The organism is Anaerolactibacter massiliensis (assembly GCF_900290205.1).
Lineage (GTDB): Bacteria > Bacillota_I > Bacilli_A > Erysipelotrichales > Erysipelotrichaceae > Bulleidia > Bulleidia intestinalis.
Window position 1 is genome coordinate 1856697 of record NZ_OLMH01000002.1, and the last position, 57671, is coordinate 1914367.

Below are 57671 nucleotides of genomic sequence, written 5' to 3' on the forward strand. Positions count from 1 at the left end.
TCGCGATATCCGGTTCCTGAATCAGCTCTTTCAGCCGTTTCAGCACTGCATCGCGGCTGGAAATGACTTCTCCCTCAAAACCGGCAAGCCGCATGCCGGTCACGGTATCCGTACTGTCACTGATGACGTAAGCCTTCATAGCTCAGAGATTGTTCAGGATCAGAATGGAAATCAGCAGTCCGTAAATTGCAATACCTTCACCAAGCGCGACGAAGATGATTGCTTTACCGAAGTTATCAGGATTCTCGGAAATAGCACCAAGAGCAGCCGGAGCAGCCTTCGCAACAGCCCATGCAGCACCAAGCGAAGAAGCAGCGACAGCTAATGCAGCAGACAGGAAGCCCATCGACTTCGACGGATCCACAGCAGCACCATCTTCAGCGAGAACCGTGAACTGATGCATCTGGAAAAACATCATGACAGCGAATACCCCAGCAAAGATCGAGATCTGAGCAAGCATCTTCGTCTTGGCATTCTTCGCGGAAATCTTTCCGCTGAAGATCAGCGCAATCGGTCCGACAATCAGTACAACGGCAATGAGAGGCAGAATCATTTCTTTCAGTGTAAGCATAAGTTTTCTCCTTTATTTTTCCGGATATTCCGGTCTATCTTCCTTAATTGTTCAGCCAGCCTGAAGGGCCTTGAAGCGGACACCGCCGCCGGTATAGTACCGGCTGAACATCTCATAATATTCAAGACGCAGTGTCTGAATGCCGACGATCAGGCCCTCAAGAATCATGACAAACGCGTTGCCGATGATCAGCACCACCGGACCTGCATTTCCTGTCATCTTCACCAGGGTCATGACAACCAGCATCATGCCGGCATGCGACAGCACGAAACCGCCGACACGCAGATAAGACATCGAGTTCGTGACAAAGGACAAGAGAATCTCGATCATCTCGAAGATCGACTGCGTCACATAGCCGCCCCAGCCCTCTTTCGGCTTCATCGCTTTATGTTCCACCGCATTCGTGAACGGTTCCTTCATGACGAAGCAGATGACCGGAAGCACGAAGCAGATGATGATATACAGCGGATTCTTCGCAATATTCACGCCATTGAGCTGGCTGTATACAATCGCAAACATGATCGAGCCATAGAACACAAGACCCGCTACGCCATTCTGCGAGAACAGCACTTCGCCGTATTTCTTCTTCTTGGCATTATTTGCAATATTGATCATCTGCGTGATCATGATCAGCACCGCACCGATCGCAATCGCCGAGATCAGCAGGAACATCGTATTCGAGTTCGCCATGACATCAAACAGCTTCTCCCGAACATGGAACAGCTTCTGATGAATCGGATTCAGCGCATCCTCATAGCCGAACAGAGAGCCGAACAGGAATCCGAAGATCGTCGAAGTAATGCCGACCCTGCCGATCACCCCGAACAGCTTTCCTTTCTTTTCAAACGCCAAGCCGATCACCATCAGCGCCAGGCCCTGACCCATATCTCCGAACATGATGCCGAACAGAAGACAGTATGTCAGCGCCATGAAGAAGGTCGGATCGAAGTCTCCGTACTGCGGCAGGGAATACATCTCCACGAACAGTTCGAATGGTCTTGCAAACCAGTTATTCCTGAGTACCGTAGGGCATTTGCACTGCGGCATTTCCGAAGGCTCCTTGAACCGGAAGTCCACCGGCATTCCGGTAAACACATTCTGGTATTTCTGCTGCTGATCCGCCTGGATGAAGCCGGAGACAATCATCTTGGAATCAAGCACCGCGACATCCGGATACATCGAGCAGACTCCATCTTCCTGCTCGCAGTATGCATACACATCATTGATCCGCTCGCGGTATTCCTCCATCAGCCGATGGACATCAACGGCTGGAATCTCAATCGGCTCGAAGTACAGATCCTGGAAGATCTTCCTGACTTTCTGCGCATAGGAATCAGAAGTCACGTATACCATCCAGATGTACTGATCCGTGGCATGGCAGCGATGATGCACGAAGTTCTCCTGCCCGTACATGGACAGCTTCGGGAAGCTGTCAGCCGGCAGTCTTCCGAATCCGAAGTTCAGATATCTGCATGCATGAATCCGCTCGAACCCGCACTTGCTCAGTTCCTTCAGTGCCGCTTCATCATCCGGAGTCAGCAGCACCTCGCTCGAATCTGAATTGATTCCGAACTTGTCTGTGATCTCTGCGATGAACGCCTCAATCTCTTCTTTTGTATATGCCTTGGACGGGGCGGCATTCTCCTTGATCTCGCAGCCGATGCTGTGGGCAAGATTGCGGATCGTCTGCCGGTAGCCGGAATAAGGATTGTCCTCATTGAGCAGCTGGCCGCCGTTGTCTTCCGTCACGATCTCTGATGCACTGACCGGATGCAGAAGACCGCAGGTTCTTGTCTTCATCAGCATCTCATCGAGATGTTCCCGATCCGTGCAGGCACTGACGAATTTCATTGGTACAATTGCCATTGTGCCGAACTCCTTTCCTAATACACCAGCATCGGTTTCATGTGATCAATGCCGATGCCATATGATACGCCTTCGATGATATTCACCACATTCTGGATCTCGATGCGCGACAGCAGCAGATAGCTCAGAAGAACCAGCTTAGGCTCCGTGCTCAGCTCCATGAAGTGATAATTCATGTGATAGCGAATCATCCCGGTATAATGCTCAATGCTCGTGAACTTTACATTCTTCACATACCGGTGATACTTCTTCTGCAGTTTCTCAATGACCTGCTCAGCCGTGCTCGAACTGATCAGATCTTCCATCTCCCGGTCATTGAACAGATTCGTCGTATGCGTGACTAACGGCCGGATCTGATCAGGCGGGGCATGGAAATATTTCTTCAGACGGTAGATCAGCGCGATATTATCCAGTTCGATCCGCGCCTTCACAATCTCCATCATGTCATTTCCAGCCCGCCCGTAGCCGGAAACAACCTCCATGACAGTCTCGTAGTAGTTCAGCCTCAGCTCATGCTCAAGGCCGATGTAATTGATCTGGGCCATGTCTTTCGTCTCGTACTTCCGCACGATCCGCTCATATCTGGTTCCTTTCAGAACCTTGATCAGATCGCTGAAGTTCGTGACTTCAGGAAGCTTCTTCACATCGAAGGAGAGGTAATGGCCGATATAGATCGGCATGTCCGCAATCATCGAGCTGCGGGCTTCGCTGTCCTTCTGCGTGAACCAGCGGATACTGCTGAGAATCAGATCGATCTCTTCCGTCTCCACGGCGGCATAGATGAATCTGCCGTAATCACCTTCGCTGTATCTCAGAAGCTTCTGCAGTCTCCGGTACACATCCATCCGCACCAATGCTTCCAGCTGTCCGGCATGGACTGCCTTCTCATTGACCCCTGCAAGTGCTTCCGAAAATACCGATCCCCGCTTCAGCGCCCCGGCAATCTCTGCCACGCTCTTCTTCTGCATCAGCGCGAGATAATCCGGTTCCTTCATGCGCTCCCCGAACATTGCCCTGGCCTTTGCGGCCATTGCCATATCAGAGCTCATTCACCCTCCCCGGACAGGATCCGTTCTACCAGTTCTTTTCTCCATCGTTCTTTATTCCCGGCAAAGGACGAACGGAGCTTTTCCGATTCCCGGTCGAAGTAAGCCTTGCTGGCTTCTTCATCCTTCCGGATCTTCTCATCCAGTTCCTTCCTGGTCGCCTCTACCTGGGCATTGACTGCTGCCCTGGATTCCTCGGTCAGCCGCTTCTTCTCAGCCTCGATTTCCTGCTTCATGCGGAACCGCTTTTCGTGAAGGTCAGCAATGCGTTTCCTTGTCTCTTCATCATCGCTGATCAGATCCTGAATCGCTTCAATTTCCATAAGTTCTTCCCTGCTTCTTTTTCTTAAGCGTTCAAATTATATTCCTTTTTCTGCCAAACTCAATTCTTCGGATGCGTGATATCCCTGCACAATCCATGAATTTTCATGATTTCTTCTGAAGGAAGCGTTTCCAGAAGAACTGAGTACTGCTTTTTCAGCCTCCATAGCGGAATTGATATAGATGCCCGAATGCCATCCTAGATCTCAGCCTGCTTCCGATCGGCAGTCTTCTGCAACAGAAAAAGCTGCAGCGGCGAGGGGCAACTATGTCATTTGCCCTTGTCCGCAGCAGCTTTTTGTTCTTCCTGTTCAGGCAGCAGTCACGCCAGTGACCTTGTAATCCTTGTCTTCGACTGCCTTCTTCAGAACCGCGTCATCTACATCCTTGCTCAGTTCTACCACTGCTGTCTTCGCATTATGATCTGCCTTGGCAGAAACCACTCCATCAACGCTTTCCAGTGCCTTCTGAACCGTTGCCTCGCAATGCTCGCACATCATGCCTTCTACATTCAGAATCTTCTTCATCGTTCTATTCTCCTCCTTGTTTTCTTCCAGACGAATGAATTGATAGTCCTGTTCTTCTACTGCTTTCTTTACTTCTGCTTCCGAAACCGGTTCTGAAACCTGCATCACTGCCGTTCCCTTCACATGGTCAGCCTTGACGGAAATGACCCCGGGAAGGCTTCCGAGCGCCTTCTGAATCCGGTTCTCGCAATGCTCGCACATCATGCCGCTGATCACTGCAGTCTCAGTACGGACTGCTGCAGGTTCTGCTGCTTCAAGCGAAGCTTCTTCCGTTTCGGCAAGGGCACGATGTTTCAGAGGCCGATCCTTTGAAGCATCATGCATACGGAACAGATTCAGTCTCAGCGCGTTCATGCATACGGTGAAGCTCGATAAGGACATTGCTGCTGCTCCGATCATCGGATTCATCTTCCAGCTGAATAATCCAGCCGCCAGCGGAATGCAGATCGCGTTATAAAAGAATGCCCAGAACAGATTCTCATGAATATTGCGCAAGGTTGCCCGGCTCAGGCGAACCGCCGCAGCCACATCGCTCAGCCGGCTGTTCATCAGCACGATATCTGCCGAATCGATGGCGACATCCGTTCCTGCTCCGATGGCGATTCCGGTATCAGCAGCGGTGAGAGCAGGCGCGTCATTGATGCCATCGCCGACCATCGCTACCTTGCCGCGCTTCTGAAGCTTGCGGATCACCGCCTCCTTGCCATCCGGCAATACTCCGGCAATGACCCGATCCACCCCGGCCTGTTTTCCGATTGCCTGGGCAGTGCGGGCATTATCGCCCGTTAACATGACGACCTCAATGCCCATATTCTGCAATTGCCTTACTGCGTCTGCAGAGTCTTCCTTGATGGTATCTGCAACCGCAATGATGCCAGCCAGCCTGCCATCCTCTTCAAAGAAGAGCGGCGTTTTTCCTTCATTCGCCAGTTCATCAGACTTCTGAAGCAGCTCTTCAGGAACCTTCACCAGAGAACTGATGAACTTCCTGCTGCCGCCATGAATGACCTTGCCATTCCATACCGCACTGAGCCCATTGCCAGGCAGAGCCTTGAAGTCTGTGACCTCTTCTGCCTTCATGGAACGCTTCTCAGCTTCTTCAACAATTGCTTTCGCAAGCGGATGCTCAGACTTCTGTTCCAGAGAATCTGCCAGCTTCAGCAGCTCTTCCTCACTTCTTCCATATGGCAATAGATCCGTGACAACCGGCTGACCGCTCGTGATCGTGCCCGTCTTATCCAGGGCAGCAATCTGCACCTTGCCAGCCTCTTCAAGCGACTCGGAGGTCTTGAACAGAACCCCGTTCTTCGCTCCTAAGCCATTGCCTACCATGATCGCAACCGGGGTTGCAAGTCCTAATGCACAAGGGCAGGAAATCACAAGCACGGAAATTCCTCTTGCCAAGGAAAACGCAAGCGACTGACCTGCAATCAGCCATCCGATCGTCGTGATAGCCGCAATGATGATGACGGCCGGAACAAATACTCCGGATACCCGATCGGCAATCTTCGCAATCGGCGCCTTGGTGGCTGCCGCATCGCTCACCATCCGGATGATCTGAGAAAGCGTCGTATCCTCGCCGACTCTGGTCGCCCGGCAGCGGATGAAGCCGCTCTGATTGATCGTAGCAGCAGAGACCGCATCTCCTTCTGATTTATCTACGGGAATGCTTTCGCCCGTCAGAGCAGATTCATTCACTGCACTGGTTCCCTCTTCAATCACGCCATCTACCGGAATGCTTTCGCCAGGACGGACCACGAAGATATCCCCTGTCCGCACCTCATCAATTCCGACGGTTTCTTCTCTGCCATTCCTGATCACATTCGCGGTCTTCGGAGCCAGCTTCATCAGGCTCTTCAGTGCATCCGTCGTTCTGCCCTTGGACATTGCCTCAAGCATCTTGCCGACCGTGATCAGTGCCGGAATCATCGCAGCACTCTCGAAATAGAGCTCATTGTGATACATGGACATCAGATCCATGTTCGAAACTCCATTCGTCACCGCCGCCGTCATCTGATAGAGCACCACCAGAGACCAGCCGAAGCTCACGGAAGAACCAAGCGCCACCAGCGTGTCCATATTCGGTGCACCCTCAATCAGCGAACGGAAACCGCTCGTGAAGAACTTCCGGTTGATCATCATCACCACTAACGCCAGCAGCATCTGCGTAAGCGCAAGTCCGAGATGGTTATGCACGAGGAACGAAGGCAGTGGCCAGTTCCACATGTTATGCCCCATCGTGATATACATCAGCAGCACCAGGAAGATCACGGAATACTTCAGCCGCTTCTTCAGCTTCGGCGTCTCCCGGTCTTTCAGCGCATCTTCTTCTGCCGCAAGCCGGCTGCTTGCACTCTTCTTCGCAGCAGTTTCTTCCCCTTTCAGAGCAGCACCGTATCCGGCATGCTCAACTGCCTGGATAATCGCTTTTTCATCTGCAGTTCCTTCTACTCCCATCGAATTGGTCAGAAGGGATACCGAGCATGAAGTCACTCCCGGCACCTTTGAGACTGCTTTCTCTACCCGAGCCTGGCATGCTGCACAGCTCATGCCTGTCACAACAAACTGTTCCATATTGCTGAACCTTGCCTCTTTTCCAATTGCTGATCACTTCATCAGCTTCTGCACTACTTTCACGAATTCATCAATGGACTCCGTCTTGCCTTCTTTCAGGTCTTCCGCCACGCAGCCCCTGATGTGCTCTGCCATGAGCACCTTGTTGAAACTGTTCAGAGCACTCGTCACCGCTGATACCTGAATCAGGATATCCGGACAGTAGAGATCATCCTCGACCATCTTCTCAATGCCGCGGATCTGTCCTTCTGCCCGCTTCAGCCGTACCATCAGATCCTTCTTCGTTTCTTCAGATCTCATCGTATGCCTTGCACAGGCAGGACATGTTTCCTTTTCTTCTTCCATTGTTTGGTATATACAAATTAGGCTCATCCAGCCAAGCATAACTTGTATGCGTCTCCTTTCTCTACCGGGTTTAGTATCGGTCCGGTAACCGTGTAGAATTGAGATCGTGAATGCGTACCTGTACTTTTCATTGTTGTAGCTTTGACTACGTGGAGGATTATCTGGCCGCTTCGTTGTATAGGTAACTGTGATTAGTTAGATGAGCCCTTCTCTTTTCTTGAAGTGAGTTCACATTTTGAACCATACTCTCTGATACTTTTTGAGGCGGTGGCACAGGTATTCGTCACATTCAATCTTTAAAAGGAGTTATTACTATGATTTGCATTGGCATTGATGTCGGTAAGTTCAAGCACTGTGCTGCAGTGATGGATGACAAAACCGGCGAAGTTCTTATCAAGTCTTTCTTTTTCACGAATGATCAGAAAGGGCTTGATCTGTTTTATTCCAAAACAAAGCAGTTTCTTCATCGTAAACATGCTGTAGGCATGGAAGATACCGGGCACTATATGATCAATCTGACGAAATTTCTTCTGGAGAAGAAGTTCACCGTCAAATATATCAATCCAAGATCCACTGCTCTGCGTCGCAAAGAGCTTGGTATGTCGGCCAAGAATGACCGTAAGGATGCTCTGCTTATAGCTGAAATGCTCAGCGAGAAGAAGTTCTGGCGTTCTGTCTCCGCTGTGACCATGCAAACAGATAAGCTGCGTGAGCTGACTCGTCTTTATCACCAGCTGAAGGAGCAGCAGAATCAGGATATGAACCGCCTTCAACGTGCTCTCGATATTGTCTTCCCAGAAGTAAATACTCTCTCCTGGACAAGATATTCTCAGTCCTATATGCAGTTCCTGTCCGAATATCCAAGTGCTGCTTCTATCGCTTCTGAAGATATCAGAAACCTTCGTAAAGCCCTTGAGGTAAACGGACGCGGCAGACGCTCTAAGGTGACTGCCGAAGAGATCAAAGAAGCTGCACGTAATTCAGTGGGTGATGACAACACAGCCGTTGCGCTTGAAGTTCAGTCTATGATTGCTCTGATCAATACTAGAGCTGAACAGATTGACACTCTGGATAAGAAAATAGAAGAATTCAGTCACCAGCTAAACTCTCCTATAACTTCCATTCCCGGCATCTCTTACATAACAGGAATGACTATTCTTGCGGAGATCGGCGATATCAACGACTTTCCTGAAGCAGCGAAGTTGATATCCTATGCCGGTATGGAGCCTCTTGTGCACCAGTCAGGCAAATATGACGCTGCACACATGCCTATTTCCAAACATGGATCCAGGTATCTGCGCAAGGCCCTGTATCAAGCTGTCTTCACAGTCTGTAAATACTGCCAGGTCTTCAATGATTATTATACTAAGAAACGAGATCAGGGAAAGACTTACCGTTGTGCTCAAGGACACTGCGTCCGCAAGCTCCTGAGAGTGATATACAAGCTTCTCTCCACCGATACAGTCTACGATTCTGCCTTAGTACACTAACCATTGATTCATTCTGATAAACATAATCCACATCATAGTCAAAGCTACAAATGTAGTTGTTTTAACTGTACTTTATTCACGATTTCAAAGATCACTTGTGAGATTCTGCTGGATTTCGTCTTAAATCTCACTTTCTGTCAATTTCTACTTGACTTCCTTATAGTTAAATCCTCCGCATACCCCATTGGGGTATTGCACGTTTGTTATATACCGGGGCAGGGTATCTGTCAACCCTTCTGCAGCTCTTTTTTCTCGGCAAGTTCAGGAAACGTGAATTAGAAAAGTCTAACCGAAATTTTCGCATGATTTTCGCATATTCTTATTGCAAAGAAAAAAATGCATGGTATGATATTACCAGTTAGTTAAATCTAACCTTCAGAAACAGACAACCAGATCTCAGTATTCACTCCTTCACCTGATTGTTCTCCTGTACTGAGATCTCACCCCTTCCATTTGTCTGGATTCTCTGATGACAGGCATCTCGCACAATGCCTGAAGTGTATGAAAAGAATCGCAGTTCTTCCCGTCTGCGATTCTTTTTCTTTTCTGATTGCGCGTATATAATGCTTGAGCAAGTCGGAGGGAAAGCGCATATGTATCTGCTTTATGCATTCGGAATCGGAGCACTGGTTGCCTTTCAGGTTCTGTTCAACGGAAGTCTCGGAAATGCAATCGGCGTCTATAATGAGGCAATGATCGTCCATGCGGTAGGAGTGTTCTTCGCATGGCTTTTCCTGAAAGCGTCTCATAAGAAGCTGGTGCTGGACCGTTCGCTTCCCTTCTGGGCTTATCTTGGCGGATGCATCGGCGTTCTGACGGTAATCTTCCAGGCTCTGGCCTTCGGAAGGATTTCGATGATCAGCATCTCTTCCCTTACCCTGCTGGGCGGAACTCTGGCTTCTCTGTTTCTGGATAGTTTCGGTCTCATGGGCATGGAGAAAAGGCCCTTCAACCGTTCCACACTGATCGGCTTTGCCTTCTCCATCGCAGGCATTCTGGTCATGATGGATTTCAATGAGAAATCCTCAGTCATTCCGGTAATCCTGTCCCTGACCGCCGGGGTCGTCATTGTCATTTCCAGAACGATCAATGCTGTCCTGAGCAATTCAATCGGTGCGCTGCAGGGATCTTTCATCAATCATCTGGCAGGTCTGCCGATCACGATCGTGCTAGCCTTTCTGCTTGACGGGCTGAAACTGCAGCAGGCAAGTCTTCTGTTTTCCGCTCCGGTGTGGACTTACTTCGGCGGTGCCATCGGTGTTGTCGCCATTGCCTGCAATAATGTCGTCGTTCCGAAGATCAGCGCCTTTCACTTCACATTGCTTTCTTTCCTGGGCCAGATGGCAACTTCCATTCTGATTGATCTTGCCTTCGGAACTGCAGCCAACATACGTTCCGTATACGGCGGTCTGCTGATTGCAGCCGGCATGATCCTGAATATGCTGCTGAGCAGGAAGAAAGAAGCTCAGGCCTGAATCTGATTCAGAATTTTCGGAAACAGGCGCATGCAGATGCATGTGCAGACAATTGCAGCACTCGCATCCGCAAATGACTCGGCTAGATACACGCCATTATAAGCAGGCGTGATGAAGTGCGGCAGGATATATGCCAGCGGGACCAGCAGGAATACCTTTCTCAGAAACGCAATAAACAGCGAAGTCTTCGGCTGATTCAGCGCCACCAGCAGATTCTGGCAGGCTCTCTGCAGGCCGAAGATGCAGAAGCCGCTCATGAATAACGGCATTGCCTTCTTCACCGCAGCGATCAGGGCAGGATCATTCGTGAACATGCCTGCTTCCATCTCGGGGAAGAACACCATCCACAGCACCATTGCCAGATTGAACAGGAAGGAAACTGCAAGAAGAATCCGGAACCCTTCTTTCACACGATCTGCCTTTCCATTTCCGTAGTTGTAGCTCAATACCGGAATGCACCCCTGGCCGAATCCCTGCAGAGGAATGCTGATGAACTGCATACCCGACTGCATGATCGTCAGCGCACTGACAAAGATATCTCCGCCATAGCGGGAAAGCTGTCCATTCAGCACAAACCCGATAAGTGCCTCCGTGCTGCCCATGACAAATGGAGAAATTCCAAGGGCAGTCATTTCCCTGATGACTCCCGTATCCAGCCGAAAATGCTTCAGGCTCAGCCGGATGGCGGCCTCTTTCTTCGTCAGAAACTTCAGCACGATCCATGCACTGACTGCCTGCGACGCAACCGTTGCAGCTGCCGCTCCGGCGATTCCCATTTCAAGAGAAAACATCAGAATCGGATCCAGCACGATATTGATCACTGCCCCGATAATGACAGAAAGCATCGCAACCCGCGGATATCCCTGACTGCTGATGAACGGATTCAGACCGACAGAAACCATCACAAAGAATGTGCCAAGCAGATAGATGCTGAGGTACTGGTGCGCATAAGGAAGCGTTCCTTCGCTTGCCCCGCAGGCTTTCAGAAACGGGTCCATGGTCCCGTAGAACAGAACCATCAGCACCGCCGAAAACACAATCAATAGAAACATGCCATGATTCAGAATCGCTTCTGCTTCCTCTTTCCTGCCTTTTCCGAGGGCAATCGAGCAGAGCGGAGCACCTCCTCCGCCAGGAATATTGGCAAACGAAGAAATCAGAATGATGATCGTATTGCAGAGACCGACTCCGGCAAGGGCTGCCGTGCCGACCTCAGGCAGATGGCCGATATAGATCCGATCCACAATGCTGTACAGCAGATTCACGAGCTGCGCTGCCACCATCGGCATCGCCATCCGGAACAGCAGCCTGGCCATCTTCTCAGATCCGAATTCTTCATACCGCTCCGGCCTGTTCATGAAACAAGTCCTCCATATCCGGCGATGATTCCGATCACAGCACCGATCAGAATCACCGGAATCGGACTCACTTTCTTCTTCCGGATCAGATAAACGCTTAATCCGAAGATCCCCGCAGACAGCAGAAACGAATCCAGCTTCAGCGAAGAATCCGGAAAGAACACCGTCTTTCCGACTGAGATCAGCGCAGCTCCGATCAGCCCGACCACCGCCGGCCTCAGCCCTGCCATCACGCCCTGCACTGCAGTGCTTTTCCGGAATGCTTCATAGGACTTCGCAACGATCAGAATAATCAGAAACGAAGGCGTGACCACCCCAAGCGTCGCACAGACAGCACCGGCAATACCACCCGTCACCGTTCCGATATACGTGGAGACATTGACTGCAAAAGAACCAGGCGTCGATTCACTGACCGCGATGAAATTGACCAGTTCATCCAAGCTCATCCACTGATGTGCCATGACCTCCTGCTCCACCATCGGCAGCATTGCATAGCCGCCTCCGAAGGTGAATGCACCGATCCGGAAAAACGTCAGAAACAGATCCAGATAAAGATTCATGCCTGCTCCTTTCTCCGGACAAGACGCGTATAAGCAAGCCCGATACATGCCGCACATACAATCACAATCAGCACATTCCCGTCAAATACCGCAACCGCCAGAAACGCAGCCGCCATCACGAGGTATTCCATCTTTCCTTTCGGACATGCACGATACATTGAAAGAAGCGCCTGCAGAATCAGCGCAAGCACTGCCGCACGGATTCCGAAGAACGCATACCTGACTGCCAGAAGCTGCTCAAACTGCTTCAGCACAAATGAAATCACATAGATAATGATAAAAGAAGGAAGCACCACCCCGGCCGTAGCCGCCAGACTTCCTCTGATTCCCGCAACCTTATATCCGATAAACGTCGCACTGTTAATCGCAATCGGTCCTGGTGTAGATTCTGCAATCGCCACAACATCCAGAATATCTTCCTCGCTGATCCAATGACGCTCGAAGACGGTCTCCTGCTTGATCAGTTCGATCATGGCATAACCGCCCCCGAACGTGAACGCACCGATCTTGAAGAAGGTTCTGAATAGATCCAGTGTCTGATCTCTATTTCCCTGTTTCTGCATACCTGACCATTGTATCACCCGGTCTGCCAGACAAAACGGATGATTCCATTCCTCTGGTCTTCGTCTGATCTGCAATTCCTTCTGCGAAAGTACAAGAATCTGCAGCAATGCTCCAGAGGTAAAAAAAGACCTGCATAGAATCTCTCTGCAGATCGAAGTTCAATGCTCAGCATTCTGCTTGCCGATCTCCTGAACCATAAGGCATTTCAGATCCTTCATCGCGGATGAGTTCATGAAGTCTGAAGCTGCCCTCTTTTCCTGCACCTTCAATGATGAAGAAATGCCGATTCATCAGCATTGATCAGGATTGGGATGCCTGAGACCACCTCTCTGCCAGTTCCTCTGCAGCAGTGTTCAGGTCTTCCTTCCCATACCGGTATTTTGCACATATATCTCGGAAAGACTTGATGACAGCTTCATTCTCCAGCACAGGATTCATGAACTGAAGGCTGTTCAGATTCTCAATGATCTCATTGCCTGCCTGAGCAGAATAGCCATCGTGAAGCTCGGACTCAGAAAGTGCAGCCCGGGCATCCGCAGAAACCGGAACCCCTCTTTCCATGCCCGTCAGCCGGGCCATATCCGGATCATTCAGCAGAAAATCGAGCAGTTCTGCTGCCTCTTCGGGATGAGCCGTATCTGCCTTGATTGCAAACATCGTCGCAGGCTTCACATACCAGCCGGAATGATCTGCATCATCCAATCTGAGCGGACTGCCCATCGTTACGCGATAGCCATTCTTCTCCAGCCCGCCGCAATAGCGATCTGCATCGCTTGCCCAGAATGCCGCACCAGCAGTCTTTCCATTCTGGAAGTCATCGGAATCATTCTCTTCCATCGGTTTGATCACATGCCGATCAACCAGTTCTTCATAAAAGGAAAGAAAGGCCTCTCCGCAATTCGTCCCTCCGATATAGGTTCCGTCCTCCGCAAATGCATGTGCTCCGCTTCTCTGTTCGTAATAAGCATTGATCGTCAGAAAGAGATGCTTCTCGTTGATATACAGAGGATAGATCCCATCCGGATACATCACTTCAGCAGCCTTCTCCAGATCCTCCCAGGTCTTCGGCACCTCAAGCCCGTAATGATCCAGAATATCCTGGTTATAATAGAAAACCACCGCATTGTACGCAGTCGGCAAGGCATTCAGATGCCCATTCACCATGCCGCTCTTCTTCTCTTCTTCCGTGAAGGCAGAAAGATCAATCCAGCTGCTGAGATCATTGAGATCATAATATCCCGTTCCATCCGGAGAATACTCCTGCAGCCAGTTGTAATTCACCAGCATCACATCCGGCTCGGTCCCCGACATCATATAGATCCGATACCGTCTTTCATAGCCAGACCACACACTGTACTGACTGGAAACAGAAATATCAGGATGCTTCTGCTCAAACAGATCGACTCCCTGCAGCGTATACACATGACGCTCATCATTGCCCCACCAGCCAAGAGAGATCTTCGTGCTGTCATCATACTGGCTGACAATCTTTCTGGAAGACTGACTCAGGTCCGAATCATAAACCTGCAGAATTGTCATTGCGGCAATCACTGAAACAATCAGAATATCGACCCATTTATTCTGCTTCTTCATCTGCCGCCTCCGATTCATCTCTGCCCCGGCCGTTCCGCTTGCCATGATAAAGCAGCGCATCCGCCCTTCTGTTCAGCTTCTGAAAAGAAGTATCCTGCTCTTCCGCAATCACAGTACCGCTCGAAAATGATACTTTCATATCTCCAGACCGGAACTTCGCTTCTGACAGCTCCTCATGCATTGCCTGAAGCTTCTCTGTGATAATCCTGCGGACTTCTTCTCTGCCTGAATTCGTCTCTGCAAAAATACCGAACTCATCGCCTCCAAGCCTCCCGGCAATATACTGTCCCTCTGGAAAGTGCTTCCGGATGATTCCTGCAAATGCAATCAGCACCTCATCACCGGCACTGTGCCCATAGGTATCATTGATCTCTTTGAACCGGTCCAGATCGATAATCGTATAAGAATACACAGATCCTTTCTTCTGATGCGCCAGTTTCCCGCCAGCATCCTGTTCGAATTCCGTCTTGTTGTAAAGACCTGTCATGAGATCGTGTTCTGCTCTCTCATGAAGCGTTTCCACAATTCCGGCAGCCGAAAGGTTCATCGCCCTTGCCTGCCGCAGCTCCAGCCACAGCAGCAATCCAATCATTGCCAGCACATAGACAAGAGAATCCCGGCTTGCCGCTTCATTTTCGCGATTGATGAAGTCATACGACATGGTGCACACAATCCGCCATCCATTTGCGCACATATTGCTGGTCACCAGCATATCTTTTGTGGAAGCCGAGCCATTTGAGACCTCTCCGAGAGTCTTGATGATTTCTTCCGGCAGCTGTTCCCCGATCCTGCTCTCGTCATTGGCATAGAGAATATGGTTCTCTTCATCCACGAGCGTGACATTCATTCCATTCAGCTCTTCCGGAATCACAAAATACTGCTTCAGTTCCAGCGAATAGAATGAAATCATGATGATCGCCTGTTCGTTGTATCGCTTCAGATAATACAGATGATCTGTATTTCCATTCAGGCCGAACACCCAGGCATAATCCCCATTTCCAGCATTCAGAATCGAATCGAAGTCTGCATACATCTGCTTGTCGGAATACATTGCCCTCGTTACCTTGGAAAGCCAGCCGATCCGGTCATCGTTGCGATAGACGACGCTGAAGTCCGTATAATTATCCAGGATGCCGAGATCATTGATCCGGTCCGTCATATCCGAGGTGATTTCCTGCTTCTCATACGGATCCATGTTCTCATCACCAGGATCGAATGTGTAATACTCCTCTTCCGAATAAAGCAGCGAAGCAGCCTTCTCAACCTTGCTCAGATAGGAATTCAGATTCATCTCCATCTGCTGATTATGCGCCGCAATCAGCTGAGAAGCCGTCTTCTTCACGAGAACATCAGACTGCCAGTTCAGAATCACCGTAAGAAAAAAGGAGAGAAACAGGAAAAATACTGTCGACATCAGCAAAGTCCTAACCTGTATTTTCCGGAATTTCTCCTCCATGATTTCCTGTTACCCCTGAATCAGATGGTTTCCTGAGACTACATCTGAAATGATCCTTACTGAATCGCCGTGATTGACGTTCCGCTCATGCAGTCAACCCACTCAAAGGAACGCCCATTCCAGAGCGAGCTGACATCCTTGCTGTAACAGCCGCTGATCGGATCATAAACTGTGGTTCTGCCATTATTGTAGCCAGTCGCAACCACCGCATGCGTGCTGCTTCCGTAATAGATATGGCAGGCAACACTCGCGCCCCCCTGAAGAGCCGACACGAAGGAATCATAGTCATAGATCCCCCATGCCCCGAGGCCCGCATAAGCAGCGATATCATACCAGCAAAGATCCGTTCCGCCATGGCCATAGTAATTATTGAAGTTTCCGGTTCCATACAGATACCAGCCAAGATCTGTCGGAGAGATATAAATCCCATAACCGGAAAGCAGAATGGAACCAGCCGTAGGCACGCAGCCATTGCCCTTCATCGTTCCGACCCCGATCTGCACATCCGGATTGCTGTACTGCCCATACCAGGTCATGCTGCGAGGCTCTGTCCCATAAGAATAGCTATCTTCCGCAGAAGGATACGTATCAGCCGGAGAGCCATTGACATAATAGCTGCAATAACCCCCATCCGGATGATTCCAGTCCACAACCCATCCGCAGTCATCACCCTCTGCTTTTACGGTGATCACTCCGGAAATTCTGCCCATGAACAGCCAGTCTGCCAGGACCGCCATCGCTGCCACCAGGAAAACGCGCAATAACCAGCCATGATATCTCTTCATCTCTACCCCCGCGAAAGCTTCCAACAACTTTCCCGAATATCATACCTCGTATGCGCTTCCAGGGGAACCAGATATCTGACCGGATTTCCAGGATTTTTACGTGGGAGAAATCAGGAACGGAGGTGACGGACATGCCATACAAACCGAAGGTTCCGTGCAGGCATCCCTGCTGTCCGAACCTCGTGCCCGCCGGACAGAAGTACTGCGAGGAACACAAAGCTTTGCATCCGGAAGAGAGCCGTTCGGCTGCGACGAAAGGATACGGTGCGAGATGGAGACTGGAGAGTAAGAAGTTCCTGGCACTTCATCCACTCTGCGAGGAGTGCCTGAAGGAAGGAAAAGCAACACCGGCGACGGTTGTGGACCATATCGTTCCACACCAAGGAGACCCGAAGCTCTTCTGGGATCGTTCGAACTGGCAGGCACTGTATAAGAGATGCCACGATAAGAAGACCAGACGGGATGACTCCCATCCGGTATACCATTATTAAGCGATCAATCGCTGAGCAGTTTATCCAGATCTCTCTTGGAATACAGAACGCGGCGTACCTCCATGGTGTCATCGATGACAACATAGAATACAGAAAAGTTTCTGACCCTGATTCTGTAATAGGGGTGTGGTCGTTTTTTTGACGAAGGATACGGAGCAAACGACAACGGCGCTTCCAGGCGCTTGTATATTGCAGATTCGATATCGTCAACCAGATGATCTGCGGCGCTGGGGTTCTGAAGATCAGTTGAGATGTAGTCCACGATCTCATTCAGATCCTCTTCAAAAAGGAGAAGAAATGACAGCTTATACTTTTTCACGGATGCGGCTCCTTACTCTGGTGAAGACTTCATCTGCGGAGTATCGTTCGTCCGATTTCGCTGCTGCTGCATCGGCTTCATCGAGCTTGCGTTCTGTGTCGTCAGTGAGTGCGGAGTACTGTTCGATACTTAAAAGAACCATGGTGCCATAGCCGTTCTTTGTGAGAAAGACAGGTTCATTTGATTCAATGACAGTTTTTTCAAGCTCCGGGAACTTGTTTCTGAGGTCGGAGACAGGGCGAATGTTGATCATAGTGGTTCCTCCTTTACTATCATATTATTATCATAATTATATCATGTTCACGAAAAGCAAGAGGGGAGGTCAAAATACTGAAAGACGTTTCTGCAGAAGACCGGCGCTCCCTCTTGCGTTGATTTCCACGAAATTGATACCCCGGGGTCGGAGGCCTTTGGGCGGCATCCCCGGAAACGTACATATCGTGTGAAAAAGCCTCGTAGAATACGGATTTATTTGAAAAACTGATAGCTTTTACAGGCAGTGCTGGAGCAAGATCCGCCACTGCTTTTTTCATGCCCGGAAGTCCTTTGTTTCTAAGGCCTCGGGAATTTCTGCGGACAGGAGAACAGTATGGAAGACATCGAAAGAAAGCAGGATCTTTCCTTGCTCCCCGAATCCTGTGCGAAGCGGTTCTGTCCGGAGTGTGGGAAGTGCCGCTCAAAGGGAATCGGCGAGGCAGCCCAGGGTGTTTCTGCAGTAACCGCTGCCGCTGGGCATTCTCGGATGCAGGCTTCTACCTTTCCGGCTGCTGCATCTGGAAAAGGAACGCTCTGGTTCTGGGACGCTCTCCCTACCAGTGGCAGCATGAACCGTGCCTGTTTGGCTGGAAGAAGGATGGAAGGCATGAGTGGTACTCGGACCGGAAGCAGACCACCATCTGGGAGTACGATCGTCCAAAAGCATCCAAGGATCATCCAATGATGAAGCCGGTGCAGCTGATGACGTATCCAATCCTGAACTCTTCAATGGCAAATGGAATCGTTCTGGATCCCTTCCTCGGATCCGGCTCTACCATGATTGCCTGTGAGCAGACCGACCGGATCTGTCGAGACATTGAGCTGGACCCGAAGTATGTTGACGTCCTCGTGAAAAGATATATCGAACGCGAAGATGAAAAAACGCAAGATGTGTATGTGGTGCGTGATGGTCAGAAGCTCACATTTGAAGAGGCTGCTGTGGATGCCGGACAGGGCGAATCCTGATGAAGACCAAAGATTGCCTGCTGGATTCGTCTGTTTTCTTCAATTCTGAGACCTGATTTTTGTTAAGATTTATGCAGAAATCTATTCAGGATTACTCTTGCGGATCCTTAATTGCGCCGACTATTTCATGAGGCTGATACAGCTCTTCGAGATACTTGATATCCTCCTTTGTCAGTTCAAGATCAATTGCCTTCACTGCCTCTGCGAAATGCTTCGGGTTCGTTGCCCCGACAATCGGAGAAGCCGCTTCTTTTGCATACAGCCAAGCAAGCGAGATCTCGGACATCGATACTCCGTATTTCTCGGAAAGATCATGAACCCGCTGAATAATCTGCAAATCATTCTCCTTTGCCTGGTCATACTTGTGATGCAGCACCTGATCAGTCTGGCTCCGTTTCGAACCTGATTCCCACCCCAGATGCGACAGATGTCCGCCCGCAAGAGGAGAATAAGGCGTGAGAGAAACACCGTACTGCCTGGCAACCGGGATCAGTTCACGCTCGTCTTCCCGATAAAGCAGATTGTAATGATTCTGCATCGAAGAGAACATCGTCCAGCCATTCTGCTGTGCAAGGTTCTGGAGATTATGAAACTGATATCCATACATTGCCGACGCGCCAAGAGCCCGGACCTTGCCAGCTCTAACAAGGCCATCTAATGCCTGCAGGGTTTCTTCCATCGGGGTTGTGTAATCAAAACGATGAATGATATAGAGATCCAGGTAATCCGTTCCAAGTCTCGATAAAGTTCCTTCAATCTCCCGATTGATCGCTTCTGCAGACAGATGCCCCGGATTGTAGTAAACCTTTGAAGCAAGCACGACTTTATCTCTTGAAATTCCGAGATTTCTGAGCGATTTGCCCAGATATTCTTCGCTGGTTCCATGGGCATACTGATTTGCCGTATCGAAGAAATTGACTCCGAGATCATATGCATATCCGATCATCTTTTCTGCTTCCGGCTGTTCCAGGGTCCAGAGATGAAAGTCTTCGGATGGCTTTCCATAAGACATGCAGCCGACACAGATCCTGGAGATCTGGATATCCGTTTTCCCAAGCTTCGTATATTTCATGTTATAGGCGCGGATACCCCGTCCATAGCTGTTAAGCTTGGGCGGGGAGGAAGCGCCATCCTCCTTCCTTTTTAATGCATGTCAAATCAGTCGCCTTGACTGATTTCCCTGTGTCTAGAATTACGCGAGCCCCTTTGCAATGGGAGCCGTTGACAACGAACCTCTGAGAGTGAAACACAATCGTATCGCCGGGCTGATAGGCATAACGATTCTCCCGAACTGATGTGCGTCCGGAAGAGCACTTATTTCCTCGATAGATGCGCTGATTCTTATCCGAGCGTCTGCTTTCCCTGCGATTTGTCCGTCCACATGAGAGCACAGCGCCGGATTTCTTGGCGCCATCCCGGATATCGATGTATTTTGCATCGTAGAACTTCGCAAGAATCCGGTTATTGCGGCGCTTCTTCTGATAGACAAGCTCTGCTGTCCGATGCCTTGGATGCAGAGAACCCACGCAGTAAGCATCGTTCGCATGCGTCTTTGCAAGATGCAGCGACTTTCTGGTTACAGATGTCTTTGCACCATACTGGATATGGATATCAATCTCTGGGTGCTTCAGCACCAGTTCCCGATATATCGCCCAGCGCACGGTACTCATATAGGTTGCCGCGGCCAGATTGGTGCTCTTCGGCTCCAGACCCCAGAGTGCACCGCCCGGCTTGTGGTTCTTTGCTGTATGGCAATGCTCACAGACCGTAAGTAAATTGCTGATCCGATTTGGCCGATACCCTTTCCAGAATCCGATGTGATGCGTATGCAGAATCACGCCATCTTTGACAGATTTACCGCACACCTGACAGGTGTAGTGATCCCTGCTGAACACTGCTTCCCGTTCGGTCTGAAACAGATATTTTAATCCCTGCTGATAGTCCTTCCCTTCTGGGAGCGGCTTACCGTCTGCAATTGCCTGCAGAAGCTGGGTGTCGAACTTTCCCATCTCGAATGTCGCTGAGGTGATCGGCATAACTTTGCAGAACGATTCGAACAGGTTGATCTGGTTCTCCTTGCGATGCCGCAGGGAAGGCGCCATCTCCTGGTTCTTTCTGGACCGGTTGTCAAACCGAGGTTTCCGGTACCGCTTGCGATTCCGTCTTGTACGACGATACTTGCGGCGGTCGTTATGCCGCTCTGTCTCATTGCTCAGCATGTCGTACTGTGCATGGACAAGTTCGTGCTTTTCAGACTTGATGGATACGCCGACATGCTGATAGCCTGTATCACAGGCATACTCAATCGGCTGTGTTTTCCCCTCCTCCCGGTCGGTTAACCGGATCGTGAAAATCGGACGATAGCATTCAATCGCAGCACGTCCGCTCTTCAAGAGCTTTCGTGCTCTGTAGTTTGAAGTCGGCATCAGCTTCTGACCGGTGCTCGATAGTACTGCAACAGACATTCTCTGATGCCTCCTTTCTGCGGCTTAGCCGCTTTCTTTGTGCCCCGTTAAGGGCAGCTTACGCTTTCTGCAGTCGTATAGACCTGCAGCATCTCGCACTTACGATCACGAAGATCGCAGTAACGGTGGTCCACTTCGCCAATGTTGTCCGCTGGTCGAATGCATCTGCTGTACGCCTCCTACTTCTCAGAGGTTTTTAGCAGCAGATCCCAAGAGGTCTGGACTTGTGGAGCATCCAGACGTAGCACAGCAGCAACGTAGTGCTCGAAGCACTTAGGCTAATCAACCAGGCTCGAAAAGCTGTAGTAGCCTTTCCAAGCCCTGTCTATAGTCCGCTAGGACTTAGGCGGGGTAGTTGACGATGGTTCGCTCCTCGTTGGTATGCTGTAATCATAGTATGATTTTCTTCTTCAGGAAAGCTTCCCTATCATGGGAACGCAGCTCCGAAAAGCTAGCAATTCATCAGAGTCTGATTCATCACCGTACGTGCCCTTCAACATGCGCCAGGTGCAGCCATGCAGTATCGGATTTCTGTCTGTACGTCGGCTCCCTCCTTGCTTGACTGCCCCCCAGAAGCACTTCTATTCATCAGGACGGAGTTCTGACCATGCGGTAAAAAAAACTATTCCGATTCAGGCGGAATAGTTTCGTTCCTCATTCTGCAGTTCTGGTTTCCCGGGTCTCCTGAGATAAGGTATTTTCATCAAGCTGACGATAAATCGTCCGGATCATCCAGACAGCAATCGCAAAGGTGACAATATCTGCTGCAGGCATCGAAAACAGAATCCCTTCCAGGCCGAACCACTTCGGCAATAGAATCGGCAGCGTAACTCCGAGCACTACTTCTCTTACCAAAGACAGAGAAGAAGACAGGAATGCTTTGCCAAGTGCCTGAAGATAGATGAACGTTCCCTTATTCAGCGTTGCCAGCGGCAGCAGACACAGATAAATCCGGAACGCTTTCAATGCAAACTCACGGTAGTATTCTGATTCATTTGCAGCTCCGAACAGATTCATGATCTGTCCCGGAAATAGCTCAGCAATCGCAAGGAAGATCAGGCCCGCAATCAGTTCCGTCTTCAGCATAAGACTGAACAGTTTTCTGACCCGTTCATTCTTTCCGGCTCCGGTATTATACGCAGCAATCGGTGCACAGCCCGCTGCTGTTCCGACTGCCACAGAAATCACCACTTGGAAATACTTCATGACAATGCCGATGACTGCCATCGGAATCTGTGTATAGCCAGGCTGTCCGAAGACCGGATCAAGCAGACTGTATTTCTGAATCGTGGAATTCACTGCTGCCATTGCTGCAACTAAGGCAATCTGCGACAGGAAACTGGTAATACCGAGTGCAAGCATCCGGTTATCCATCTTGCGATTCAGAACAAAGCATTCTTTCGTGATCTTCATTGCATTCATATTCCGCAGATACCATACAGATGCAATTACTGTGAGGACCTGACCGGCAACCGTTGCAACCGCCGCTCCCGTCATACCCATGTGGAATCCATAGATCAGCAGCGGATCCAGAATGATATTTGCGATGCAGCCAAGCAGGGTTGCAAACATTGCAAACCGCGGATTTCCATCTGCCCGGATGACAGGGTTCATTGCCTGTCCGAAAACATAGAACGGAATTCCAGCAGAAATCCAGAAGAAATACTCTTCTGCAAATGCAAATGTCTGGTCATTCACCCTTCCCCCGAACATCGTGATCAGCGCATCATCAAACCGGAAATAAACCACCATCAGAACGATACCGATGATAATGGAGAGAATCACGGCATTGCCGACATTCTGTCCTGCTTCTTTTCCTTCCTTGCGGCCGAGCGCCATGGATACCATCGTGCAGCAGCCATCTCCGACCATGACTGCCAGAGCCAGCGCAATGACTGTCAGCGGGAAGACAACCGTATTTGCTGCATTTCCATAAGAGCCAAGCTCAGGTGCATTTGCGATGAAGATCTGGTCTACAATATTGTAAAGCGCACCAACCAGAAGGGAAATCACGCAGGGGACTGCATATTTTTTCATCAGTTTTCCAAGCGGCTGCGTTTCCAGATAAATATTCTCGTTTTCCATAAAAAAAACCTCCTGGAGTGTTCTGCCAAAGGAGAGTTCTGCCAAAGCGCCCGGTTCAGCGCATGACGTATTATCGCACTGCAGATCGAAATATTTCAAGCAGAAATTCTGTAAACTTTCTGTGCTGAAATAGCCAGATTCCTGCATATTTTATCAAGCCAGTTCGGCATCATCCTATATAATAGGAACAATCAGAAAAGAGGTTCATATGTCTCGTATTGTCGTCAAAGTCGGAACCAGCACCCTGACCTATGCCAATGGCAGTCTGAATATCAGACATATCGAGAAACTCGTCAAAGTGCTGAGCGATCTGAAGAATGCCGGAAATGAAATCGTTCTGGTAAGCTCTGGTGCCATCGCCATGGGAATCGGCAAACTCGGACTTGCTCAGCGTCCGAAAGACATGGCTGGCAAGCAGGCTGCTGCCGCTGTCGGGCAGTGTGAACTCATGTATACCTACGATCGCCTGTTTGAAGCATACAATCATATCGTAGCCCAGGTCCTTCTGACTGGCGAAGATCTCAATGAAGCATCCAGACGGAAGAACTTCGAGAATACGATGAACCGCCTTTTGCAGATGTCAGCTATGCCGATTCTGAATGAAAATGATACGATGGCAACCGATGAGATTTCCAGCATCGGCGACAATGACTCGCTGGCTGCACTTGTATCCATTGCCATTCATGCAGATCTCCTGATTCTGATGTCTGATATTGACGGTCTTTATGACAGCAATCCCCGGGTCAACCCGGATGCGAAGCTGATCCCGGTCGTTTTGGAGATCACGGATGAAATCCGCAGCATCGCCGGCGGAGCCGGTACTCCCAGCGGAACCGGAGGTATGCTGACAAAACTCCATGCAGCCGAACTGTGCATGGATCATGGCATTGATATGGTCATCCTGAACGGGGCATTCCCTGATCTTCTGTATGATGCCATTGAACACAGAAATGCGGGCACTAGATTTCCAGGAAGGAAGGACCTATGACAACGGAACAAATCCTGCAGAATGCCCTGATCGAAAAGCAGAAACCAGTCCCCTCTGAAAGCCAGCTGGACCAGGCACTTTTGCGGATGGCAGATTGCCTGATTGAAGACCAGAGAGAGATTCTGAAAGCAAATGAAGAAGACATTGCTGCTTATGGAGAAAGGCTAGGTCCAATAAAGACCGATCGCCTGAGGCTGAACCCGGAACGGATTTCCGATATGGCAGAGGGACTGCGCCATGTTGCCGGGCTCCCATGCCCGTTCGGTGAAATTCTGGAAGAAAGAACTCTGGAAAATGGCCTTCATCTGAAGAAAGTGCGCGTCCCGATAGGAGTTGTCGCAGTCATCTATGAATCCCGCCCGAATGTGACAAGTGATTCTGCCGGGCTGCTGCTGAAGAGCGGAAATGTGGCAGTGCTTCGCTCCGGGAAGGAATCCTGGCATACCTCTGATATCATCATCCATTCCATGCAGAAGGCGCTGAAGGAAACCGGCATTCCGGAAAACCGGATCCAGCTGATTCAGGATTGCACACATGAAAGCGCAAGAGAGCTGATGAAGGCAGGGGGGAAGATCGATCTCTTGATACCAAGAGGCGGAAAGAATCTGATTCAGACCTGTATCAGAGAGTCCACAGTACCGGTTATTGAAACAGGAACCGGAATCTGCCATATCTTCGTTGACGAAGATGCCGATCAAAAGCAGGCACTGAACATCATCGAGAATGCAAAATGCAGCAGGCCTTCTGTCTGCAATGCAGAGGAAGTCCTGCTGGTTCACGAATCAATTGCATCAGAATTTCTGCCGAAGCTGAAAGAACGTCTGGTCGATCAGCGCATGGCACGCAAAGAAGTCCCGGTAGAACTCCGGCTGGATGAAACAGCAGCAGGAATTATTCCCGGAACCCCCGCCGGCCCGGATGATTTTGATACAGAATTCCTGGATTATATTCTTGCAGTCCATGTTGTGAAAAATATCGAAGAAGCAATTGCCCATATCTGCAGACATTCAACCCACCATAGTGAATCGATTCTGACAGAAAATCAGGAACACATTCAGAAGTTCCTGGATCAGGTTGACAGTGCCTGCGTCTATGCTAACGCAAGCACCCGATTCACTGACGGAGGCATCTTCGGACTCGGATGTGAAATCGGAATCTCAACGCAGAAACTGCATGCAAGAGGTCCGATGGGATTGAAAGAATTATGTACCTGGAAATATGAACTGATCGGAGAGGGACAGATCCGTGATTAAGGATTCTGTCTCTTTTTCTCCGCTTCTTTCATCATGAAGATCACGGTCCAGATAATACTCATGCCAAGCGCAATCGCCACGGCAAACTCTGCCATGAAATAAAACTGCTGCGAAGCAAGGGCTGAATCCCCCTGCACTGCCGCAAGCATCCCATAGTACAGATAAGAACCCGGAACCAGCGGAACTGCCGCCGGAATCACAAACAGGGTTGCCGGCACATGCCGGATCCGGGCAAGAATTTCTGCATAGGCAGCTGCAAATGCGGAAGCAGCAAGACATGGCATGAAGATTCCGTTCTTTTTGAGCAGAAGATAAATCGCCCAGGTCATAAGACCGCCGAGAGCTGCTTCAAAAAGCAGTTCCTTTCTCAGATGAAACATTGCTGCAAAGCCAAGCGACCCGAAGAAGGCCGCAGTCAGCTGAATAACAATCAGATTCATCTGCTCACCTCCCTGCCGCCAAGATTGCCAGCATGAAGCCCGCTGCAATCGCAGCAGCCCGGACAAGGCTCTCCGTCAGTCTCAGGGTGCCGCTGATCGTATCTCCGACCAGCACATCGCGGATCGAATTGGTCATCGGAATTCCCGGAATCAGCAGCATGATGTCCCCGATCATAATCAGATCGGCATTCAGTACCGGATTGATCCTCGACAGAATGCTGACGCATAATCCGGTCAGGAAGCTTGCCAGAAGATTGAATGTGACTGCATTGGGACAATGCGGTTCCAGATGGTCTGAAAGACTCTGAACAAAGAGACCCATGACTCCAGCAGTCAAGCCATCCAGCATACTGCCTCCGAAGAAAACCGCAAATCCGCCCGCCCCCAGGAAACTTCCGGCATAGCTCCAGCTGTGCTTTTTCGGTTCCGATGCGATTTTCATGATCTTATCCTGCAGTTCTCTGCTGGAACAAGGTTTTCTGCAGAAATCCCGGCTCAGCTGATTCATCTCTTCCAGTCTCTGGAAATCATTCGTCCCGCTGACCAGAACTCTTCTGGTCTCGGTGTATTCTTTTTCTTCCGGGTCTTCCATCGTCACGACGATACTGCTCGTGATGACAAACACATTCATTTTCACTGCTCCCGAAGCAATTCCCATGCGGGTAATCGTATCTTCCACTCGCTTGACTTCGGCGCCGCTCGTCAGCATCATCTCGCCAAGATCCAGAACTGCATGCAGCAGTTCCTTCCGCTCTGCTTCATTCTCTTTCATGTTCTACCCCGCGAGCGATTTCTCTGCTCTGCGATCCGTTTCTCTAAGCATCTCAAGAAGGTCTCCGCCCAGTTCATGCCCATCTGCCTTCATAGCCAGAAGGACACCCCCTCCTGCAGGGCCCATGAAGGGAGTCATCAGCCTGAGCCCCTCAGGAAGTGCTTCTCTCAGAGGCTCCAGAAGAACCTCTCCGCTGCAGAACACTCCTCCGGACCACGATACCGGAATCGGATTCCCGAAATTGCCCTTTCTGGCAACTGCTGCCGCAATCTCAGAAAGCTCCGCGGCCGCCTCGTGGTAGATGGAACGGCAGACCGGATCATCTGCTTCCGCCCCTTCGAGAACCATTCTCGACAGCGAAGCAATCCGATCCCTGCTGCCATTCCACTCTTCGATCACTCTGCTCAGCATTTCTTCAGGTTCCTTCAAGCTCAGCCTCTGCATGACGAGATCATACAGCCGCGTCTTTTCTTCTCTGCCATCTGCCTGCTTGGTGAAATGTTCCAGCAATCGGCAGGCAATCCAGTAGCCGCTGCCCTCATCTCCGCCGAACAGATGATGCCAGCCGCCTGCCCGATACTGATTCCCATCCAGATCAATCCCGATTCCGATCGATCCTGTCCCGGCAATCAGATGAATCCCAGGCTTCCCGATCAATGAACCCGCAATCGCATTCTCAGTGTCATTGCCGATCATAAGCTTCTGCACCATAATCGCTTCTCTCATGACCTGATCCACATGCATTTTCTCTTCAGGAATATCTCCATACCCGGCAAGTGCCAGAAAGCAGATGCACCTTCCTTCTCCATGCATCTCTTCTTTTCTGATCCCCGCAACCATCTGCTTCAGCATCTCCGCTGTTTCAGAAAGACCATTCACCAGGTAGTTCGCAGGCGGTCCTTTACGAACCGAAACCATTTTTCCTGCTTCATCTGTCAGCAGGAATGAAGTCTTTGTCCCGCCGCAGTCAATGCCAAGGTAGTATTTCTTTTCCATATTCTTTTAGCATTATACCCTGCAGAAGCAGATTCGCTCTGGTAGGCTTTAATTCTGGAAACAGAAAAAATCCAGAAGACAGCTTCCTGTCTCCTGGAGATTTCAGTTATTTCTGATAATCATCCGGAATATCATTCTCCAGATCCGCTCCATTTGAAGCGATCAGCTTCCGATAATACCAGAAACTCTTTTTTCTGGAACGCTTCCCTGTACCATGACCATAATCATCAGTATCCACATAGATCATGCCATACCGTTTCGTCATCTCTGAAGTACCTGAAGAAACCAGATCAATCGGTCCCCACCACGCATAGCCGAAGACCTTGACTCCATCTTCGATGGCTTCATGGAGCTGTTCTACATGAGCTTTCATATAATCAATCCGATAATCATCAATTATTCTTCCGTCTTCCTGAACTTTATCAACAGCCCCTAAGCCATTCTCAGAGATAAAGATCGGCAGGTGATAACGATCATAGATATGGTTGAGCGTAATGCGGAACCCGATCGGATCAATCGTCCATCCCCATTCTGTTTTCGGGAGGTAAGGATTCTTGATTTCTGATACCAGGGAACCAGAAGGTTCCGGTACTGTCTTTCCCTTATACCGCATGATATAGGTCATGTAATAGCTGATTGTGATGAAGTCGACGCATCCTTCTTTCAGAATTCTGTCATCTTCCGGTTCCTTCTGAATCACAACATTATTATTCTCAAAGAATCTTCTGATCCAGTAGGGATATTCTCCTTTTGCCTGCACATCCGTAAAGAACCAGTTGAAATGATCTTCAAACAGAACCTGCAGTTCATCTTCCGGCTTAGGAGTTTCTGCATAATTTTCAAGCCTGCAGAGCATATTGCCGATCTTTGCCTCAGGATCAATCTCATGGCATTTCTTCACTGCAAGTGCAGAAGCCACAAGCTGGTTATGCGCTGTCTGGAACTTCAGCTGCCATTTTCCTACATACGGATTTCCGGTTCCATCCTCGTGTTCAATCACGCCTGAACATGTAAATGGATTCGTCAGAACATTATTGATTTCATTGAACGTCAGCCAGTATTTCACTTTTCCGCGATATCTTTTGAAGCATGTCTCCGCAAAGCGGACAAAGGCATCGACAGTATGCCTAGACGCAAAGCCGTTGTACTTCTCTGCTAAAGCAAGAGGAGTATCAAAATGGCATAGCGTAACCAGCGGTGTCATCCCCTGACGGATGCATTCATCAAACACATGGTCATAGAACTGAAGTCCTTCTTCGTTCGGCTGAACATCATCGCCATTCGGGAAAATACGCGACCATGAAATGGACATCCGGAAGACATTGAAACCCATGCCGTCTTTCCCCATCATTGCGAGATCCTGCTTATAAGTATGATAGAAATCAATTCCTCTGCGTTTCGGCATTTCCCAGTTTTCAGGATGAGCCTGCATGTCTTCTATCATCTCAGCAGTTACAGCATTATGAGGCAAGCGCTTATCATAAGAACCTTCAGATGCACGTATTTCCTTGGTAATCAGGCGGGCGAAGTCCGAAGTTGCAAGTCCCCTTCCCCCTTCGTTATATGCACCTTCAATCTGATTTGCTGCAGTTGCCCCTCCCCATAGAAATCCTTCCGGAAATGATTTATTCATCTGCTATTCCTCTCTGCTTTATCATTGAGCATTCTGAAAATCGGCATCATCTTTCTTGCCATGCGCAGTTCCGTATTAATCGTCATTACGGTATCCTGGGCGTGAGTAAACAAGAGTGAATAATCGATATTTTCTCCGCTTACCTGAGCCTGAATTGCCTCAGTCTGAGCAATGTGAGCTTTCACAATTTCCTTCTCTGCTTCATCCAGCAGCTTTTCAGCCAGCTCAAAGTCTGTCTTTGCCATCGCCTCGAGAGCTTCATCCACCTTTGCACGCCCATCTCCCGCATGCAGGATTACCTGCATAGCGACAGAATTGATATCAATTTCCTTCTTTTCATTTTCCATAAGCTGAAACAATCTTTCTTATTCCCGTGCAGCAGCTGCCGCCTTTACTGCTTTCTCAGCAGAACGCTTCTCTTCTTTCTCACACTCTGCTTTATCTGCAGCTTTGAAGAATGGATACCAGATCACTGCAGCGATCGCAAAGTTCACACAGACCAGGAGAACATTTCTCCAGTCTCCCCCGCTCATGAAGAAAGCAGATACCGCATTCGGGGCAAAGTTCATATCAAAGTTCACATAGTTGATTGAAGCCCAGCCAAGACGCATCCACAGATAGGCGTTTGCAGGAAGAATCAGTGCAATCAGAACTGTCGGGATAAACATATAGGGATTACCGACTACTGCACCATACTGAAGCGGTTCATTGATGTTGAAAACTGAAGGTACAATAGTTGCTTTGCCAAGGGTGCGGAATTTCTTGGACTTCGCCTTGAGCATGTACAGCGCAAGAGGCAATGTCGCTCCTTGTCCGCCAATGTGGTGATAGCGTGAGAATCCATACGCATAGATGTTCTTCGGCTTGAGACCTTGTGCAACCAGATCCATATTCTCAGCAATAGCCGCCTGAGTGATGGAACGCGTTACCGGAGTGAAAACCCAGCCTGAAATTCCGAAGAAGTAGAAGATGTTCTGCAGGAACACGATCAGGACTACTCCCCAGATCGACTGTGCAAACCCGGTAATCGGCTTCATGAGCCACTGAACAAGTGTGAAAAGATCAACATTCAGAGCATAAGTGATGATGTATCCGACAAAGAGGCTGAGAATAATTGCAATGATATTGTCAAACCAGTTCTTGACGAAGTCCGGAATCACACTATCCTCCTTGAAGAAGGAGAACTTGATCATTGCCTTGTAGATCGCGCCAACTATTACACCAACCACCATCGCAGTGAACATGCCTCCGGCACCGAACTTGCTCATATTGACTAATGAGCCGCCGTCAACCGCCGTGAAATTCATGCACATCATATAAGTGCCCACGCCAGTGAAACCTGCAATCAGAGCACGGTCTTTCTTATTCTCTTTTACCAGGACGTTGTAAGGAATAATAAACGTCACAAACAGACCAATCAGTCCGAACGAATACGTAGAGATAGGTGACAGATCCGGCAGCGATGGAATAAACCTGCGGAGAATTGACCAAAGCGATGGTATTGTAGACACCATGGAAAATGGTACGATATAGAGAATTGCATCAGCGATAATTCCGAACCAGTACATGCTCGTGATCTTATTGATCACTGGAACCAGATGGTTCTGGATCCATTCCTGCATCTTTTTCACAATTGATTTCCCCCTATTCTATTACTTCTGGTGATTCTGATAAAGCGTTAAAGCATCTTCCAAAATGCCTTCTCCATCTAGCTCGGCATACTTATCCGGATCAATGGATGCGACAACTGTGCCTCTATCCTTCAGCAATTCCTGATACTGAGGAACTTCTGAAGCAAAATGCGGGCCAAGCATCAGAACATCGATTTTCTCGGAATAATCCGGGACTGCAGACTTGGATACTGCATGTACTGAGACATCCAGTCCTTTCTGCTTGGCAATTTTTCGCATGCTGGCAGCCATGAAGCCGGAAGAGGCTCCGATACCGCATGCAAGCAGAATATTGATCATTTTTTTCTCCCTTCGCTTTACGCATCTTCAATATAGCTGATCCTTCATTTCAGCCCTACCTGACTTTTTTCCTTCACCTAGGAAAACCGTCTGTCTTTCCGCCAATGCGGAAATTTTCCTGGTTTATCATGCTCGCAGTCAAACCTATGATTCAGATATAATAAACAAGGAATTCAGTTATGACCGACAAAAAAGAAAATCTGCTGCATCTCCTTGCAGAAGCCTCCGGGGCAGTATCAGGACCCGCATTGGCTCAGCGGCTTGGTGTGAGCGAGAGATCAATCCGCAACTATATCAGACTCATCAATAACGATGGTATCTACCAGATTAGAGCAGATCGGAATGGGTACCGTCTTGTTCAGAAACCATCCTCTGTTCAATCTTCTGATCATAACGAACTTCAGGAACGAACCTACCACGTTCTCTCTGAATTGCTCAGCAAGTCAGAAGGCGTATCAGCATTTGATGCGGCAGATGAACTGAGCGTAAGTGAAAGTACCATCATGAATCAGGTTATTCCTGAAATCCGCTCAATCGTAAAAGATTTCAATATCAGAATAGAATCAAAGAATTATGTCTACCATCTGTCAGGATCAGAGCGTGACAAGCGAAAACTCATCGGCCATCTCGTATCGAATAACAGCTATGGATTCTTCTCTTCATCCGAAACACTGCAGAAGCTCTTTCCGGAATTTGATGTCAAAGATGTGCTGCACGGTCTCTATAACATCACTCAGCAATCCGGCCTGTTTCTGAACAATTATGCTCTGAATAATCTTCTGATCCACCTGATGGTGATTTTGCTCCGCCTGAAGTCTGAAGACACCCTGCCTGCCGCGGATCCCTCTGAAACTCTGAGCGCTTTCCTGGAAGAGTTTGTTCAGAAAGATGAGATTCTTAAAGCAGCAAATCAGATTTCACTCTACTTCATTGAGAATTACGGAGTAACTATTCCTGAAGAGGACTTCCGTCAGATTGTTTTTCTGATTGCTCTCTCCATCGACCACGGTCAGAGCGACCTTAAACAAGTTATGGAAAAAGAGTTCACAGATTCTGTTTTCGATTTACTGAAGAAGCTCCGCGCTCGATATGATACTCCTGAATTTTCTAAGGAATTCGCCATGCAGTTTTCCCTGCACATGTACCAAGCAAGGCAGCGTTCCGCTTATCATATCTCCTATCCAAACCCGATCGGAACACAGATAAAAAAAGACTACGCACTGGTATATGATATGGCAGTTTATTTTTCACACCAGTTTTCTCTGATGTACGATGCAGATCTTTCAGAGGATGAGATAGCCTTTATTGCATTTCATATCGGCGCCTATCTGGAAAATAATCACAGAGATTTATCCGGAATATCATGCATCATAGTCGTCGAGAATTATCATAGCTTCTCCGCCCAGATGGTCTCCACGATCCGCTCCATCTACAATTCTGAGATTTCTTCACTGAATGTCTATCCGCTTGATCGATATCTGTTTCTGAAGCCTGAAGCCCAATTGCTTATTACAACCATTAGAATACCTGTTTCTCATCCGCATCAGCTTCTCGTCGATCCGATTCTGACAAAGCAGAATATTATAGATATCTGGTCAGAGCTTCAGAAGATCCAGGATGAAAAGAGGAAAGGAGAGTCCATTCAATTCCTCAAATCTCTCCTTCATCCATCTCTATTCTTCCGGAACATTCCATTTTGTAACAAGCAGGAATGCATTGAATTTCTCGGCAGAAAGTGTGAAGAGGAAGGCTACATCAATGCTGCATTCATTCAGGATGTGCTTCTGAGAGAATCTGTATCATCTACTGCTTTCACTGACTGTCTGGCAGTTCCTCATACCATCTCACAGAATGCTGATCGTTCTTTTATCTGCGTTGTTCATGACGACAGTCCGATTCCCTGGGGGAAAAAGAATGTGAACTTCGTACTCATGATCGGTATTACTGCAGAAGATATGAAATACTTCAAAAATAGTTTTGAAATCATCATTGACCGCTTTTACTCCACAGAATCAGCAGAAATGCTTCTGAAGACAGATACATTTGAAGAATTTGTAGGCAAATTGACGGAAGAAGGATACTAGCCATTCCCCTTCGGCAGACATTCTGCCCTATTTCAACGCAGAGAAGCGGCAGAATTTCTCCCGCTAATACCCTTATCTATCTTTTTCATCTATTCAGATTATTTCTGGGTGCCATTTAATCCATGTCACTCTATCAGGTGTTTTTCCCTCCAGATCGCGTAGAGAACAATATTGATTCATCGGAAAAATGTCCTTTCTCACCAGTTCAGATCGTTATGTACCAGCAGCTGAAGAAATCCTTCAGCTGCGTCTTTCTTATGCATGCAAGGGAAGCTTTTGCAGTAGTATAAAGTAAAGCATGTTCCGGGGCAGCAGAATACTCGCAGAAACTGCTGATTTTCCTGATGAACACAGAAACAAAGCTGGAACTGAGGGGGCAGCTTATGAATAGTCCGTATTATGTAGTCCTGTATCTTGCCTGTGAAGCACTCTGCCTGACTTTTGTGCTGGTGATGGCAGGCAAGATGAATACCGATATCGGATCAGCAGGCGAAGTGCAGCTATTCCGCCGTCTTTCCCTGTGCTCGGTGCTGGAAGCCGCATCTGAATCATTCTGGATGCTGTCAAAATCTCTGATTCCCGGCATGTCTCATGCTCTTCTATCTGCCTCGTGCCTGGGAGATCTTCTGTCTACCGGATATATCGTCAGTTCATGGTACCTGTTTCTGGATTACAAGATCACTCCGCGAGATCATCTTCTGAAGAGATCCAGATGGATGTCTTTCGGGCGCGTGCTGCCGATTCTGGTTCTGAGTGTCGTCGATTGTTCTTCGCTGATTACTCACCAGGTCTTCTACGTGACAGAAAGCGGAGCTTATGTGCGCGGGGAATGGTATCCTGTACATGCATTTCTCTGCTTTTTCTATTTTGCCCTGGTAGTAAAGCTGCTTTCAGAAGGTATGAAATACAGCACGATCAACCGTCAGGAATGGCGTCTCTATCTGCAGTTCTCCCTTCTGCTTGTTGCCGGAGGAATTCTCCAGATCCTGGCCGGATATGTTCCATTTACCTTGCTGTTCTTCACCTTCGGCATGTTCATGATCTTCTCGAGTCTACAGAGCAGGCAGATCGATACCGATGCGCTGACAAAGCTGAACAATCATACGAGAGGCTTTGCATGGATTCACGATCATATCCCTGATGCAGATCAGAAACCATTCTATCTGTTCATGGCGGATATTGACGGATTCAAGAAAATCAATGACAGCTATGGGCACATTCAGGGCGATGAAGCAATCATTCTCACTGCCGAGACACTGAAAAAGCTGTCTGAATCATATCCTTCTCTTTTTCTTTCCAGATTCGGCGGTGATGAATTTCTTTTCGGTGTCATGTGCGAAGAAGCCCAGCCTCATGTTCTGATTCAGAAGTTCTCTTCCTTGCTGTCGCAGGCACTTGATCATTCTTGCCTACCGTTTAGATTCAGCATGAGTGTCGGCTATACCAGGGCGGATCAGACTGATGCCACAGAGCGGGAACTGATTGCAGAAGCAGACAGAGCGCTTTATCTGCAGAAGAGCAGAATCTACCATGGTTCTGATCCTCTGCAGAATACCGTCTCCGCTAAGAGCATTCCTGTTCCTCCGATTCCAGAACCAAGCGCTGTGATCAGCAGTGAGGATCTGGAACAATATATTCTTTCCCATCTCGACGAAGCGCTTGAAAAGAACTGGATCATTCCCTATTTTCAGCCGCTTGTGCGCACCATCACTGAGCATTATTCCGGGGCAGAAGCACTTGCCCGCTGGATCGATCCGGTATACGGGAATATCATGCCGGGAATCTTTGTCCCGATTCTCGAAAAAGCCGGCATGATCTATAAGATTGACTGCAGCATGATCGAATCAGTACTGAAAGCTCAGAGAATGCGCCTCGATGCCGGGCTGCCGGTTTCAACAGTCTCCATCAACCTTTCCCGCCAGGACTTTGAAAAACAGGATATGATTTCCTTCCTCAGAGAGCAGACCAGCAGATATCGCATTTCGAAAGACCTGATTGCTCTGGAGCTGACCGAAAGCCTCCTGGTTCAGAGCAAAGAGAAAATGACTTCGATCGTGAAAGAGCTGCATGACGATGGCTTTCAGATCTGGATGGATGACTTCGGCAGCGGCTATTCTTCCCTGATATTTCTGAATGACTATCAGCTGGATCTGATCAAGTTCGATATGGGATTTCTCAGATCATTTTCTCGTACTTCCCGGGAAATCATGCGCAGCACGGTCAACATGGCAAAAAATCTCGGCATCCGCACGCTGGCAGAAGGTGCAGAAACAGAAGAACAGGTTTCCTTTCTGAAAGAAATCGGGTGTGATCTGATCCAGGGGTACTATTATGCCAAGCCGCTTCCTACCCAGCAGCTTCAGAACTACCTGGAACATAGCGGCAGGCCCTTTGAATCAATTGAATGGAAGCAGTTCTACGATGAAGCAGATACCTGCGTGATCAACAGCGACACTCCCCGTGCAGTCATGGAATATGACATTCCTGACGACCATATTCATTACCTGTTCATCAATCAGAAACAAAAAGAAGAACTCCAGACCCTCGGCCGTTCCCAGATCAGTGAATCAGAATTCGTCCTGAATAACAGAAACACACCGATGCATGCAAAAATGATGGAATTTTACCGCCAGGCAATCGAAACCAGCGAACAAGTCACCTCCTATGTCTCTGACAACTCCTGCTTCTTACGCCTGAATGGCAGAATCGTTGCCAGAAAAGGGGATCGCTGCATTATTCTGCTCTCCATGGTGAATGTCACAAGAGACCGTCTGAACAATACTGGCGAAGTGCTGAATAAGTCTCTTTCTGATATTTCGCTTCTGTTCGATGATGTCCACGTGCTCAATCCAGCGAGGAATACCGCAGATTATCTGATCAACAATATGAATATCGGCCGCGGCTACAACAATCATGATGACCTCAGGCAGGGCTTGAATTTCTTCGGAAAGAACCTGGTCCACCCGGAAGATCAGAAACGCTACGAGGCATTTGCTGATCCGGATACGATGGTGAAACGAATTCAGCAGGCAGAAGGAGGAATTCTTCGCGATTTCTTCCGGGTTCTGCTTCCGGACAATCACGGACAGAACAAGTACATGTGGAAAGAGTTTGATCTCCTGCTGATCCCCGGTTCTGATGATGAGAAAGTTCTCTCCTGCATCAAGAGCATTGAGCCTACTGCCGGCGGCCTGGTTCTTCAGGAAAACTACGAACCCGAGAAACAGCCAGCCTGATTCATGAATCACTGATATCCGAAAAGATCCCGGATGCCATCCAGCACCCGGGATCTTCTATATGATGATTCAATCTTACTGATTAACTTCGGAATACTTTCTGCGTTCCGGAGAAAGATTATCACAGTAATACCGTACTGTCAGATCTGCAGAATCCGAATCATTCAGATACTGATCTCCCTCCAGCATGGCATCACGCACTGCATTGACAGCAGTCTGGATATTATCCGCACAAGGTTCTGCTTCATTCAGAAGATCCCCTGCATTGATCTCAATGTACAGCCAGCCTTTTCCGTTTGCTTCCCATTTCTTTCCATTAATCAGACCCAGATACTCTTCTTCCCTCTTATAAACAGGCTTCTTAGGCTCCGGTTCTTCTTCTGCGACTGCCACTTCAGAAACCACGGGTTCAGCTTCCTTCAGTTCTTCTTCAGCAAGCTCTTCTGCTGCTTCTTCAGTTTCAACTACTGCCTCTTCTTCAAGCAGCTCTCTATGTCTGACGTTCCTTACTTCGGTACGGTAATTCTTTCTCCAGGCGTTTGTTCTCATGTCTTTCCTCACTGATTACGCGACTATTATACCTTGCCTGACTGCTGATTTCTATGCCGGGAGGACTCATGCCTCAGAAGATATATGCATGCATGATACAGAAAAAAGACCTGTGCTTTTACGCACAGATCCTAAAGAGAATTCAGTTCTGCGAAGCAGAATCCGTTTCCGGTTTCTCCGCCGGCTTCTTCATCAGCAGCGACAGAATCACACCCGTGACAAGAGCCCCGGCGATAATTGCCAGAGAATACATCCCCTTTCCAGTCACGACTGGAAGAACAATGAATCCGCCATGAGGAACCGGGCACTCGACTTTGCCAGCTAATGCGATCAATGCACCGACAATGCTGCCGCAGATCGAAGCAGGATAGACCGCCTTCGGATGAGCAATGGCAAACGGAATCGTTCCTTCGGTGATACCCATGACACCCATGATTCCAGCTGCTTTTGCGTTATCTTTCTCTTCCTGAGAGAACTTATGCTTTGCAAATACAGTTCCCAGGAATACGCCGATCGGAGGAATCGAAACAAGCACACGGAAGATGCCATTCGGCCAGTAGACACCATCATTGATCAATGCCAGAGTGAACATGGACACCGCCTTGGTAACAGGACCGCCGAAGTCAATTTCTGCAAAGACACCCATGAACATTGCCAGACCGATTGCACTCGTGGTGCTCAGGTTGTTCATATAGCTGAGCAGCGCATTAACCAGAGCAGAAATCGGATAGCCAAGTACGAAGTAATACAGTGTGCCGACTGCAAGAACGGTGAGAACCGGAATGATGATGATCGGCATGACTGCCTTGATTGCCTTCGGAACATTCCAGCCTTTCATCCATTTCACGATATAGCCAGCAATCAGTGCAAGCACCAGAGCCCCGAGGAATCCGGACTTCACATCGACCCCATTGATGCTGATGGTATTATTTGCCAGATAGCCCAGAACGAATCCAGGTGTCAGACCCGGCTTGCCTGCCATGGAATAGCAGATATATGCCGCAAAGACCGGAATCATCATAGCAAGACCATCTTTGCCTAATACATTCAGGAACTGCATGAATGCATTTGCCGGGACAAGTCCTTTTTCAGTCTGCTCTGCACCAAGCAGAGATACTGCCAGAATCACGCCGCCTGCAACCACGACAGGCATCATGTACGAAACGCCGCTTAACAGATACTTCTGAATATCTTTAAAAAACTTTTTCATAGCTCCCCCTTACTGCTACTTTCCTTCTGCCAGGCTGACTGCTCTGTCGATCAGTCCTGCTGTATTGGAAATTGCTTCATTCACATCGGTATTGATAACTTTCTTTCCTTCAAAGCGATCTTCGCCTTCAATGGTGATGCTGACTGCCAGAATGACCACATCAGCGCTTTCAACATCTTCCTCAGTCAGCTCATTCTCAATTCCGAGCCCGCCCTGAGTCTCGATCTTGTAATCAATCCCTCTCTTCTTGCATTCCTTTTCCAGGCATTCCTGCGCCATATAGGTATGCGCAATCCCGGTCGGGCATGCCGTAACACCGATAATCTTCATTATTCTTCTCCTTCGATCGACTGATCAATTTCATTCAGGAGTTCGAATGCCTGCTCCTGATCTGCTTTTCTCAATGCTTCCCGGAAATCGTCATGAATCAGATTCCGGCTGATCTGAGACAGAATTCTCAGGTGCAGATTGCCTGCTTCTTTCGATTCCGGAACTCCGATCATGAAGATCATGTCCGGCAGATCTTTCTGCCGCTCATCCCATACGATTCCATGCTTCAATCTCACAAATACGATGAACGCTTCGCTGACTGCCGCACATCTTCCATGAGGAATTGCAACACCGAACCCGACTGCAGTAGGCATCGTCTCTTCCCGTTTTCTGATCTCTTCGGCAAATGCCTCTCTGTCATTGATCAGATTCAGTTTTTCCAGCTGATCAAAGCACAGGTTCAGAACTTCGTCCTTCGATTTCAGATCGCAGTCTGTAAATATCAAGTCTTTTCTAATCATGTAAGCTTCCCTTATATATTTCCCGAACCACTTCGTCCAGAGAATCAGCCGCAGCAAGCTTCTGAACATTGCTCTTGTTCATAACAAGCTCAGAGACTGCATTGATAATCTGCCTGGAACGTTTGATATCTTTCTCGGAGAGCGCAAGGAACACAACCACATTGACTCTGTAATTCGTCCATCTGATTGCTTTCCTGCTGACCCATACCGCAAGCGCCGTCTGGTTCACATACTTGACTGCACCATGCGGAATCGCACCGCCATAAGGCGTATCCGTACCGCCATTTGCTTCGCGCGCAAGCAAGGCAGAACGAAACTCCTTCTCTGTATAGCCACGTGATTCAAGGTCCGTGCACACCCGGTCAATCACCTCTTCCCTGGTGCACTCTTCTCTGCTGAAATAGATGTTATCCACCGGGAGAAATTCTCTGAACAGATTCCCGTTCTTCTCTGACTCTCCCTCCGTATTCTTCACACTCTCATAAATCCGCTGAATTTTCCTGAGATCCTCTTCTGAAACCAGCATCGAGACTTTGACTACCGGAATGCTCAGCCGCGGGATATCAACCGTTGTGACTACAAATGAGAATTCCGACAGATCATACTGTTTTGCCTTGTCAATGGAGGAAACCTCAATAATATCAAGCTTCGGAAGCACTCCTTCTATCCGGTTGGCAATAATATTCGAAGCAACCACCCCATTCGGGCAGACAATCAGAATTCTTCTGCTGATCCGCTTTTCCTCGACTGCATTCTGGAAATACAGCATCAGGAATCCGACTTCATCATCACTGATCTTCCGGAATCTGGAATCCGCAATGTTCTCAACCGCAAGCCAGGTCAGATTAAACATATTTCTGAACTCGCTCTTGATATCCTCTATCATGGGATTCACAATCCGGATTCCATGTTCCAGCCTGAACAGCAGCGGTCCGATATGATTCAGCAGGCTTTCTCTCAGCTCCTCGTCATCCGATAAGCTGATCGAGAGAATTTTCTCCATGCTCTGAATCAGCTGATCTGCAATTTCAAAGACATCCTTATTCACAACGGTTGTAGACTTGGAGAATCTGACCTTATTTGCGCTCAGAATAATTGAAAGAGTAATCACATCATCTGTGCTGTACTGGAACGTTTTCCCGAAACGGTCTCTTTCCATGCGCAGAAGATCGCTCGCCACGAAGTAATTCGTCATTTCCATGACCTTTGATGCATTGAATTCCTTCTGCCCGATCAGCACATGATGACCTTTCTCAATTCTCCATGTCAGCGCCAGGATTGAAGCAAACAGGTTTTCTTTGTAATAGTAAGCCTCCTCTGCCAGCCGGTATTTATGAAACGAATCGATCAGGTTCCTGCATACCAGCAAAGTCTTCTCATCATAGAAGTCAGCCAGAAATTTCGATTCCGCAAGCGCTTCAAATCCGATGTTCTCTCTTCCGATCAGATACCTGTTAAACTCTGACAGAGATTTGAACCACTGTTCATTCGTCCCGGCAAATCTCGTCCCGACATCACTGCTTTCAATGGCGATCATGTCCGGCCCTCGGAACATCTCCCGGATCACTTTCACATCATTGACCACCGACGAAACAGAGACATAATACCGATCTGCAATTTCCTGATAGGTTATCTTCTTTTCGTCGATCAGCAGAATCCTGATCAGATCCAGTCTTCGTCTTTCAGCAGTAATCTGTTCTTCTTCAGAATCATTTTCCGAAAAATCATCTCTGACCAGTTTTACTCCGACACCAGACTTCTTGCTGAGAATCAGACCATTCTTCTCCAGTTCATCCAGGTCATTATGAACGGTTCTCACAGAGTAATTGACCTTTGCTGCAATCTCGCTCACGGTCAGATATCCATCTGCATTCTCAAGAATCTTTCTGATTTGTTTCCGCCGTTCATCAACCTTCATAAATGACCAGATTTCTAATCAAGCTGCTCTTCGAATTCTTTCAGGGACTTTCTCATGCTGTCCAGATTTCCGGCCTTGATGTCTTCCTTCCGGAAAATTCCGCCAGCGCTTCCTACATACTGATATCCGGACTCAAATGCTTCTCTTACGTTGTTCTTATTGATACCGCCGACTGCCATCAGCTTCAGGTTTCCCATCGGCTCGCACAGCTTCTTAGCATAGCTTAAGCTCAGCTCATTTGCAGGGAAGATCTTCACGATATCAGCGCCATTGTCAAACAATTCGCCGACTTCTGAAGGGGTGAACCCTGCCGGTACAGACACCATGTTATGCTCTTTGCAGAAATCGAGCATTTCTTTGCTCATCATCCTCGGAGATAATGCAAACACAGCACCTGCAGCCTGAACCTGCTTCAGTTCATCCAGATACTGCACCGTTCCAGCTCCTACATTCAGGCGATCGCCATACTCTGCAGCAATCTTGCGGATGGTTTCCACTGCTCCTTCTGTATTCATGGTAATTTCCATGTTGCGTACATACTTCGCATTCAGAAGAACTTCTGCAACTCCTCTGACCTGCTCATAAGTATATCCGCGGAGAATCATTGTTACTTTGCTTAATTCCACCATCTGGTTTACCTCCCATGTACAATCTACTTTGCAGCAAGAAAGGAAACCATCCTAAAAGATTGCAACAATTCCCGTTGCAACAATTGCAGGAATTCAAAAAATATGACCTGGATATCATTCGTGCAGTTCTGAACCTGTGAATCAAACAAGATCTCTATGAGGATCAAGTCCATGTATTTTAGTCACAATTTCAGATTCTTTAAGTCCGGTCAGTCATTGATGATTCCTATATCAGGAAATTTCAGAAATAGCAGCAGAGATCACTCAGAATACGTGATTTCAATATCTCATGCATGCATATACGTGATCAGTGAGTTCATTTCCATTGATTCAGTCCCTCAAAGCGATCAGCAGAAATGCATGCAGACAAAAGGGCTGGCAGATTGCCAGCCCGACGATAATTGTCTCAATGAATCAGTTCTGCATGAATTGCTATACGGAAGCACTGATTCTGTTTTCTCAGCGGAATACCACAAATGTATTAGCTACCGACATCACTGTAATCAGAATTCCGTTCAGGAATGCCGCAGTCCAGACATTGCCTGTCTTCTTATAGAGTGCTCTTGAGATCACAGCAGCAACTGCCAGTGTAGGAACCATAGCGATAATCATGATTCCGGATAATGCAGCATCCGGATAGAAAGCAGTTCCGGTCGCAAATAGCGTCCCATACTGAATAGCCACCCATAATGCAGGTCCGCCAGCATTCATCAGCACAGCGGTCACATAGCCTTTCCATCCTTGAAGATTCTCTTTATTCGTATTCACGGTAATGCTGATGGTAGACATCAGATAGTACAGCAGGAAGCTTGGAATATACCGGATCATTGCCGGCAGATACGATGCATCAAATGTCTTGAACGCAAATGTCCAGATTCGGAAGTCTGTCTTGAAGACTGCATCTACCAGAAACAGTACTGCATAGCCTGCAATCACCGCCAGCAATCCAGCACACAATCCAGCAAGAATGGTCTTCGGTTTCCATACGATACCATAGTCTTTCCAAGTATAACCCTGCTTTGCCAGCATGAACGTATATACCAGGCTCAGAACCACTGCACAGATCAGTCCGCTTGCCACAGTCCAGTAGACAATGGAATTCAGACCGACCGCTGTCCAGAACTGATTATTGCTGTACATCGTAGTTCTGCATACGACTGCAAGCAGGCAGCTGAATAGAACTGCGCATCCTGCGCCGATTCGGGTATTCTTTTCCTTATTCCGGAATAATGCAATCACTCCAGCAGCAGCCGACGCAATGGCCAGCCAGAAGAGCACCAGCACACTTCCAGTACCAGGCTGCCCGTTCACAAGTCCATAGAAGAAGATGGACGGAAGCAGTGATGCAATGATCAGAACGATGACTGACGCCGCTCTGGAACTTCCTTTCTCAGCAGGGGACACTGCAAGTTCGCCAGTAGCAGCTGCTGAGAATACCGGAATCTCCGTAAACAGTTCTCCGAAAGCGATCAGCAGAATCACAAATCCGATCAGTGCGATGCACTCACATGCTTCTTTCCACTGCCAGATCTGACTGTCAGCTGAAATATCCTTCAGCTGGCTGCTGTAGTCTGCAAATGCAGTCATGAAGAAGCTGATCGCATCTGCTGTTGTTGTCTTGGAAAAGTGGTTCCATGGATGCGTCTGTGCAGGTTCATAAACTATCCGATTCCCGCCATCTGCCGTTTCATACCAGGTTCCCGGAGTTCCTGGCTCTGAAAGCTCCAGGAATGTCTCACCATCAGAAGTTGAAACGAAGTCTTTCTTTCTGACCGTTCCTTCCTCTTCCCCTGCATTGAAGAAGAACTCATCATACTGCGCAGCAACCTTTCCCATATATCTGCCGCCGCCCAGTGCGTCTGCAGTCGCCGCATCAATATTCAGAATCGAACTGTAGCTGAAGTCAGAGCCTTCTGTAAGACCTGCAAAAACTTTTCGAACTCCTGTCTCTGCATACTGACTTTCATCCATTGCAAGCGCCATCGTCGTAGAGAAACCGCCCATGGAATGACCTTCAATTCCGATGATTCCATTTCCATCGGAATCTTTCAGCACATACGGCTGCTCATACATATACTGCACTGCATCATTCATGGAATTCAGCCAGAAAGGCAGCCATACTCCGAAGAACGAGGCATCGCTGTAATTCTCTTCTGACAGATTTGAATGACCATGATCATACTGGTCCAGCGCCAGGACAACAAAGCCTCTTCTGGACAGTTCAATTGCATTGGCATCCTGCATTTCACAGGAATTCAGATAGCCATGCGTTACAATGATCGTAGGTGCCGGATTGTCTTCAGATACATCCTTCGGCATGTACAGAAGTCCGCTCAGTTCTCCATGTCCGCCATCAAAGCGGATCCGGCTCACCTTTACGGAGCCCATTCCGGAGTTGAACAGACTTGCAAAAATACTTCCGGCCAGCGTTAAAACAATTCCGATGCAGAAAAGCTTCTTCAGGTGCTGTTTGATTTTCATGAATTTTCCCCTTCTAGCAATTATTAGAAACCTGCAAGCATGAATCTCTGACCTCATTATAGTCTAATCTTGTATACATGGAACAGGAAATGGACTAGTTTTTTTCTTCACAACATTCTCTCTTTTAAGAGACCCTCAGAAATCATCAGGCCGGAAGGTATCATCGCATGATGAAATCGATATTTAACAAGAAACCAGGAAATGAATAGAATAGACGTTATCGTCTGAAAGGGGAATCTCATGAAGAAGGCAATGACAGAAGGAAACATCTGGAAACAGCTGTTGGGATTCACGCTTCCGCTGTTATTAGGAAACCTATTCCAGCAGACTTACAACCTGGCAGATTCTGCTATTGTCGGTCAGACATTAGGGGCCAATGCTTTGGCAGCAGTAGGGTCTTCCTCTTCGGTTCAGTTCATGGTTCTCGGCTTCTGCCAGGGTTGTGCTGCCGGCTTTGCGATACCGGTCGCATCGTCCTTCGGAGCTGGCAATGAAAAGAAAATGCGCCAGTATGTATTTCTTGGCGCAATTCTGACTGCTGTCATTGCTCTGATTCTGACTCTGACGACCTGTCTTCTGAATACGGAGATTGTTCATCTGCTGCAGACACCTGCAGAGATTGCTGAAGATGCAGAAACCTATCTCTTCATCATCTTCCTCGGAATTCCCTGCACACTTCTCTACAACTATCTTTCTGCAATCCTGAGAGCGATCGGCGACAGCCGTACCCCATTCTATTTCCTGGCATTTTCTTCGATTCTGAATATCGGGCTCGACTTCTACTGCATTCTCAGCTTGCACTGGGGTGTCGCCGGAGCAGCGATCGCCACAATCTTCTCCCAGGGAGTCAGCGGAATCCTCTGCCTTCTTCTGATCAGAAAGAAGTTCAGAATCCTGGTTCCTTCGAAAGAAGAAAAAGCATTTGATCAAGAGATGACCAGAGGACTGCTGAACCAGGGACTGCCCATGGGCTTGCAGTTTTCGATTACTGCCATCGGATCCATGGTGATGCAGACAGCGAACAACGGTCTTGGAACCATTTATGTTTCCGGCTTCGCTGCTGGCGTCAAGATCAAGCAGTTCACGCTCTGCCCATTTGATGCGCTTGGCGCTGCCATCTCCACCTTCATCTCGCAGAATCGCGGAGCCTGCAAGCCAGACCGCATCCGGCAGGGTGAACATGCCGCAATCACGATCGGGGTCACTTATGGAATCCTTGCCGGTCTGATTCTGATCTTCTTCGGCAGAGATCTATGCATGCTGTTTGTATCTGCAGAGAATGCGGAAGTCCTTGATGCCGGAGGCAGATATCTGAGTTCGCTCGGAAAGTTCTACTGGGTGCTTGGTTTCCTGATCACGAAGCGCATGAGTGTTCAGGGCCTAGGCTGGAGCAGACAGGCCATGATCGGCGGAATCATAGAGATGATTGCACGCTGTGCAGTTTCTTCAATCTTTGTTCCGCTGTACGGTTATACAGCAATCTGCTTCACCGATCAGTCTGCCTGGATCTCTGCATCTATCTACCTGTTCTTCATCTGGAAGAATGCACTGCATCATGCAGAGATGGAAATGAAACAGGAACTGGCAATTCAGAAACACTGATCAATCAGTCCTAGCTTGCGGAATGCATTTGCAATTCCATCTTCATCGATATCATCAGTCACAAAATTGGCTGCTTCTTTGGCAATCACAGCACCGTTGCCCATGGCAACACTGATTCCTGCAGCTTCAAGCATCTCTTTATCATTTGCAGAATCTCCGAAGGCAATCGTATCTGCCATCGGTACATGATAATATTCTGAAATCATGCGGATGCCCGTAGCTTTGCTGATACCGGTGCTGGCAATCTCTCCGCCCATGCCGGAATTTTCGGACTCTGACAGCATGCCCATCCAGTTGAACCGGTCTTTAACGCCATTGATGAACTGTTCCCGATCGGTGTCTTCACGGAAGAATGCATCTGCTTTATAGATTGCCTGCCCATGATAATATTCCCGGAACAGCAAAGGCTCTGCCGGAAATGTCTTCGGATCTCTGCCGCGCTTCATATTTTCATTAAAGCGCACGTGGTAATCTGCAATGCCAGCTTCATCCGAGAAGTATTCCGATACGCCCCGGATCGTCACGCATGCCCTTGTTCTCTCCGCAAGATCCATGAGGTAGACGGCATCGCCCTCTTCCATCGGATGTTCAAAGATGATTTTTCCTTCTGCTTCTGCATAAGCACCATCCTGGCATATCTGACCGCTGATAAAATCCATCTCCCGGAATACTTTCGTGAGAACCGGTGAACGGCCAGAGCTCAGAAACAGCAGATGCCCATTTTCTTTTGCTTCGCGGCACGCTTCTATTGCCGAAGCAGGCACTGAGAAAGTCTTATGAGAAAACAAAGTTCCGTCAATATCAAGAAATATCAGTTTCTTCATGGTCTGCTCCTATCTGACATACCCGGAAAGCATATCATGGTTCTCTAAAAACCATCACCTTTTCGTTCAGCTGATCAGTGCAGACCATCCGAGATCATGCAGACAAGCCATCATCAGAAAGCAAAGATGATCAAAATCGTATCAAACGTAACCCGAATCAACACTGTTGTCATCATCAGAGATTCGGCACCTGAAGATCCGAAATGGCAGGTCAGGAGATATGCTCATGCTGCTTCTTCAGATACCTTGATCTGTAATAGCTCATTGCCCGGTACTCAATGATATCGTGAAACTGAGCAATAAACACAGGATCATCAATAAACGGTCTCAGAGAGTCATTCAGAGCCAGCGCATATCCTTCTTTCTCAGTGAAGTATCCGTTACCGGACTTCAGCAGAAATTTAATCGGCATCTGATGGATTCTCGTAAGATTCTGATGATCTGTCATCGCAAGAAATGCTTCTCTTCCGGAACCGGGATTCAGGTCTTTCCAGTTCGTTCCGGTTGTGAAGAATTCCTTCCACGTCTTCAGAACCTGTTCATCCGTAATCTCCATCAATGGCTTTCCATGATTCCAGAAAGTCATCAGCACCGGCATCTTATAGACCTTGGACATGGAAGTAGTTTCCAGAAGATTTAGAAATCCTTCTGCGGTTTCATTCTGATAAATCTTCTCTTCTTCCGGTGTCAGACAGTGATTCTCATGAAGATAAGCCAGGTAATTGCAAAACGGATTTTCTTTTGCATGTCCATAGCAGTACTCATACAGATCATCCTGCATGCAGGTGAACAAATCCATTCTGGTCGGGACATGACCAACTTCTTCTTTCACTCTGACAATCTCATTTCTGATTCTCTCCCGGATTGACAGGGAACGTTCTTCCATCTTCCCTGCCCCGTAATTCCTGGCAATCACGACACCAGCACCCGTAGAAAACCCGTTGAAGAAGAAGACAGCAATATTGACAATCATCGTCGTAGCACCGATCGCCGCCAGTGCTTCCGTGCTCACGAAATTTCCTACTACAATACTGTCAACGCTGTTATAGAGCATCTGAAACAGATTGCCGATCATCAGCGGAACTGCAAACAGCAGAATCTGCCTGGAAATCGGCCCTTCTGTCATCTTGCAAGCTGTAGTTTTCTCTGCCATTCCTGTCTCCCCTTTCCGATTCTTCTGAAAAATATGGTTTCTATTTTAATTCGCATTTAACATCCGGAATCACTGAGTCAAAAAAGATAGCCTCTCAGCTATCTCCCGTATTCAGGATCTCAGAGAATAATCAATTCTCTGAAGAATTGAGTGATCCCTTCTTCCTTCACCGAAGGACACACATATGACGCAGCATTCCTGACTTCGTCCGTGCTGTTTCCCATCGCCACTCCCATTCCGACGCTCTTCAGCATCGGAATATCATTGCCCCCATCACCGAAGGCAATTGCCTGATCTCTGCTCAGATGGAAGAAAGACAGGATCTTCTCCACTCCGATATTCTTTCCTGATCCCTTCGGAATGATATCCACTGCTCTGGGCCACCAGGCAGTAATCTCAGCACCCTTCACACCCTTGAGAACTGAATCATATTCCTCTCTGACGCAGCCGCACATGATCTGATAAACTTCTTCTTTTTCCAGGAATGAATCAAAGTCACCGCTCTTCTTCAGAGTCTGTTTTGAAATTGCAAAATAATCAATCAGATTCTGATCTGCCCCGTTGCACACCAGACGATCTCTTCCTGCTGCCACACAAGGATGATGAATCCTTGCAGCATTCCTAACAATCTTCTCTGCATCCGCAGAAGGAATCGCATGCGAATGAATCAGAATCCCTCTGCTGTCATAGCAATAAGAACCGTTAAAGGTCATATATGCATCAAATGACACTCCTTCAAACACCGGCACCCGGAACGGCGGCCTTCCCGTCGCAATCACCAGAAGAATTCCCTTCTCGTGCAAAGTAATTAACGTCTGCCGCATAGTCTCAGTCATCTTCTTCCAGTCCATATCGACCAGAGTTCCATCAATATCAAAGAAAGCAATCTGAATCTCTCTCATGGCTTTAGCAAGTTTGTCTCCCGGATCCATTATATCGATGAAACAGCAATCTGCAGAACACCATCTCTGCGAACCTCAGATTGTACTAAGATGAAGGAAGGAACAGGAGGGATCTGATTTGGAAATCACAGATGAACAATTGAGATCAAACTTGAAATCAGTTCAGCAACGAATCTCTGATGCCTGCCTGAGAGCAGGCAGAGACCCTTCTGAAGTAAAGCTGATTGCAGTCTCCAAGACCAAACCGGTTCATGATATTGAAGTACTGGAAGAAGCAGGACAGCTCTCCTTCGGAGAGAACTATGTCCAGGAACTGCATGCCAAGCAGGCAGAGCTGAGCAGAAAAACAGAGTGGCATATGATCGGCCATCTTCAGCGTAACAAAGTCAGGTACCTCATCGGCACTGTCGCATTGATTCATTCTGTTGACTCCATTGTGCTTGTAGAACAGATCGAGAAAGAAGCCGCAAAGAAAAACAGGATAATGGACATCCTGATGGAAATCAATATTGCGGAAGAAGAAACCAAATGGGGCTTCCGGATAGAAGAAGCAGAAGCAGCTGCAGAACAGATTGCTGCGTTTCCTCACCTCAGACTGAAGGGGCTCATGACCTCTGCGCCGAAAACAGATTGTCCTGAAACAAACCGAATTTATTTCCGGAATATGAAAAGCCTGGCAGATCAGATTGCCAGGCAGAAGATTCCCGGAGTATCCATGGATATTCTTTCCATGGGAATGACCCAGGACTTTGAAATTGCTATCGAAGAAGGATCATCCATGGTCCGGATCGGAACCGGGCTCTTCGGTGAAAGAACCTATTCACGATGATCCAGAGCTATTTCTCTGCAGAATGTGATTGTTCTGTTTCCTGGCAGTCCTTTTCGATCAGAAAACCAAGATCCTCCATGTCCTGGAGAACAACATAGTAAATCTCGCCGAAATGCTCATCCGGCACCAGCCGGCCCATATCCAGAACATGCTTGATCTTCCCGGTTTTCGTGATGATCCGATAAGAAATATAATCCTCGAATCCCGTATCTTTCTGCGGATTCCGTTCCTGGTCATTCCGGATCTGATCCAGAATGGCTTTTTCAACACGTTCGGCATCGTCCGGATGAATCATTCTGCGGAAACTGCCACCGGTATACTGCAGAAAATCTTCATAGCTGCTGCATTCGTACAGCCGGATCAGATGATTGTTTCCAAACAGAATCTTTTCGGTTTCATCTGCCCGATAAATCAGGAACGCACCCGGCATGCCGGAAGCTATCTTCTCGACGTTGAATCCAAGCCGATCTCTGCGGGCTGTCGAAATCTCAGGATGATATCCGATCGTCGTATTCTTCCCATGAAGCTTTGCCTCATAGAGCGCATTATCCATAACCCGCATCAGAGCTTCCCGGTTACTCGCCTGGGAAGGATAATGGGCATATCCCGCAGATACCGTAAACGTATGAATTTCTCCATCCGCAGTAAACTCAATTTTCTGCTTCAGTGCACTCATAATCTGCTTTGCAGAAAGACCAGGGCTCTGATTTCTCAGAATCACGCAGAACTCATCTCCGCCCGCAATGGCGTAAACCCAATTCAAGGTTCACGCCTTATTTTCTTATTGGTCGCAAGAGAGGAAGCTGCAGCTTTCGCAAGCGCAAAAAAGCCCCTGTCAGGAAAAGAATCGTAAATTTTTAATATGTATTCAGAGCCTTATCGGGATTAGAATCAGATACAGAGGAGCTGCCTCTATACTACGGCTGGAATCAATGGTTGGAAGTCATGATTCCAGCTTTTGTTATTTTCAGAGGGGGATTTCGTCTTCCATCAAGACGGTGCCTGGTATTGTTGATCTTCCCTTTGAATTTGTCCCAGCGTTTCAGATGCCGGTCCCCGCGAACCATTACTTTAAACCTGCTGCACTCTTTTATACATGAACAGGCATATTTCAGCGAAAACTTCTTCTTGAAGAATGCCCGCACAAATGACGATGAATGGCACTTTTCAATGATGTTTTTATTGTTGATGAGATGCTCTTTGTCTTTCTGGATTTTTTCAGAAGCAGCGTTATAAAGCAGACTTTTCAGATTGCTGAAAATAAATCGGGACATTATCTCGTTATAGATCACATTTGCACGGGCGCTGTTGAACTCTTCAATGTCGATCAGATTCTTTAAAATATCATATCCTGTCTCAATGTCCCATCGGTCATTGTGATACAGATTAACGATTTCATCATGAGAGAATTCCTCCTGAGGCAGATTGGTAAAGTATTCCGTATCTGCGGATTTCGGCACCCGGATCTTGTTTCCACTGCCGGTGGTATGCTCTTCTTCGTATTCATAATGATTTCTGAGCAGTCTGATACGCATCTCCGGATGTTCAGAGATAAAGGTCTGTATTGCCGGCCGTATGATCCGCTTCTGCCATATTCTGTCAATCAGAATTGTCAGCCATGTATCTTTGCATTCTGCCGGGATCTCAGCTCTCTGCTTTCTGAAGAAATTGCTTTTTGCCCGAACGAGGTATTTCCAGCCTTTCATCTCACAGTATTTGAAAAGTTCAGCACTGCCATAGTAACGATCAGCCAGGAGAATGACCTTATCATTCTTCAGAACCGATTCCAACGCTTCAAGATGCTGAAAAAGAAGCGGAATTTCTGAAGTATCACAATGCGCCACTCTGAAATCAAGGATGATATGGTTAAGAACATCATATGCGATAGAAACCTTTGCCTGCGGTATCCCATAATGAGCTTCTCCATTTTTATATCCGCACTTCCGTCTTCCGAAGGTTTCTCCCAGGGATGAATCATCAGGCAGATTTATAAACGTTCCATCTATGGCGATCAGAAGATATCCTTTGTAATTTCTCTTTTCCATTGTCAGGTAAATCCGATCCAGAAATAATTCCTGGATCTTCTGCCAGACGCCATGATTGAGAATTGACATCCGTTTCAGAACAGCCTGCTTGGACGGCCTGTCGTTAATACGCAGATCGCTGTAGAAACAGTTAATATCTTCGCTCAGAGTCCTGCCATGACGAAAAATGAGATAGTTGAGCAGGTAACGCAAAGGCATCTTGCCATCTTCTCTTGTAAAAGAGGACTTGATAATTCTTGCAGCCTCAAACAGGGATGGATCATGAATGATGGAAGCGAAAGCCTCAAGGACATTACTGAGGCCCATAAGATCCTTTACTACTAATCGGAATTATCGTCGTATACGAGGCGCGGTTTCTTTTTCGCGAAAGCTGCGCGAATATAAGGAACCTGATCATTATCGAACAGCCCCAGTTCTCTGATTGTACGGTGTTTAACCTTTCCATCTTCCCGATAAGACTCAGTAAGGTAGATAAAGGAAGTTCCCTTTCTGCCTTTATTATTAGGTACTACTTTGACAAACATAACAGCCTCCTTTCCTATACTACATATACTTATATTATGCGTATTAAGAAGATTATTTATCAAGATATATCTATACTACATTCCGCCTGTTCGCAGCAGATCTCAGCGCAAAAGAAAAGGCGTAGACCCTTATTTTGGGTTTACGCCATTGACCAGGGCTCTGATTTCTCAGAATCACGCAGAACTCATCTCCGCCCGTTCTCCCGATCAAAGCATTCGGAAACGAGGCACGCAGATACGCCGCAATGCGGCACAGTGCAGCATCGCCCGCAAGATGCCCATAAAGATCATTAATCAGCTTGAAATCATCCAGATCCAGGAATACTCCAGTCATTTGCTTTGTCTCTGGATCCGCAATCCACTGATCCAGATGAAGAATCAGTCCGCCCCGATTTGCAATTCCTGTAAGGGAATCCTGATAAGCAATCTGCTCAAGTTCCCGGTTCTTATTCGTCAATTCCTCCCGGTATTGAGAAAAATAATGTGCCATGGTCAGGATCGTAGTCCCCGCCATGATAATGGAGCCGATCAGAACAATCCGAAACAGCACCGGGACCAGCTCTGACCGCTGCTGATCCTCATAGGAGGTGATCGTATCCAGCTCCTCCCCCTTGCAGATTACCCAGTCATAATCCGGGTACAGCCTCAGGTAAGTGATTTTTTCAATGCTCTTTCCGGTGGAATTGTCTGGAAAGAAATATCTCTGAAACCCGCTCCCGTAAGTCTTTGCAATCTCGAGTTCTTCTTTATAAGGAGTATTCCCCCTGGCATCCTTGGTTTCCGTAGAAAGATACTCTCCCTCAGTTTCCGGAAAGCCAGGATGGATCAGCCGAATCGCATACCTGTCACCGCCAGCATAATTCAGGATCTGATTCACCCACATATACTGGCCGGCACTGAAACGATCAGAATAGATCTTCTCATAGAATTCTTTCTGAACTTGTGCATGGACTTCTTCTTCCGTCATCCCCGCTGCCTTCAGAACTTCCCGGCGCCGATCCAGGTCCTTGATTGCATTATCTACCGAAGACTTCAGATCATCTTCTTCATTTTCAAGAATACTATTGAAGACAAGCTCTGAATTCTTCCTGATCAGGACCATCGAACCTGCCAGCATGATTCCATTCAGCTCCAGGAGAATCACCAGCAGAAACAGCAATCCCCGAACTTTTTCCTTCTGACCGAAGCCGACCTTATTCAGGAATCTGCGGAAAGGTCTGTATGTGTTCTCGGATGATAAATTCTTATTCCCGTCATTTTTCATGACAGACTCTCCTTCAAAGTCAGAACGAAACTGACTAGATTCTCCCGGCAATTCCAGGCAATCAAGATCTTTCTTCTTTGCCTGTCACAGCATAGCAAAAGTATATTCCAGCATGCCCTTCACAAGCAAGCATTCCACCAGCAAAACCGGCAGAAGCTGCCCCGGTATTCCAGAACTCAGGACCAGGAACTGAAGTTCTGGAAAAGAAATATCTCAGCCTTTTCTCTTAACGAGAGAAAGAAGGCACAGCAGATATTCTTTCTTCATGCATCCTTTGCCAAGGACGATGAAAACTTCAGACGCTGCTGCAGAAAGATCTGTTATGCTCTGATTCATGCAGAAACACGATTTCTATCTGATTCACTTTCTCCCGCTCGAAACAGGAATTCTTCATTTTTATTTGCTCTGCAGTGAACCGATCTTCCCTCTGAAACGTATTATAGGTGAAGGATCCTTCAGAGAAAGCAGAACCAGAAGATGAGATGCACAGCAGAATATCTAGCAGAAACCTATCAGCAGAACCTGTTCCGGGCAGCCCTGTCCATCACGCACAACGTGCAGGATGCGGAAGATGCAGTCCAGAATACCTATCTGAAATACCTGAAAACCAATACAGAGTTTGAAAGCGAAGAACACATTCGGGCATGGCTCTTTCGAACCGTATCCAATCAGGCAAAAGATACCCTCAGAACCTTCTGGCACCGGAATCGCGCTTCCCTGGAAGACTGGATGAATGACCTTGAATTCGAAACCCCGGAAGACAGATCACTCGCCGAAGCAGTCCTCAATCTTCCGTGGAAATACAGCAGCGTCATGCACCTGTATTACTATGAAGACTATTCCGTGAAAGAAATTGCCAGTATTCTGTCTGTCTCAGAAAGCGCCGTCAAGCACCGCCTTCAGAAAGGCAGAGCTGCCCTGAAAACAGAACTCGAAAAAGAAAACACGGAGGAATTGATCCATGAATGAAGACGAATTCAGAGAAAGATATCAGCGCGCATTCTCATCGATCCATGCAGACAAAGATTTCAGAATCAACCTGGAGGAGAATCCCATGAAAGCAGAACAGATCAGATGGAGCAAAGGACTCACTGCGGCAATTACCGCTGCAGCCATTGCATTAGGCGGAGCAACTGTCTATGCGCAGAATATCGGCGGAATCCAGAGAAAGATGCAGATCTGGGTAGACGGAGAGCTGACTACGGCAACCGTAGACCTCAATGATGAAGGCAGCTATACCATCTATGATGCGGCAGGAAATGAAGTCGGAGGCGGAGGAGGCGTTGCATATGACGGGCCGCTGAATCAGGAACGCCCTTTAACCGCTGAAGAAATGGCGAAAGAAATTGCAGATCAGATCACGCTGGATGAAAGCGACGGAAACTATTATCTGTGCTGGCATAACAAGAAGATCGACATCACCGATGACTTCGGCGAAGACCATTATGCGTATCTGACCCTTGTAGATGGATCTGAAACCCTCTATGTCACCATCAATCAGGACGGCTCCTATTCCACCAGCCCAGATCGCTATATGATCCCCGGAAAAGACTTCAGCACCAGATGACAAAGCATGGCCCATCAGGGCCATGTTTTGTTCTTCTCTCTCTAATTCTTTTCTGCAGCCCGTTTCAGAGTCACTAACAGCAGAAGCAATCCGATGCTCAGCAGAATATGTCCGATTCCGGCAATTCCCGAAATCGCCGCATCTGCACCTGCAGAAAGTGCAGTTTCCTTCACCTGAATGATGCCGCGTACCAGCATCATCAGGACCGTCAGCGGCAGTCCGATATTATAAATCAGGAAGAACCTGCGGAAGCTCTTTTCCTTCTCCAGATCCATCTGCCTGGAAAACAATGCAACCAGCAGGAACACCATCATGCCAAGCATAAACAGATGTGCATGAACCTTTGATAGCATCGTGATCCCGGAGAAATGATTCCACTTCGTAAACTCCCGATAGAACACTCCTCCAGCCATTGCCGCAATCGCATACCCCATTGCAAGGTTCAGATACTTCTTCATTTCATTTCTCCCTTCATAGCCTGATAGCCAATCCATACGGTCCAGATATAAGCACATGTTTTCGGAATCATCAGCATTTCCACTGCCGGATACTGCTGTGCAAACAGCACCACCGGAATATAGAAGCCGAAACTCAGCACGATCGTCAGCCACATCCAGCGAAATGGAGCATCCTCATGCGACCGCTGATAGAACAGAACAATGATCACCAATCCCAGCAGCGCAAACGGAATATTGCGGTAAATGCCCCAGACAAGCGGCGGATTCACGCTGGTCCACGCATTCTGCTTCAGAAGACACAGGACTGTCCGGACTGCCGCCAGCAGCCATACGGTCACACTCAGCCCCCTTCTTCCCTGGATCTGATACCGCTCACGCCAGACATAATACAGCAGCACATAGAATACCGTCATCGTGATCGAAGTTATCTGTTTTCCGATTCCAAGTGCCACTGCATGTGCCTCAAACCCATCCGTGCAGAGAGCAATCATGCGCGGAATCAGATGAAACGCATCCCCTGCGCCAAGCACCACCGCCATGATTCCGAACAAGGTATACTGCTTTCTTCCATCCGCCTTTCTCAGCATCAGGATCCCCAGCATCACAACCAGAACCAGATAAACCACATCAAATGCAGATTCAAATACCGCTCTCATCTCTATTTCTCTCTTTCCATCTTCTTTTCAGGCTCATACAGCGTCCGGCTGATCATCTCTATCAGCACATCGCAGTCATCATGTCCCCGTAAAAGAAGCTCAATCATGCTTTCCAGAACATAATTCAGAAAACCATCTTTCGTAAATGACTCATCAAACGCATCCGGACGAACCAGCGGATCATGAATCAGAACTGTCCGGAAGGAAGACAGAATCCGATCCAGATAGCGCATCATCGTCTCTCTCGCTTCGCTGCGCCCATCTTCCGAAACACTCACCGAATGAATCGTGAAGAAATTCGGATATGTCTGAATCCCCTGGTGCAGACGTTCAAAGCATCTGCGCACATATTCAGGGAATGAAGATTCCTCAAGCTGAGAATCCTCCAGACGGAACAGATCTGACCATACGCTCTCAATCGTCGCAATGACCAATGCGTTCTTGGACGGAAAGTAATAGTAAAGTGAACCTAGTCCCATTCCGCACGCTTCAGCAACCGTCCGCATATTCAGCGCAGACAGCCCTTTATGCTGAACAATTTCGCGGCAATGCTTCAGGATTTCTTCTCTGGACGCAAAATGTACAGGCATTTCTTCTCCTTTTCGAACATTGTTCGAAAATAGTTTAGCAGCCGCAGTTTCATTGTCAAGAAAGATGCCAGTTCAGAACCCTAGTTCTTCCCGAAAGGACCCTGATAGGAGCAAGATGATCTGCCCCGGTTTCCGTAAAAGATTCTTGCAGCTGAAGCCCTGCCGATCGCCATCCCTCTGTCATAGCAGGTCCTGATCGTCCGCTGATGCCTCATTCTGTTTAAAGCAGAACAGGAGAAACCAGGCAAGAACACAAAATGCACTTCCTTGTCAGATTGGTTCTGAAAAGGAAGTGCATTGAGACTGTTTTCAGTGATTCAGAAGAATCAATATCATTTTGCGGATTCCGCATTTTTATACATTAATGCTCAGATTCATGAACTTTAATGATTGTTTTTCCTTTAGAACCGCCGCGCCTTACCTTAGCCAATGCATCATTTACCTGATCCAAACTGAATACGGTATCAATAGAAGTTTCCAGCGGATGATCCTTGTCAAACAAGCTAGCTATCTTTTCCAGCTGACTCCCATCCTCATGTACAAAGAGGAAATCATAGGTCTGATTCTTTGCCGCCGCCATTTTGTCATATTTCCTCCCGGCAGCCTGAAAAAGGATTCTCTTAGCAAGCGACATCCCGCTTCTTTTTGCGAACCTTCCATTTGGCAGCCCTCTTAGAGATACCAGGCTGCCGCCTTGTTTCAATACTTTGAATTCGTCAGGAAGCGCACGATCGCCAAGCGTATCAAGAACATGGTCGGCATCGGATAATACCTCGGCGTAGTTTTCTTTTTTATAATCGATGAATTTCTCGGCACCAAGCTTTCGTACACGTTCTTCATTTTCAGCGCTGCCATTTGTATAAACATGCAGTCCGAGGCTCCTGGCTACCGGGATCGCCATCGCGCCAAGACTTCCTGTTCCTCCGGAAATGAACACGGATTCTCCCGGTTTTACCTGCATGATCTCGAAGGCCTGCATTGCTGTAAGAGCAGTAAGCGGAACTGTTGCCGCCTCCTCAAAGGACAGATAATCAGGAATAAGCGCCAGAGCAGATTCTTTCACTGCGGCATATTCCGCGAATGCTCCGATTTTCTTAAGCGGCATACGCCCATAAACCCGATCGCCGGCTTTGATACGTGTTGCTTTCTTTCCGGCTTTTTCTACAATCCCGGAAAATTCATTTCCCATAATGAG

The 57671-nt window shown here is 48.1% G+C and carries 56 protein-coding genes (2 of these 56 cut by a window edge); 12 read left to right on the forward strand and 44 right to left on the reverse strand.

Annotated elements, in window-relative coordinates; all coding sequences use genetic code 11:
- The 7 genes from C7E00_RS12335 to C7E00_RS12365 all read right to left on the reverse strand — a co-directional run.
- A protein-coding gene (locus tag C7E00_RS12335) for a V-type ATP synthase subunit F (RefSeq protein WP_105304547.1) crosses the window boundary here: on the reverse strand, window positions 1-139 show its beginning. The gene continues 170 nt to the left of window position 1, outside the view; 139 of the gene's 309 nt are visible here — the first part of the coding sequence; the start codon lies at window positions 137-139; its stop codon lies beyond the left edge, outside the window.
- Window positions 140-142: 3 nt separating this feature from the next.
- Window positions 143-571, reverse strand: coding sequence for an ATP synthase subunit C (locus C7E00_RS12340; RefSeq protein WP_105304548.1), 429 nt, complete (start codon window positions 569-571; stop codon window positions 143-145).
- A gap of 51 nt (window positions 572-622) precedes the next feature.
- Window positions 623-2437 (reverse strand): V-type ATP synthase subunit I, encoded by a 1815-nt coding sequence (locus C7E00_RS12345; protein WP_105304549.1) that lies wholly within the window; start codon window positions 2435-2437, stop codon window positions 623-625.
- 17 nt (window positions 2438-2454) lie between these two features.
- Window positions 2455-3486 carry a V-type ATPase subunit gene (locus tag C7E00_RS12350; protein WP_105304550.1) on the reverse strand — a complete coding sequence of 344 codons (1032 nt, stop codon included), beginning with the start codon at window positions 3484-3486 and terminating at the stop codon, window positions 2455-2457.
- Complete coding sequence (locus tag C7E00_RS12355; RefSeq protein WP_105304551.1) at window positions 3483-3806, reverse strand: type 2 periplasmic-binding domain-containing protein; 324 nt, start codon at window positions 3804-3806, stop codon at window positions 3483-3485. The genes C7E00_RS12350 and C7E00_RS12355 overlap by 4 nt, the downstream gene beginning before the upstream one ends.
- A gap of 309 nt (window positions 3807-4115) precedes the next feature.
- Window positions 4116-6905, reverse strand: coding sequence for a heavy metal translocating P-type ATPase (locus tag C7E00_RS16545; RefSeq protein ID WP_105304552.1), 2790 nt, complete (start codon window positions 6903-6905; stop codon window positions 4116-4118).
- Window positions 6906-6938: 33 nt separating this feature from the next.
- Window positions 6939-7205, reverse strand: coding sequence for a metal-sensing transcriptional repressor (locus tag C7E00_RS12365; RefSeq protein ID WP_235897210.1), 267 nt, complete (start codon window positions 7203-7205; stop codon window positions 6939-6941).
- 359 nt (window positions 7206-7564) lie between these two features.
- On the opposite strand from C7E00_RS12365, the gene C7E00_RS12370 reads away from it, so the two are divergent.
- Together C7E00_RS12370 and C7E00_RS12375 are read left to right on the forward strand one after the other, a co-directional pair.
- On the forward strand, window positions 7565-8740 hold the full coding sequence (locus tag C7E00_RS12370; protein ID WP_105303714.1) for an IS110 family RNA-guided transposase: 1176 nt from the start codon (window positions 7565-7567) through the stop codon (window positions 8738-8740).
- A gap of 593 nt (window positions 8741-9333) precedes the next feature.
- Entirely contained in the window at window positions 9334-10215 is an 882-nt protein-coding gene (locus C7E00_RS12375; RefSeq protein ID WP_167836592.1) for a DMT family transporter, read from the forward strand.
- Here the strand turns inward: C7E00_RS12375 and C7E00_RS12380 are convergent.
- The 6 genes from C7E00_RS12380 to C7E00_RS12410 form a co-directional block, all read right to left on the reverse strand.
- Window positions 10206-11573 carry an MATE family efflux transporter gene (locus C7E00_RS12380; RefSeq protein ID WP_105304555.1) on the reverse strand — a complete coding sequence of 456 codons (1368 nt, stop codon included), beginning with the start codon at window positions 11571-11573 and terminating at the stop codon, window positions 10206-10208. The two genes, C7E00_RS12375 and C7E00_RS12380, sit on opposite strands and share 10 nt — an antisense overlap.
- Window positions 11570-12133 (reverse strand): chromate transporter, encoded by a 564-nt coding sequence (locus C7E00_RS12385; RefSeq protein WP_105304556.1) that lies wholly within the window; start codon window positions 12131-12133, stop codon window positions 11570-11572. The genes C7E00_RS12380 and C7E00_RS12385 overlap by 4 nt, the downstream gene beginning before the upstream one ends.
- Complete coding sequence (locus C7E00_RS12390) at window positions 12130-12771, reverse strand: chromate transporter (protein WP_204378626.1); 642 nt, start codon at window positions 12769-12771, stop codon at window positions 12130-12132. The genes C7E00_RS12385 and C7E00_RS12390 overlap by 4 nt, the downstream gene beginning before the upstream one ends.
- A gap of 226 nt (window positions 12772-12997) precedes the next feature.
- Window positions 12998-14290, reverse strand: a complete 1293-nt coding sequence (locus tag C7E00_RS12400; protein ID WP_167836593.1) for an ABC transporter substrate-binding protein — start codon at window positions 14288-14290, stop codon at window positions 12998-13000.
- Window positions 14274-15704: a GGDEF domain-containing protein gene (locus tag C7E00_RS12405; protein ID WP_167836594.1), complete on the reverse strand. Its 1431-nt coding sequence runs from the start codon at window positions 15702-15704 to the stop codon at window positions 14274-14276. The genes C7E00_RS12400 and C7E00_RS12405 overlap by 17 nt, the downstream gene beginning before the upstream one ends.
- A 98-nt stretch (window positions 15705-15802) precedes the next feature.
- Window positions 15803-16531, reverse strand: coding sequence for a C39 family peptidase (locus C7E00_RS12410; protein ID WP_105304561.1), 729 nt, complete (start codon window positions 16529-16531; stop codon window positions 15803-15805).
- 131 nt (window positions 16532-16662) lie between these two features.
- On the opposite strand from C7E00_RS12410, the gene C7E00_RS12415 reads away from it, so the two are divergent.
- Window positions 16663-17022 carry an HNH endonuclease signature motif containing protein gene (locus C7E00_RS12415; protein ID WP_105304562.1) on the forward strand — a complete coding sequence of 120 codons (360 nt, stop codon included), beginning with the start codon at window positions 16663-16665 and terminating at the stop codon, window positions 17020-17022.
- 4 nt (window positions 17023-17026) lie between these two features.
- Here the strand turns inward: C7E00_RS12415 and C7E00_RS12420 are convergent, their stop codons facing one another.
- From C7E00_RS12420 to C7E00_RS12430, 3 genes are read right to left on the reverse strand one after another with little or no spacing between them, the layout of a single operon-like run.
- Complete coding sequence (locus tag C7E00_RS12420) at window positions 17027-17341, reverse strand: type II toxin-antitoxin system RelE/ParE family toxin (RefSeq protein WP_105304563.1); 315 nt, start codon at window positions 17339-17341, stop codon at window positions 17027-17029.
- Window positions 17328-17594 carry a type II toxin-antitoxin system Phd/YefM family antitoxin gene (locus tag C7E00_RS12425; RefSeq protein ID WP_105304564.1) on the reverse strand — a complete coding sequence of 89 codons (267 nt, stop codon included), beginning with the start codon at window positions 17592-17594 and terminating at the stop codon, window positions 17328-17330. Before C7E00_RS12425 ends, C7E00_RS12420 begins: the two co-directional genes overlap by 14 nt.
- A 19-nt stretch (window positions 17595-17613) precedes the next feature.
- On the reverse strand, window positions 17614-17874 hold the full coding sequence (locus C7E00_RS12430) for a hypothetical protein (RefSeq protein WP_105304565.1): 261 nt from the start codon (window positions 17872-17874) through the stop codon (window positions 17614-17616).
- Between C7E00_RS12430 and C7E00_RS12435 the strand changes: the two genes are divergently transcribed.
- Window positions 17873-18562 carry a DNA-methyltransferase gene (locus tag C7E00_RS12435; RefSeq protein ID WP_105304566.1) on the forward strand — a complete coding sequence of 230 codons (690 nt, stop codon included), beginning with the start codon at window positions 17873-17875 and terminating at the stop codon, window positions 18560-18562. The two genes, C7E00_RS12430 and C7E00_RS12435, sit on opposite strands and share 2 nt — an antisense overlap.
- 91 nt (window positions 18563-18653) lie before the next feature.
- On the opposite strand, the gene C7E00_RS12440 is transcribed toward C7E00_RS12435, so the two are convergent.
- From C7E00_RS12440 to C7E00_RS12450, 3 genes are all read right to left on the reverse strand, one after another.
- Window positions 18654-19634 carry an aldo/keto reductase gene (locus C7E00_RS12440; protein WP_105304567.1) on the reverse strand — a complete coding sequence of 327 codons (981 nt, stop codon included), beginning with the start codon at window positions 19632-19634 and terminating at the stop codon, window positions 18654-18656.
- 31 nt (window positions 19635-19665) lie between these two features.
- Complete coding sequence (gene iscB, locus C7E00_RS12445; protein WP_105304568.1) at window positions 19666-21027, reverse strand: RNA-guided endonuclease IscB; 1362 nt, start codon at window positions 21025-21027, stop codon at window positions 19666-19668.
- Window positions 21028-21681: 654 nt separating this feature from the next.
- Window positions 21682-23112, reverse strand: coding sequence for an MATE family efflux transporter (locus C7E00_RS12450; RefSeq protein WP_105304569.1), 1431 nt, complete (start codon window positions 23110-23112; stop codon window positions 21682-21684).
- A gap of 208 nt (window positions 23113-23320) precedes the next feature.
- Between C7E00_RS12450 and proB the strand changes: the two genes are divergently transcribed.
- Together proB and C7E00_RS12460 are read left to right on the forward strand one after the other, a co-directional pair.
- Window positions 23321-24100 carry a glutamate 5-kinase gene (gene proB, locus C7E00_RS12455; protein WP_105304570.1) on the forward strand — a complete coding sequence of 260 codons (780 nt, stop codon included), beginning with the start codon at window positions 23321-23323 and terminating at the stop codon, window positions 24098-24100.
- Window positions 24097-25353 (forward strand): glutamate-5-semialdehyde dehydrogenase, encoded by a 1257-nt coding sequence (locus C7E00_RS12460; protein ID WP_105304571.1) that lies wholly within the window; start codon window positions 24097-24099, stop codon window positions 25351-25353. Before proB ends, C7E00_RS12460 begins: the two co-directional genes overlap by 4 nt.
- Here C7E00_RS12460 and C7E00_RS12465 read toward each other — a convergent pair.
- The 7 genes from C7E00_RS12465 to C7E00_RS12495 form a co-directional block, all read right to left on the reverse strand.
- Window positions 25350-25793, reverse strand: a complete 444-nt coding sequence (locus C7E00_RS12465; RefSeq protein ID WP_105304572.1) for a threonine/serine exporter family protein — start codon at window positions 25791-25793, stop codon at window positions 25350-25352. The genes C7E00_RS12460 and C7E00_RS12465 overlap by 4 nt on opposite strands.
- Before the next feature lie 4 nt (window positions 25794-25797).
- Window positions 25798-26565, reverse strand: a complete 768-nt coding sequence (locus C7E00_RS12470) for a threonine/serine exporter family protein (protein WP_105304573.1) — start codon at window positions 26563-26565, stop codon at window positions 25798-25800.
- A gap of 3 nt (window positions 26566-26568) precedes the next feature.
- Window positions 26569-27561 (reverse strand): N-acetylglucosamine kinase, encoded by a 993-nt coding sequence (locus C7E00_RS12475; RefSeq protein WP_105304574.1) that lies wholly within the window; start codon window positions 27559-27561, stop codon window positions 26569-26571.
- A 106-nt stretch (window positions 27562-27667) separates the two neighbouring features.
- The gene (locus tag C7E00_RS12480; RefSeq protein WP_105304575.1) at window positions 27668-29194 is read right to left on the reverse strand and encodes a glycoside hydrolase family 1 protein; all 1527 of its coding nucleotides are present in this window, start codon (window positions 29192-29194) and stop codon (window positions 27668-27670) included.
- Window positions 29191-29541: a PTS sugar transporter subunit IIA gene (locus C7E00_RS12485; RefSeq protein WP_204378627.1), complete on the reverse strand. Its 351-nt coding sequence runs from the start codon at window positions 29539-29541 to the stop codon at window positions 29191-29193. The genes C7E00_RS12480 and C7E00_RS12485 overlap by 4 nt, the downstream gene beginning before the upstream one ends.
- Before the next feature lie 18 nt (window positions 29542-29559).
- Window positions 29560-30816: a PTS sugar transporter subunit IIC gene (locus C7E00_RS12490; RefSeq protein WP_239928583.1), complete on the reverse strand. Its 1257-nt coding sequence runs from the start codon at window positions 30814-30816 to the stop codon at window positions 29560-29562.
- A 30-nt stretch (window positions 30817-30846) separates the two neighbouring features.
- A complete protein-coding gene (locus C7E00_RS12495; RefSeq protein ID WP_105304577.1) occupies window positions 30847-31164 on the reverse strand; it encodes a PTS sugar transporter subunit IIB in 318 nt (105 codons plus the stop codon).
- Between the two features lie 179 nt (window positions 31165-31343).
- Here C7E00_RS12495 and C7E00_RS12500 point away from each other — a divergent pair, with 179 nt between their 5' ends.
- Together C7E00_RS12500 and C7E00_RS12505 are read left to right on the forward strand one after the other, a co-directional pair.
- Window positions 31344-33248: a BglG family transcription antiterminator gene (locus tag C7E00_RS12500; protein ID WP_105304578.1), complete on the forward strand. Its 1905-nt coding sequence runs from the start codon at window positions 31344-31346 to the stop codon at window positions 33246-33248.
- Between the two features lie 383 nt (window positions 33249-33631).
- Window positions 33632-36484, forward strand: coding sequence for an EAL domain-containing protein (locus C7E00_RS12505; RefSeq protein ID WP_167836595.1), 2853 nt, complete (start codon window positions 33632-33634; stop codon window positions 36482-36484).
- A 75-nt stretch (window positions 36485-36559) separates the two neighbouring features.
- On the opposite strand, the gene C7E00_RS16685 is transcribed toward C7E00_RS12505, so the two are convergent.
- The 7 genes from C7E00_RS16685 to C7E00_RS12540 all read right to left on the reverse strand — a co-directional run bounded on the left by C7E00_RS16685 (window position 36560) and on the right by C7E00_RS12540 (window position 44062).
- The gene (locus tag C7E00_RS16685; RefSeq protein WP_328597263.1) at window positions 36560-37033 is read right to left on the reverse strand and encodes a hypothetical protein; all 474 of its coding nucleotides are present in this window, start codon (window positions 37031-37033) and stop codon (window positions 36560-36562) included.
- Between the two features lie 142 nt (window positions 37034-37175).
- The gene (locus tag C7E00_RS12515; protein WP_105304580.1) at window positions 37176-38243 is read right to left on the reverse strand and encodes a PTS fructose transporter subunit IIC; all 1068 of its coding nucleotides are present in this window, start codon (window positions 38241-38243) and stop codon (window positions 37176-37178) included.
- A gap of 15 nt (window positions 38244-38258) precedes the next feature.
- The gene (locus tag C7E00_RS12520; protein WP_105304581.1) at window positions 38259-38573 is read right to left on the reverse strand and encodes a PTS fructose transporter subunit IIB; all 315 of its coding nucleotides are present in this window, start codon (window positions 38571-38573) and stop codon (window positions 38259-38261) included.
- A complete protein-coding gene (locus tag C7E00_RS12525; RefSeq protein ID WP_167836596.1) occupies window positions 38573-39034 on the reverse strand; it encodes a PTS sugar transporter subunit IIA in 462 nt (153 codons plus the stop codon). The genes C7E00_RS12520 and C7E00_RS12525 overlap by 1 nt, the downstream gene beginning before the upstream one ends.
- On the reverse strand, window positions 39027-40952 hold the full coding sequence (locus C7E00_RS12530) for a BglG family transcription antiterminator (protein ID WP_105304583.1): 1926 nt from the start codon (window positions 40950-40952) through the stop codon (window positions 39027-39029). The genes C7E00_RS12525 and C7E00_RS12530 overlap by 8 nt, the downstream gene beginning before the upstream one ends.
- 14 nt (window positions 40953-40966) lie before the next feature.
- Window positions 40967-41581, reverse strand: coding sequence for a bifunctional 4-hydroxy-2-oxoglutarate aldolase/2-dehydro-3-deoxy-phosphogluconate aldolase (locus C7E00_RS12535; RefSeq protein ID WP_154503033.1), 615 nt, complete (start codon window positions 41579-41581; stop codon window positions 40967-40969).
- 459 nt (window positions 41582-42040) lie between these two features.
- Window positions 42041-44062 carry an alpha/beta hydrolase family protein gene (locus C7E00_RS12540; protein WP_105304584.1) on the reverse strand — a complete coding sequence of 674 codons (2022 nt, stop codon included), beginning with the start codon at window positions 44060-44062 and terminating at the stop codon, window positions 42041-42043.
- Window positions 44063-44302: 240 nt separating this feature from the next.
- On the opposite strand from C7E00_RS12540, the gene C7E00_RS12545 reads away from it, so the two are divergent.
- Window positions 44303-45664 (forward strand): MATE family efflux transporter, encoded by a 1362-nt coding sequence (locus C7E00_RS12545; protein ID WP_105304585.1) that lies wholly within the window; start codon window positions 44303-44305, stop codon window positions 45662-45664.
- On the opposite strand, the gene C7E00_RS12550 is transcribed toward C7E00_RS12545, so the two are convergent.
- The 3 genes from C7E00_RS12550 to C7E00_RS12560 all read right to left on the reverse strand — a co-directional run bounded on the left by C7E00_RS12550 (window position 45652) and on the right by C7E00_RS12560 (window position 48543).
- Window positions 45652-46488, reverse strand: coding sequence for an HAD family hydrolase (locus C7E00_RS12550; RefSeq protein WP_105304586.1), 837 nt, complete (start codon window positions 46486-46488; stop codon window positions 45652-45654). The genes C7E00_RS12545 and C7E00_RS12550 overlap by 13 nt on opposite strands.
- Before the next feature lie 211 nt (window positions 46489-46699).
- Entirely contained in the window at window positions 46700-47641 is a 942-nt protein-coding gene (locus C7E00_RS12555) for an MATE family efflux transporter (protein ID WP_105304587.1), read from the reverse strand.
- 119 nt (window positions 47642-47760) lie between these two features.
- A complete protein-coding gene (locus tag C7E00_RS12560; RefSeq protein WP_105304961.1) occupies window positions 47761-48543 on the reverse strand; it encodes an HAD family hydrolase in 783 nt (260 codons plus the stop codon).
- A 151-nt stretch (window positions 48544-48694) separates the two neighbouring features.
- Here C7E00_RS12560 and C7E00_RS12565 point away from each other — a divergent pair, with 151 nt between their 5' ends.
- Complete coding sequence (locus C7E00_RS12565; protein WP_239928570.1) at window positions 48695-49372, forward strand: YggS family pyridoxal phosphate-dependent enzyme; 678 nt, start codon at window positions 48695-48697, stop codon at window positions 49370-49372.
- A 7-nt stretch (window positions 49373-49379) separates the two neighbouring features.
- On the opposite strand, the gene C7E00_RS12570 is transcribed toward C7E00_RS12565, so the two are convergent.
- The 4 genes from C7E00_RS12570 to C7E00_RS12585 all read right to left on the reverse strand — a co-directional run bounded on the left by C7E00_RS12570 (window position 49380) and on the right by C7E00_RS12585 (window position 53205).
- Complete coding sequence (locus C7E00_RS12570; RefSeq protein ID WP_105304588.1) at window positions 49380-50135, reverse strand: diguanylate cyclase; 756 nt, start codon at window positions 50133-50135, stop codon at window positions 49380-49382.
- Window positions 50136-50301: 166 nt separating this feature from the next.
- The gene (locus C7E00_RS12575; protein WP_105303959.1) at window positions 50302-51723 is read right to left on the reverse strand and encodes an IS4 family transposase; all 1422 of its coding nucleotides are present in this window, start codon (window positions 51721-51723) and stop codon (window positions 50302-50304) included.
- Window positions 51724-51737: 14 nt separating this feature from the next.
- On the reverse strand, window positions 51738-51941 hold the full coding sequence (locus C7E00_RS12580) for a 2-C-methyl-D-erythritol 4-phosphate cytidylyltransferase (RefSeq protein WP_105303066.1): 204 nt from the start codon (window positions 51939-51941) through the stop codon (window positions 51738-51740).
- Window positions 51942-52011: 70 nt separating this feature from the next.
- The gene (locus tag C7E00_RS12585) at window positions 52012-53205 is read right to left on the reverse strand and encodes a diguanylate cyclase domain-containing protein (RefSeq protein ID WP_105304589.1); all 1194 of its coding nucleotides are present in this window, start codon (window positions 53203-53205) and stop codon (window positions 52012-52014) included.
- Between the two features lie 477 nt (window positions 53206-53682).
- Here C7E00_RS12585 and C7E00_RS12590 point away from each other — a divergent pair, with 477 nt between their 5' ends.
- A complete protein-coding gene (locus tag C7E00_RS12590; RefSeq protein WP_105304590.1) occupies window positions 53683-54174 on the forward strand; it encodes an RNA polymerase sigma factor in 492 nt (163 codons plus the stop codon).
- The gene (locus C7E00_RS12595) at window positions 54167-54772 is read left to right on the forward strand and encodes a hypothetical protein (RefSeq protein WP_105304591.1); all 606 of its coding nucleotides are present in this window, start codon (window positions 54167-54169) and stop codon (window positions 54770-54772) included. The genes C7E00_RS12590 and C7E00_RS12595 overlap by 8 nt, the downstream gene beginning before the upstream one ends.
- Before the next feature lie 41 nt (window positions 54773-54813).
- Here C7E00_RS12595 and C7E00_RS12600 read toward each other — a convergent pair whose 3' ends face one another.
- The 4 genes from C7E00_RS12600 to C7E00_RS12615 form a co-directional block, all read right to left on the reverse strand.
- Window positions 54814-55230: a DUF2871 domain-containing protein gene (locus C7E00_RS12600; RefSeq protein WP_105304592.1), complete on the reverse strand. Its 417-nt coding sequence runs from the start codon at window positions 55228-55230 to the stop codon at window positions 54814-54816.
- Entirely contained in the window at window positions 55227-55886 is a 660-nt protein-coding gene (locus C7E00_RS12605) for a hypothetical protein (protein WP_105304593.1), read from the reverse strand. The genes C7E00_RS12600 and C7E00_RS12605 overlap by 4 nt, the downstream gene beginning before the upstream one ends.
- A gap of 2 nt (window positions 55887-55888) precedes the next feature.
- Entirely contained in the window at window positions 55889-56476 is a 588-nt protein-coding gene (locus C7E00_RS12610) for a TetR/AcrR family transcriptional regulator (RefSeq protein ID WP_105304594.1), read from the reverse strand.
- Between the two features lie 361 nt (window positions 56477-56837).
- On the reverse strand, window positions 56838-57671 hold the 3' portion of the coding sequence (locus tag C7E00_RS12615; protein ID WP_105304595.1) for an NADP-dependent oxidoreductase. Its footprint extends 183 nt past the window's final position; 834 of the gene's 1017 nt are visible here — the last part of the coding sequence; the start codon falls outside the window, past its right edge; its stop codon occupies window positions 56838-56840.

Coding starts and splice junctions, on each gene's coding strand:
- C7E00_RS12340 (WP_105304548.1), bottom strand. CDS start 571: ATGCTTACACTGAAAGAAATGATTCTGCCTCTCATTGCCGTTGTACTG.
- C7E00_RS12345 (WP_105304549.1), bottom strand. CDS start 2,437: ATGGCAATTGTACCAATGAAATTCGTCAGTGCCTGCACGGATCGGGAA.
- C7E00_RS12350 (WP_105304550.1), bottom strand. CDS start 3,486: ATGAGCTCTGATATGGCAATGGCCGCAAAGGCCAGGGCAATGTTCGGG.
- C7E00_RS12355 (WP_105304551.1), bottom strand. CDS start 3,806: ATGGAAATTGAAGCGATTCAGGATCTGATCAGCGATGATGAAGAGACA.
- C7E00_RS16545 (WP_105304552.1), bottom strand. CDS start 6,905: ATGGAACAGTTTGTTGTGACAGGCATGAGCTGTGCAGCATGCCAGGCT.
- C7E00_RS12365 (WP_235897210.1), bottom strand. CDS start 7,205: ATGAGATCTGAAGAAACGAAGAAGGATCTGATGGTACGGCTGAAGCGG.
- C7E00_RS12370 (WP_105303714.1), top strand. CDS start 7,565: ATGATTTGCATTGGCATTGATGTCGGTAAGTTCAAGCACTGTGCTGCA.
- C7E00_RS12375 (WP_167836592.1), top strand. CDS start 9,334: ATGTATCTGCTTTATGCATTCGGAATCGGAGCACTGGTTGCCTTTCAG.
- C7E00_RS12380 (WP_105304555.1), bottom strand. CDS start 11,573: ATGAACAGGCCGGAGCGGTATGAAGAATTCGGATCTGAGAAGATGGCC.
- C7E00_RS12385 (WP_105304556.1), bottom strand. CDS start 12,133: ATGAATCTTTATCTGGATCTGTTTCTGACGTTTTTCCGGATCGGTGCA.
- C7E00_RS12400 (WP_167836593.1), bottom strand. CDS start 14,290: ATGAAGAAGCAGAATAAATGGGTCGATATTCTGATTGTTTCAGTGATT.
- C7E00_RS12405 (WP_167836594.1), bottom strand. CDS start 15,704: ATGTCGACAGTATTTTTCCTGTTTCTCTCCTTTTTTCTTACGGTGATT.
- C7E00_RS12410 (WP_105304561.1), bottom strand. CDS start 16,531: ATGAAGAGATATCATGGCTGGTTATTGCGCGTTTTCCTGGTGGCAGCG.
- C7E00_RS12415 (WP_105304562.1), top strand. CDS start 16,663: ATGCCATACAAACCGAAGGTTCCGTGCAGGCATCCCTGCTGTCCGAAC.
- C7E00_RS12425 (WP_105304564.1), bottom strand. CDS start 17,594: ATGATCAACATTCGCCCTGTCTCCGACCTCAGAAACAAGTTCCCGGAG.
- C7E00_RS12435 (WP_105304566.1), top strand. CDS start 17,873: ATGCCCGGAAGTCCTTTGTTTCTAAGGCCTCGGGAATTTCTGCGGACA.
- C7E00_RS12430 (WP_105304565.1), bottom strand. CDS start 17,874: ATGAAAAAAGCAGTGGCGGATCTTGCTCCAGCACTGCCTGTAAAAGCT.
- C7E00_RS12440 (WP_105304567.1), bottom strand. CDS start 19,634: ATGAAATATACGAAGCTTGGGAAAACGGATATCCAGATCTCCAGGATC.
- iscB (WP_105304568.1), bottom strand. CDS start 21,027: ATGTCTGTTGCAGTACTATCGAGCACCGGTCAGAAGCTGATGCCGACT.
- C7E00_RS12450 (WP_105304569.1), bottom strand. CDS start 23,112: ATGGAAAACGAGAATATTTATCTGGAAACGCAGCCGCTTGGAAAACTG.
- proB (WP_105304570.1), top strand. CDS start 23,321: ATGTCTCGTATTGTCGTCAAAGTCGGAACCAGCACCCTGACCTATGCC.
- C7E00_RS12460 (WP_105304571.1), top strand. CDS start 24,097: ATGACAACGGAACAAATCCTGCAGAATGCCCTGATCGAAAAGCAGAAA.
- C7E00_RS12465 (WP_105304572.1), bottom strand. CDS start 25,793: ATGAATCTGATTGTTATTCAGCTGACTGCGGCCTTCTTCGGGTCGCTT.
- C7E00_RS12470 (WP_105304573.1), bottom strand. CDS start 26,565: ATGAAAGAGAATGAAGCAGAGCGGAAGGAACTGCTGCATGCAGTTCTG.
- C7E00_RS12475 (WP_105304574.1), bottom strand. CDS start 27,561: ATGGAAAAGAAATACTACCTTGGCATTGACTGCGGCGGGACAAAGACT.
- C7E00_RS12480 (WP_105304575.1), bottom strand. CDS start 29,194: ATGAATAAATCATTTCCGGAAGGATTTCTATGGGGAGGGGCAACTGCA.
- C7E00_RS12485 (WP_204378627.1), bottom strand. CDS start 29,541: ATGGAAAATGAAAAGAAGGAAATTGATATCAATTCTGTCGCTATGCAG.
- C7E00_RS12490 (WP_239928583.1), bottom strand. CDS start 30,816: ATGCAGGAATGGATCCAGAACCATCTGGTTCCAGTGATCAATAAGATC.
- C7E00_RS12495 (WP_105304577.1), bottom strand. CDS start 31,164: ATGATCAATATTCTGCTTGCATGCGGTATCGGAGCCTCTTCCGGCTTC.
- C7E00_RS12500 (WP_105304578.1), top strand. CDS start 31,344: ATGACCGACAAAAAAGAAAATCTGCTGCATCTCCTTGCAGAAGCCTCC.
- C7E00_RS12505 (WP_167836595.1), top strand. CDS start 33,632: ATGAATAGTCCGTATTATGTAGTCCTGTATCTTGCCTGTGAAGCACTC.
- C7E00_RS16685 (WP_328597263.1), bottom strand. CDS start 37,033: ATGAGAACAAACGCCTGGAGAAAGAATTACCGTACCGAAGTAAGGAAC.
- C7E00_RS12515 (WP_105304580.1), bottom strand. CDS start 38,243: ATGAAAAAGTTTTTTAAAGATATTCAGAAGTATCTGTTAAGCGGCGTT.
- C7E00_RS12520 (WP_105304581.1), bottom strand. CDS start 38,573: ATGAAGATTATCGGTGTTACGGCATGCCCGACCGGGATTGCGCATACC.
- C7E00_RS12525 (WP_167836596.1), bottom strand. CDS start 39,034: ATGATTAGAAAAGACTTGATATTTACAGACTGCGATCTGAAATCGAAG.
- C7E00_RS12530 (WP_105304583.1), bottom strand. CDS start 40,952: ATGAAGGTTGATGAACGGCGGAAACAAATCAGAAAGATTCTTGAGAAT.
- C7E00_RS12535 (WP_154503033.1), bottom strand. CDS start 41,581: ATGGTGGAATTAAGCAAAGTAACAATGATTCTCCGCGGATATACTTAT.
- C7E00_RS12540 (WP_105304584.1), bottom strand. CDS start 44,062: ATGAAAATCAAACAGCACCTGAAGAAGCTTTTCTGCATCGGAATTGTT.
- C7E00_RS12545 (WP_105304585.1), top strand. CDS start 44,303: ATGAAGAAGGCAATGACAGAAGGAAACATCTGGAAACAGCTGTTGGGA.
- C7E00_RS12550 (WP_105304586.1), bottom strand. CDS start 46,488: ATGAAGAAACTGATATTTCTTGATATTGACGGAACTTTGTTTTCTCAT.
- C7E00_RS12555 (WP_105304587.1), bottom strand. CDS start 47,641: ATGGCAGAGAAAACTACAGCTTGCAAGATGACAGAAGGGCCGATTTCC.
- C7E00_RS12560 (WP_105304961.1), bottom strand. CDS start 48,543: ATGAGAGAGATTCAGATTGCTTTCTTTGATATTGATGGAACTCTGGTC.
- C7E00_RS12575 (WP_105303959.1), bottom strand. CDS start 51,723: ATGGGCCTCAGTAATGTCCTTGAGGCTTTCGCTTCCATCATTCATGAT.
- C7E00_RS12580 (WP_105303066.1), bottom strand. CDS start 51,941: ATGTTTGTCAAAGTAGTACCTAATAATAAAGGCAGAAAGGGAACTTCC.
- C7E00_RS12585 (WP_105304589.1), bottom strand. CDS start 53,205: ATGAAAAATGACGGGAATAAGAATTTATCATCCGAGAACACATACAGA.
- C7E00_RS12590 (WP_105304590.1), top strand. CDS start 53,683: ATGAGATGCACAGCAGAATATCTAGCAGAAACCTATCAGCAGAACCTG.
- C7E00_RS12595 (WP_105304591.1), top strand. CDS start 54,167: ATGAATGAAGACGAATTCAGAGAAAGATATCAGCGCGCATTCTCATCG.
- C7E00_RS12600 (WP_105304592.1), bottom strand. CDS start 55,230: ATGAAGAAGTATCTGAACCTTGCAATGGGGTATGCGATTGCGGCAATG.
- C7E00_RS12605 (WP_105304593.1), bottom strand. CDS start 55,886: ATGAGAGCGGTATTTGAATCTGCATTTGATGTGGTTTATCTGGTTCTG.
- C7E00_RS12610 (WP_105304594.1), bottom strand. CDS start 56,476: ATGCCTGTACATTTTGCGTCCAGAGAAGAAATCCTGAAGCATTGCCGC.